Raw genomic sequence first — 56,509 nt, 5'->3', positions numbered from 1 at the left:
GGAGAGGGAAATCCGATCACCACACATGCTGATCTTGGGAGTGGGGCGACATGTGGAACGAGAAGATGGCGATCCGGGCGAAGTGCCGTGAGATCGACCCGGACGCCCTGTTCGTGCAGGGTGCCGCGCAGAACCGTGCCAAGCTGATCTGCCGCGGGTGCCCCGTACGGACGGAGTGCCTCGCCGAGGCGCTCGACAACCGCATCGAGTTCGGTGTCTGGGGAGGCATGACCGAACGCGAGCGCAGGGCGCTGCTGCGGCGCCGCAAGGACGTAACGAGCTGGTACGACCTGCTCACCAGTGCTGAGCGCCGCTACGAGCGCGAGCAGGAGCGCCGCGAGGCCGCGAGGCGTTCCGCCGACCCGGTCACCGCCCGCAAGTGACCGCGGGTGCCGGACCCCGCGTGGGCTTCAGGCCCAGGGAGGGGGCCCGGAGCGGAGGTCCGGCGCCCTCGGTGGACCCAGGGAAGAGGTCCGCCGTCCCCGGGCGGCTCCGGTCCTCCGGGGGCGGCCCGGGTGGTCAGGGAAGAGTCAGGGGTGGCCCGGATACCCGAACGACACCTGTGTGACGCACCATGGAAGGGACGGGCCCGACGGGTCATGTCCCGCTGTCGTGAGGGAGGGTGACGTGGCGGTGGACGAACATCGAGGCCACACGAACCGGCCCCGGCCGTATGGCGGTGGCGGCCCGGAGGTGCGACTCTCGCACGCCGACCGCGACGCCGTCGCGGAGGTGCTCCAGGAGGCCTACGGCAAGGGGCAGCTCGACGAGCACGAGTTCGAACAGCGCGTCGACGCGGCCATGAGCGCCAAGTACCCCTCGGAGCTCGAACACCTCACCATGGACCTCGGCCCGGTCCGGCCGCCGGAGGGCCACGGCCCGGCCGTGGCCGGGGNGGGGGCCCCCCCCAGCCACTACTACCTTCCGTTCGTGGTACCGCTGCTGCTCGTCGCCGTCAGCGACAACATGTCGTGGTACGTGCGGCGCCAGGCGATGGAGGCCCTCAACTTCCAGCTCTTCTGTGTCATCGCCGGGGCCGCCAGCACGGTACTGATCACACCGATCGCGCTCTTCTGGGCTCTGGGGCCCGTCGCCATGGCGGGTGCACCGGCGGCCCTGCTGGGTGTGCTCCTGGCGGTGCCGGTGGCGGTGCTCGTCTACTGCCTCACCGGGTGGCTGATCATGCCGGCGGTGGCGGGGATCGCGAGCCTGATGGGGAAGAACTGGCATTACCCGATGTTCTTCCGCCTCCTCAAGGACAAGTGAGGGGCCGGGGCCCACGGCCCCGCCACCGGCCCGCATCCGTTGGAGGAGCGGGGTTGGCCGGCGGGCGCCTCGGCCCACCGGACGCGACCTAGGGGGACTTGGTGGAACCGCCCTTGTTCGAGCTGGTCGCGGCTCGGGCCGGCTCCTTGGCCTTGTTCTTGGTGGCATTGCCGGCTGTCTTGTCAGCGGCCTCGGAGGCGTTGGACCCCAAGTTCTCGCGAGTCTCGCGGACCTGGTCGCGCGCCTGGTCCAGGTGCTCCTGCCACTCGGCGTCCTGGGATGCCTGGCGCATACGCACCATCGAGTAGACCAGGGCGCCGCCGACGACGGCCGCACCGCCGATCAGCAGGGTGCGGGTGACCTTGCGGTTCTGCCGCAGGGCGCGCAGGCCCCGGCGGGGAGGCTTGGGGTCGACCCGGTGCGCGGCGGTGTTGAGGAGTTCTGCCACACGCGGGGCGACGGTGTCCTCGACCCGGTGCGCGGCGGTCTCCAACCTGGGGGCCGTCCAGCCTCGGGCCTGGAGGAGCTTCTGAGAAGCCTGGTCACGCGCCTGATCGGCGTAGGGGCCGAGCCGTTCGGCCTGCTCGCGGGCGAGGTCCTGGAGGCGGACAATGGCCACCTCGGCTTCCTTCTGTGCCTTGCGACGCTTCGTGGTGATGGGCACGTCGTCAGCTCCTTCTCTAGAGATCATCAGCGGCCTCCACCCGTGGACCGCGGACAGTTCCGCACGGGTGGCTTGCCGTCGTCCTTCCCTGTGACCCGGGTGTTATCTCAACTTACGTCCTCTCCGTCTGTGATCTGTGCTTCGACACCGCGGGTCACACTTCGAGGTCGTGCGGGCACGTCCCTCGTCGGTGCCGGCCGAGTCGGTGTTGTCCACAGGCCATCGGGTTTCGGCGAAGAGCGGGTGCCGGACGGGTAACGTGAGCACGTAAGCGAACTCGACCGAAAGGCACGCAGGTGTCGGACTCCAAGGGTCAGCCCACCGCGCGGCTGAACACCTCCAAGGGAACCATCGTCGTCAAGCTCTTCGAGGAGGAGGCACCCGAGACGGTTGCCAACTTCATCGGCCTGGCCGACGGCTCCAAGCAGTGGATGGACCCCACGACGGGCAAGCCCTCCAACAGCAGCCTCTACGAGGGCACCATCTTCCACCGCGTCATCGACGGTTTCATGGTTCAGGGCGGCGACCCGCTCGGTTCCGGCCGCGGTGGCCCCGGGTACACGTTCAAGGACGAGATCCACCCGAACCTGCGCTTCGACCGTCCCTTCCTCCTGGCCATGGCCAACGCCGGGCCGGGCACCAACGGTTCGCAGTTCTTCATCACCGTGGACAAGCCCTACTGGCTCGACGGCCGCCACACCATCTTCGGTGAGGTCGTCGAGGGCGACGACATCGTCAGCACCATCTCGCAGGTCGCCACCGACTCCCAGGACCGTCCCCGCGAGGACGTGGTGATCAACAGCGTCGAGATCACCCGATAGAACCACGGGAGTGAGAGACCGGCCATCATGAGTGAGCCCCCACCGCCGACCGGTGCGTCACACACGGGAGAGACACCGACGCCCCGCACCTGTTACCGGCACGCCGACCGGGAGACCGGTGTCAGCTGCACCCGGTGCGGGCGTCCCATCTGTCCCGATTGCATGGTCGAGGCGTCCGTGGGGTTCCACTGCCCGGACTGCGTCGCGGAGGGGAACCGCACCGTACGGCAGGCCCGGACCGTCTTCGGCGGCAAGGTCATCGACAAGCCGTACGTGACGTGGACGCTCTTGGGGCTCGTCGCGGTCGGTTTCGTCCTGCAGCAGGTGATGCCGCAGATCGCCGCCGCTTTCGGGATGCACGGCTTCGCCGTCCACCTGGGCGGCGAGTGGTACCGGCTCATCACATCGGCGTTCCTGCACGGGGGCATCTTCCACCTGTTGTTCAACGGGTACGCACTCTTCCTGCTCGGCAATGCGCTGGAACGGTGGCTCGGCCACGGGCGCTTCCTCACCCTCTGGGTGCTGGGCGCGCTGTCCGGTTCGGCGCTGAGCCTGTTGGCCGCACCCGGCCAGCTGTCCATCGGGGCCTCGGGAGCGATCTTCGCGCTGTTCGGTGCGGTGTTCGTGACCGGGCGCCGCCTGGGCCTGGACATGCGGATGATCCTGGTCCTGCTGGTGGTCAACCTGGGGATCACGTTCCTGGTCCCCAACATCTCCTGGACCGCGCACATCGGCGGACTGGTCGCCGGTTTCGCGGTCGGCGCGATCTTCGCGCTGCTGCCCAGGGGGAAGGCCGACCACCGCAGGCGGAGCCTCGTGCACACGCTGATGGCCGCGGCCTACACCGTTCTGCTCGCCGTCCTGCTCATCGGGGGGCCCGCGCTCGTGTGGCCGGCCCTGGGACTCGTCTGAGCCCGGGGGCGCACCGAAGGCCCGGGAGGGGACATGGTCCTCTCCCGGGCCTTCGTTCTGTCCGAGGGTGCTCCGGCGGTCTGCCCGCGGGGACGGGCGCGCTCAGGAGCGTCGCGGTCTCAGTGCCAGCGCGTCGACAGGATGACCGCCAGGATGATGCCGCTGAACCCGATGAGCAGGTTCCAGTTGTGCCAGTCCTGCATGTACGGGATCTGCGAACCCGCGATGTAGTACACACCGATCCACAGGATGCCCAGGATGAAGGCGCCCAGCATGACGGGCACCAGCCAGCGCGGACTGACCTTGGGCTTCTCCTTGGAAGGAGGCGGCGTGTATACAGCCTTCTTCTTGCGATCGTTGCGGGACTTGGGCACGGTCGCTGCTCCAAAGAGGTGGGGCGGTTCGGAAATTATCTGCACAGTCTACGCCCAGAGGGGCGCCGACGTCACCGGTGGTGCGGCCGTGCACGGCCGGTAACGACGGTGCCCCCACGGCGAGGCCGCGGGGGCACCGGGGCGGGTGTCAGTCCTGCAGGGGACGGGACAGCCCGTCCTGACCGGGCGGCTCATCGCCGGGTGGTCCATCGCCGGGCGGCTCGTCGCCGGGCAGCCCCGGGATCCCCGGGCCGTCGTCGGTGGGCTCGTCGGTGGGCTCGTCGGTCGGGTCCTCGGTGGGCTCGTCAGCGGGCGGGAGCGCGATCACGAGGGTGACCGTGGAACCCGCGGGCACCGCCTGCCCGGCGTTGGGAGCGTGGGAGACGACCGTGCCCTCAGGAGTGTCGGCGTTCTCCCGCTCCTCGATCTGGGTTTGCAGACCCAGTCCCTCCAGGGTCGAGACCGCATCCTCCTGGGTCCGGCCCTCGAGGTCGGGGACATCCACCTGCTGTGGCCCCGAGGAGATCTGCAGGGTGATCTCGCTGTCGGGGGAGACCGTCCGGCCGGCGGCCGGGTCGGTGCCGACCGCGTTGCCCTGCGGGACGTCGCCGCTCGCGGTCTCCTCGGTCGCCACGTTCTCGAAGCCCGCGTCGTTGAGGGCGCCCATCGCGTCGGCCTCGCTCTGGCCCTCAACCGACGGGATCTCGGTCTCGCCCGGCCCGCTGGAGATCACGAGGGTGACCTGGTCGGTCACGGGGATCTCCTGGTCCGCCTCCGGGTCGGTCTCCAGGACCGTGCCGGGTTCGGCGTCCTCGTCGGCCTGTTCCTCGGAGCCGACGTCCTCGAAGCCCTCCTCGCTCAGTGTCGAGCGGGCCTCCTCCTCGGAGTCGCCGACCACGTCGGGAAGGGCCACCTCGTCGGGCCCGGAGCCTTCCCGGGTGACCAGCCAGAACAGCAGGAAGATCGCGCCGATCACGCCGAGGGCCAGCAGGGCCCAGAGGGCCTTCTTGCCGCCCCCGCCGCTGCGTCGGTCGTCGTGGTCCCGGTCGTCGTAGTCGTCGCTGTAGTCGGCGGGGGGAAGCGTCGTGGTCGCTCCCGCGCCGGCGGAGTCCATCATCATCGTGCCGGCCTGGGTGGGCATGCCCTGCAGGCCGCGCTGGATGTCGGCGCGCATCTCCGCGGCGTTCTGGTAGCGGTCCTCGCGGTCCTTGGTCATCGCCCGCAGGGTGATGTCATCCAGCCACTGCGGGACCTGCGCGTCCAGCTCGCTCGGCGGGACCGGGTCCTCACGCACGTGCTGGTAGGCGATGGAGACCGGGGAGTCTCCGGTGAACGGCGGGCCACTGGTGAGCAGCTCGTAGAGCACGCATCCGGTCGAGTAGATGTCGCTGCGAGGGTCGACGCGCTCACCGCGCGCCTGCTCCGGCGACAGGTACTGGGCGGTCCCGATGACTTGGGAGGCCTGGGTCATCGTGGCCTGGTCGTCGCCCATGGAACGTGCGATGCCGAAGTCCATGACCTTGACGTCGGCGTTGCGCGTGAGCATGACGTTGGCGGGCTTGATGTCCCGGTGCACGATCCCGTGGTCGTGGCTGTACTCCAGCGCGTTCAGGATCCCGTCGACCAGCTCCGCGGAACGTTCGGGCAGCAGCCGCCGGTCGTCGTCCAGGAGCTCCTTGAGCGTGCGCCCGTCCACGTACTCCATGACGATGTACGGGATCGAGACCCCGTCGATCATGTCTTCGCCGGTGTCGTAGACCGCGATGATCGCCGGGTGGTTCAGGGAAGCCGCGGACTGTGCCTCACGGCGGAACCGGGCCTGGAAGATGTGGTCCTTGGCCAGGTCGTGTCGTAGGGTCTTGATCGCGACGAGCCGGTCGAGGCGCAGGTCGCGTGCGAGGTTGACCTCGGCCATGCCGCCACGGCCGACGGTCTCGTCGAGCTCGTAGCGGCCTCCGAGAAGCCGGGGCTGGGACATGTCGTGCACTTATCCTCGTGTCTTCCGGCGGTCGGCCGCGGACCGCCTCCTACCCTGAGCGTCTCTCGCCCATTGCCACGTCACTCTGCTGTCGGTCATCGGCACTATGGATTACCCACCCTCCTCGGGCGGCGGTTCTTCCTGCCCGTCGTCCTCCTCGGGCGGCGGCTCCTCCTGCCCGTCGTCCTCCTCGGGCGGCGGTTCTTCCTGCCCGTCGTCCTCCTCGGGCGGAGCGGTCGGCTGCTCCGTGCCTTCGTCGGGTCCAGGGGTCGCCGGAGGCACGGTGGGTTCCATCGTGGGTTCCCAGTCGTTCTGCGGCGGCGGTTCGGGCTCGATGGCGCCGGGGTCGGCGGGCTCCTCTTCCTCCGTCTCCGTCGACGGGGAGGAAGGAGGCGATTCGACCTGGTCCTGGGTGTCGACGGGGTCGCGTGAGGCGCCGGTCTCTTGCCCGCCGTCCCCGAACAGGAAACCGGCCACCACGGCGGACACGATGAGAAGGGTTGCTGCGACGGACGCGAGCACCACGGGCAGCCTGATCCGGCGGCCCCGGCCTTCGCCCACCGTATCCGAGGCACCGTCCTGGCCTGGAGGAACACCCTGCGGGGTGCCGTTGTCGGCGACCGTGGTGGCGTCCGCCTCGGGAACGGCGGCCACGACGGCGGTCTGGGCCATGCCTTGGAAACCGGTGGACGGTGTCGGCGGGCCCGTACCGGAGTTGGAGCGGATCACCGCGGCCGCATGAGCCACCTCACTCGCGGAGGAGGGGCGGTCGTCGGGGGCCTTCTGCAGCAGGGAGGAGACCAGGCCGTCGACCTCCGCGGGCACGTGCGAGGGCAGCTCCGGCGGTTCCTCCCGGGTGTGTGCCAGCGCCAGGGCCACGGGGCTGTCGCCGGTGAAGGGCGGTTGCCCGGCCAGGCACTCGTAGGCCACCACCCCGAGCGCGTACAGGTCGGAGGTGGAGGTCGCCGGCCGCCCCGACGCCTGCTCCGGTGAGATGTACTGGGCGGTCCCCATGACCATGCCGGTCTGGGTCAGGGTGACCGACATGTCGCCACGCGCGATACCGAAGTCGGTGAGTTTGAGCTGGTCGTCCTCGGTCACCAGCAGGTTGCCCGGCTTGATGTCGCGGTGCACGACACCGCGTGCGTGCGCGGCTGCGAGGGCCTTGGCCGCCTGGCACACGAAGTCCAGGGTCCGGTCCGGGGTCAGGTGGTCGTGTTCGCGCAGGAGCTGGGACAGCGGATCGCCCACGACCAGCTCCATGATGAGGAAGGCGCGCCCTTCCTCCTCGCCGTAGTCGTAGACCTGGGCGATGCCCGGGTGCGACAGGCCGGCGGTGATGCGTCCCTCGGTGCGGAAGCGTTCCCGGGCGGTGGGTTCCGCCATCTGGGCCGGGTGCAGAAGCTTCACGGCCACCGGTCTGTTGAGCAGGGTGTCGGTGGCTTTCCACACCGTTCCCATACCGCCGGAACCGACCTGCTCCTCGAGTCGGTAGCGGTCGCTCAACACGGTCCCGGCGGGGTCCGGGGGACCGTTGTGTGAAGACGGCTCGTTGGCGCTCACTCCTGGACCACTGCCTCCATCATCTGACGAGCGATCGGAGCGGCGTTCTCGTTACCACTGCCGCCGCCGTGCTCGATCACGACCGCGACCGCGACCTCGGGGTCGTCTGCGGGTGCAAAACCGATGAACCAGTTGTGCGTGCCCAGATCGCCCCCGGTCTCGGCGGTACCGGTCTTGCCGGCGACCTCCATGCCGGAGATGGCTGCGTTGGTTCCGGATCCGCCTTCCCCAGTGACGCGCACCATCATGTCCGTCAGGGTCTGTGCGGTGCTGGCACTGGTGGCCGTGGTATAGGACTGCGGTTCTGTGGAGGAGAGCGTGGATTCGCCGTTCGGTTCCTGGATCCGGTCCACGGCGTAGGGCTGCATGACCTCGCCGGAGTTGGCGATACCCGCGGAGACCATCGCCATCTGCAACGGTGTGGCCTCGACGTTGCCCTGGCCGATGCCGGCCCGGCCGAGAATGTTGCGGTCCTCCTCGGGCGGCGCCAGGCTCGGGGTGACCTCCAGCGGGGTCTCCAACACCTCGTCCGGGTTGAACCCGAACGCGGTCGCCTGCTCACTGAGCTGGTCGCCGCCCATCTCGATCGCCCAGTTGGCCATCGAGGTGTTGCAGGAGATCTGGATCGAGTGCCCCAGGGTATCGGGGTCGCCGTTGTTGCATGTACCGCCCGGTGTGGCGTTGGGCAGCGGGCGCCCGAGGTCCAAGGTGTCGGGGGCGTCCATGGTGCTGTCGGCGGTGGCGTCCAGGTTCTCGATCGCGGAGGCCGCCGTGACGACCTTGAAGGTCGAGCCCGGGGGATACCGCTCGTTGAGAGCCCGGTTGAGGAGGGGCTGGTCCTCGTTCTGCTCGAGTTCGACGTAGTTGTCGACGGCACTCTGTGGTTCGTCGATGCTCACCACGTCGTTGGCGTCGTAGGAGGGGTAGGAGACCGCACCCAGGATCGAACCGGTGCTCGGGTCGAGGGCCACGGCCGCACCGTTCTTGCCCTGGTTGGCGAACCCGTCGTAACCGGCCTGCTGCACCTCCGGGTCGAGTGTGAGCTCCACACGCGCACCGCCCGGGTCGTGCCCGGTGAGGATGTCGCGCAGCTTGCGGGCGGCGAGCCGGTCGTCGGACCCGTCCAGGAGGGAGTTCTCCGCCTCCTCGACACCGGAGGCGCCGTAGCTGCGGAAGGACCCCACGATGGGTGTGTACAGGTCCCCGCCGTTGTACATGCGCTGGTAGCGGGCCTGGTCGTCCTCCTCGGAGAGGTCCTCGGAGTAGGCCACCGGTTCACCCGCGACCTGGATCGGCCCGCGCTGCTCGGTGAGGCGCTCGCTGTACTGGCGGTTGTTCAGCGGGTCCTCGCGGATCGCGTCCGCCTGGAACCCCTGGATCCAGGTGGCCTGGAGCATCAGGGCGCCGAACAGGATCATGGAGAAGACGGCGAGGCGTCGGATGGGTGTGTTCATCGTCGGATCACCTGTGTGGCCCCCTCGTCCTGGATCGCCTTGGGCGCGGGACGGCGCGCGTTGTCGCTCATGCGCAGCAACAGGCCGATCACCAGCCAGCTCGCCATGAGCGCAGAACCACCCGCGGCCAGGAACGGTGTTGTCATACCGGTCAGGGGGATGATGCGCAGCAGGCCGCCGAGCACGACGAAGACCTGGAAACATATGACGAAGGCCAGGCCGCTGGCCAGCATCTTGATGAACAGCTCACGTGAGGCCAGGGCGATGCGCATGCCCCGCTGCACGAGCAGGAAGACGACGACGAGGAGCGCCATGAGGCCCGTCAGCCCCAGTTCCTCGGCCAGCGAGGCCATGATGAAGTCGCTGTCGGCGGCGAAGTTGTTGTGGGCGTCGCCGCCGCCCATGCCGGTGCCGAACAGGCCGCCGTAGGCCATGCCGATCTGGCCCTTCACGAGCTGGGCGCTGCCGCCGAGCGCGTCGTAGACCTCCTGGTCGAAGGCGTTGAACCAGATGTTGACGCGCTGCTCGAAGTGCCAGAAGAGCTGGAAGGCCAGCGCTGCGGCCAGCACGAACACGGAGAGGCCGATGATGACCCAGGACGAACGCTGGGTGGCCACGTACAGCATCGCCAGGAACGTGCCGAACAGCAGCAGCGACGAACCGAGGTCCTTGGTGAGTACCAGCAGGCCGATCGCCAGGACCCAGCCCACGACCATCGGCATGAAGTCGCGTGCGCGGGGCAGGTCCATGATCTTGAACCGGCCGATCTTGATCTCCTTGGCCGCCAGCGACAGGACCTGGCGTTTGGTGACCAGGTACGACGACAGGAAGACCACCAGGGCGATCTTGGCGAACTCCGAAGGCTGGACCGTGAAACCGGCGAGCCCGATCCATCGGCGGGCGCCGTACTCGGAGATGCCGATGACCGGGAGCATCGGCAGGGCGATGAGGATGATCGCGGCCAACGCGCTGATGTAGGTGTAGCGCTGCAGGACCCGCGGTTCCTTGAGGAAGAACAGCAGAGCGATGCACAGGACCATGCCCACGGCCGTCCAGACGAGCTGCATGCCGATGCCGGCGTGCTCGATGTCTCCGGAGTCGGCGGCGTCCAGGCGCCAGATCATGGCCACGCCGATCCCGTTGAGGAACAGTGCGCACGGCAGGATCAGCGGATCGGCGTACGGCGCGATCCAGCGCAGCGCCGCGTGGGTGGCCAGGGCCATGGCGCCGAAGAGGAGGCCGTAACCCCACATGGCGCCGGGGAGCTGTCCGTCGAGGTTGAGCCCGGCGACGGCCATCGCCGACATCGTGATCACGATGGTCACGCAGATGAGGGCGAGTTCGGCGTTGCGCCGCTTGACCGGAGGCAGCTCGGTGGGCGCCTCGGAGGAGGCCGGTGCCTCGGGTGCCGCTGTGCTCATGGGGTCACCCCGATCCCTCGGCGGCACCCTCGTCGGTTCCGCCGCTGTCGGTTCCGTCGGTGTCGGTGTCGGTTCCGCCGGTGTCGGTGTCAGCCCCGGGGGAGGCGGTGGAGGTGTCCTCGTTCTCGGTCTCGGCGATGCTCCTGCGGAGTGTGTCGAGGTGGTCGACCGCCTCCTGCTCGCTCTCGAAGGGCACGGTGCCGTTGACCGCTTCGCGGTCCGAAGCGCTCAGGGCGTCGACACGGATGTCGCTGGGTTCGATCTCCTCGGAGAGATCGAACCCGGCGATGTTGGTGTCGATGCCCTGGTAGACGCTGACGGTGTTCCCGTCCGCGGAGAGCCCGACGAAGTACTGGTCCTGGACGTACCGGTTGCCGAAGTAGTAGCCGACGCCGGCGACCAGGGCGACGACGACCAGGAAGACGAGCACCATCGGCCACCAGCGGCGCCGACGGTAATCGCTCTCCTCACCGCGGCCGCGCTGGTTGTCGTAGGGTTCCCCGTAGTCGGGGTCCTCCTCCTCGACGGGGTCCATCTCGGCGGTGTCACCACTGTTGTTGCGCAGCTCGCGCGCGCGTCTCGCAGGGGTGTCGCTGCCCTCGCCGACGCCTTCGCGGCGCTGGTCGGCGGCGCCCACCACCTGGCTGGCGTGGTCGACCCCGGTGAGGTCGGCGTCGGTCTCGACGACGTCGGCGACGACCGCGGTGATGTTGTCCGGGCCGCCCCCGCGGATCGCGAGGTCGATGAGCTTGCGCGCGGCGGCGTGGGGGTCGTCCTCGGCCTCGAGGGTCTCGCGGATGGTCTTCTGGCTGACCACCCCGGACAAGCCGTCGGAGCAGAGGAGGTAGCGGTCGCCGACCTCGGCCTCGTTGATCGACACGTCGGGGTCGACGGGGCTCTTGCCGTCGAGGGCGCGCAGGATCAGCGAGCGCTGGGGATGGGTGGCGACCTCCTCCTCGGTGATCTTGCCCTCGTCGACGAGGGTCTGCACCAGGGTGTGGTCGTGGGTGATCTGCTTGAACACCTGGCCGCGTAGGAGATAGGCGCGGGAGTCACCGATGTGGAGGAGAGCGACACGGCCCTCGGCCCACAGCATGGCCGTGAGCGTGGTACCCATGTTCTCGAGCTGGGGCTCCTCCATGATCCGCTGGGAGAGCGAGGCGTTGGCCTGCACGACGGCGTTCTGGAGGACTTCGACCATCTCGTCGGAGCGAGGATCGTCGGTGTCGAGGCGGCGGATCGTCGAGATGGCGATGGAGCTCGCCACCTCACCGCCGGCGTAACCGCCCATGCCGTCGGCGACCGCGAGGAGGTGCTGGCCGGCGTAACCGGAGTCTTCGTTGCCTTCGCGGAGGCATCCTACGTCGGAGTACGCCGCGTATCGGAGAGCGATGGTCATTTGCGCAGTTCCAGAACGGTTTTGCCGATACGGATGGGTTGACCCACCGTGATGGGCTGGGGGCGATTCAGCTTCTGCTGGCCGAGGTAGGTGCCGTTCGTCGAGTTGAGGTCTTCAACGAACCAGCGGCCGTTGTCGGAGTAGACGCGTGCGTGGCGCCCCGACGCGTAGTCATCGGTGATGACGAGCGTCGAGTCGGGCGCGCGCCCGATGAGGATGGGGTGGGAACCCAGGTCGACCGTGGTCCCGGTGAGGGATCCCTGGGTCACGGCCAGCACCGTGGGTTCGTTGCGCCGTGCACGCGAAGGCCGCGGCGAGTCGGAGGACGCACCCCGGCGGGGGGCGGAGCGAGCTGCGGGGCGGGGCTTCTTCTTGCCCTTCTTCTTTGCCTTCTGGCCGAACAGGTCGGTGTTGATGACGCCGACCGCCATGAGGACGAACAGCCAAAGCACCACGAGGTACGCGACCTTGATCAATATGAGTGTCAAGTTGGACATCGAACTGCTCTTCAGCCCCTGTCGTGGTCCGGCTGTGGTGGCGGGCCTTCGCGCCGCCACCGCTTCTTCCCCACCTTCGGTTCGGTGAGTGGTTCGAGATACCTGTCCCACCTGTCTGGTGACGGACAGTGTGCCCGATGGGTCGGGTCTTGGCGGAGACTACCCGCCCGGAGGGATATCCGACAGCAGACTCGAAGCCCCACCCGACCCGGGGCCCGACCTGTCAGACGCCGAGAGAACGCAGTTGGTTGCGAATCCGCGGATCTGACGGTCGTCGCCGAGCCCGGTACAGGTCAGTCCCTGCGGAACGTCATCGTCGTGCGGCCCAGGCTGACCCTGCTGCCGTCCACCAGGCGGACCTGTCCCACCTGCTGTCCGTTGACGAAGGTGCCGTTGGTCGAGCCCTTGTCGACCAGGATCGCCTCATCGCCGTCGAGACGGATCTCGACGTGGTGCCGGGACACCCCGTTGTCCACCAGTCGCAGGTCGCAGTCGGTACCGCGGCCCAGAAGGGTGACGGGGGTGGTCAATTCGAAGGATTGCTGCATGCCGTGACTGGCGATGCTTCCCTCGGCGGTGGCCCCGCCGGGGGAGATGAGCAGGCGCGGCCGGCCGGTCTGCTGTTGTCCGCTGTCCGGACCGGGGTCGCCGACCGGCTGGCGAACTTCGCCGTCCTTGTCGATCATGCTGCCCCGGACGACGCCGGACCGGATCCGGAAACGTCCGGTCTTGAGCCCCTCGTCGGACCTGAAATGGACACGGACCGGACCGACGAAGGAGTAACCCTGTTCGGTCGCGTAGTCGCGTGCCAGCTTCGACAGCTCCTGGCCGAGGCTGTCCGCGTAGACCTCCAGGCGCTCCTTGTCGCTGCCCGCGAGCTCCACGATGAAGTCGTTCGGGACAAGGGTTCGGCCTTGGGCGACGATCGCCGCGCGTTCGTCCATCTCGCGCTGGACGGCGCTCGCCACCTCGACCGGTTGGAGCTCCGACTTGAAGGCCATCGCGAAGGTGCCTTCGATCATGCCCTCAAGCCTGCGCTCGAAGCGTTGGAGCACTCCCACGAGGTACCTCCCTTTGTACTCCACTCCGTATGTGTAAACGATCGTAACCGCGCTCGGGTCCCCCTGCTTTCAGCCGCACCCCCTGGAGCGCTGCCCTCCGGTCACGAGTGGCAGGTGGAAGGTGGTCGTGAACGGGTGTGCGAGCCACCTCCAGACCGTGCTAGCCTTGATCACGTCGCAAGGGGGAACGGGCCGCAGAGGCCCGAACGCCGGCGGATACAACATGGTTGTTGTCACCCGGGCGGGTGGCGGAACGGTAGACGCGCACGGTTCAGGTCCGTGTGTCCGAGAGGACGTGAGGGTTCAAATCCCTCCTCGCCCACCAAGATCCCGCAGGGTCGGTCTCAGACCGTACACCCTGCGGGATTTTTCTGTACAAAGCCCTTCTGAGCTGCGTCGTTGCGCGGTGGTGCCGCGGGTACGGGATCCGGAACAGCCATCTTGCATCCCGGGCCGGGCCGAAACCCGGTCATCGGGGAGCCCGGCACACGGAGAAGGGGACCGAGCCCTGGAGCCCGGTCCCCGCGGGGCAGGGGCCTCAGGGGTTGAGTACGGTGTCGAGCTCTTCGAAACGCTCGATCTCACAGCCGTTGCGCTGGTTGAATTCGGTGTCGATCTCGGTTCCGTGCACCTGGCCGGTCACATGGGCCTGTTCGGGCCCGCCGACCTGCATCGTGCATGCCATGTCGCTGGTGTCGAGGGTGAACGGTTCTTCGCCGACCTCCTCGATCTGTTCACAGGCGGTCTCGGGGTCGGGGTGGTCCCCGCCCGTGGGCGCGCACGTGAGGGTGTAGGTGCCTTCCTCGAAACCCTCCGCGGGTTCCAAGGATTCGTCGTCGCTCAGGGAGCGTTCGATGGTCAGCTCGACCCCGGCGTCACCGGAGGCCTCTCCGTCGGCTCCGTCACCGTTCTCGTCAGGGGCGGTGGTGGACTCGCCGTCCTCGTCGGGGGCGGGCGTACTCACCTCGGATGACTCGTTGCCGCAGGCCGTGAGAAGCAGGCCGAGGGCTGCGAGAGCGGCGAGGCGGGTCGGCAGCGCGGTCGCGATGGTGTGCATACGCATGTGTCTTGGACGTGCACGCTCGGCGATACGGTTCCTCCCGGGCGCAGTTTTTTCTGACGACACAGAACACAGGGGGACAAGACATGTTCGGCAGCGAGATTCCCGAGGTTCCGGCCTCCGAGGTCCCGGAGAACGCTTATCTGCTCGACGTCCGGGAGAACGACGAGTGGGACGCCGGCCACGCGCCCGGCGCCGTCCACATCCCGCTCGGCACACTCGGCGACCGGGCCGCTGAGGTGCCCCAGGACCAGAAGGTCTACGTGGTCTGCCGCTCCGGCGGACGGTCCGCTCAGGCCGCCACGGCTCTCAACCAGGCCGGATGGGACGCCGTCAACGTGGCCGGGGGCATGCAGGACTGGGCCGGTTCCCAGCGCTCCATGGAGTCCGGCAGCGGTGACGAACCGCGGGTGATCTGACCGTTTTCGGTGGCCGATTCCCACCGATTAGGTAAAGGCCTGCCACTCGGGCGCCCCCGAGTGGCACTATGACCGCGTGAGTTCCGAGCGCGACCCCCTCAGCGCCGACGACGTCGTGGCCTCTTCGGGCGACGCCGTGATCGTGATCGACGACACGTCCCGGGTGACCCATTGGAACCCGGCGGCCGAACGCATGCTCGGATGGTCCCGTGAGGAGGTCCTGGGCCGGGAACTGCCGATCGTGCCCGGCGAACTCAGGACCGAACACGGAGCCGTCCTCGAACAGGCCCGTGCCGGGACCCCGCTGTCGATCGTCACGCGCCGCCTGCACAAGGAACGCGGGATGGTGGACGTGCGGATCAGTACCGCGCCCGCGCACGACCGGAGCACCGGCCAGTGGCACGGATGGGTGCTCACGCTCTATCCGCGAGAGAGCGAGACCGACGTGCACTCCGCTGCGATGGAACGCGCACGCCTGGTGCGTCGCCTCACCGACATGGTCGTGGACATCAACGCCGACCTCAGCCTCCAGTCGGTGCTGGACCGCTTGTCCGGCAGCATCACCGAGCTGACCGGGGCCGACGCAGGCGGGTTCGTACTGCTCAACGAGGACCGCGTCGAGCTGGTCAGCCTCAGCGAACTACCCGAGAAGCTGCACGGGTTCAGCGCGCCCCTGGAGAGCAGCCTGTTCGGCGAGCTCCTGCGCAGCGGAAAATCCGTGCTCCTGGCCAACGAGGACACCCGGGGACTGCAGGACCTCGTCTGGGCCGACCTGCCCGGCCTGCACACCATCGCGTTGTGTGTGTCCAACGTGCACGGCCGCCCTTACGGTGCGCTCTACGCGCTCTACAGTCGGCGCAAGGTCGGGCACGTGGAGCTGGAGCTGCTCGAACTCCTGGCCGCACACGCCGGTGTGGCCATCGGTAACGCCCTGGCCTACGAGGAGACCGACCGCCAGCGCCTGCACGAGCAGGTCGTGGCCGACTCCAGCGCCGACGGCATCGCGGTCCTCGACTTCGACGGGCGTGTGCGCAAGTGGAACCGTTCGGCGGTCGAACTCACCGGGTACAGCACCGAGACGATGACCGGCCGCCACCCTCCTTTCCCCATGCCCGCGTGCCACGGTGAGCCCATCAAGCACAAGCTCGACGACGGCCGGTGGCTGGAGATCCTCATGGCGCGGATCCCGCGCACCCACGAGTGGGTCGTGGACTTCCGCGACATCACCGCACAGAAACACATGGAGGACGACCAGGAGCTGTTCCTGGCCACGACCGGGCACGAGCTGCGGACCCCCATCACCGTGATCCACGGCCTGGCTTCCACCCTCCGTACCCGGTGGGGCCATCTCGGTCCCGAGGCCCAGCGTGAGGCGGTCGAGACCATCGTGGAGCGGTCGCGTTCCCTGGTGGCGCTCGTGGAACGGTTGAGTCTGGGGTCGGAGGTCTCCCGCGGTGAGCTCGACGTCAAGCGTGTCCCCTTCGACCTGCGTGAGCTGATCCATCAGGCGGTCACGGCCTTCCGCCCGCTCTCCGAGCGCCACGACGTGCTCATGCGGGCCGGTACGGTCCTGCCGCCCACGGTGGGCGATCCTCTGGCCACCGGCATGATCATGGACCAGCTCCTGGACAACGCACTCAAGTTCTCTCCCGGCGGCGGGACCGTGCACGTCAGTGTGAACGCCGAGGAAGAAGATGCCGTGGTGACCATCGAGGACGAGGGGATGGGGCTGCAGCCGGGTGACGAGGAGAGGGTCTTCGACCGCTTCGTCCAATCGGGGGTGCGAGGCGATCGCCGCAAGTTCGGCGGGATCGGTATCGGGCTCTACATCGTGCGCCAACTCGCCCGTGAACAGGGCGGGGACGTCACGGCCGAGGGGCTGGCCCACGGGACCCGCGTCCGGCTCACGGTCCCTCTGTTCGTGGACGATAAGACACACGAGTCACAGTTGTACCGAGCAGCACATGAAACAACAAAAATCTCAAAAGGCACTGAGGCCTTGCTGGGTAAGCGTTTCGAGGCCTCGGACGCCGGTGAGAGCCCCTGAACTGCTCCGGTTCCACGTTTTCGACCTGCGAGATCGGGGCATTTCCACCCCTGGTGGAACCGGCGAGACACATCGGTGGCTTCCACTCTGCTCGCTACAGTACGAACACTCAGGGGCAAAAGCCGTGGCAGGAGACAGAACCTCACCCGACGTCGGGGAGTGCCCGCACAAGGCCGAGCGGAACGTCACCCTTCCCTACGTCTCCTCCAGTGTCACCGGGGCACGAAAACTGCTCCAGGACGACCTCGCCGACCTCGGTCTCGGTGAGGGGCGCCTCGACGACGCCGCCCTCGTCCTCAGCGAGCTCGTCAGCAATGCATTGCGCCATGCCACCCCTTTGCCCACCCCCGGCGAGGACAGTGTCGGCCTCTCCTGGCGGGCCGAACTCGGTCAAGGCCCCGGCTCCTCCAGCTGGGTGGAGATCTCGGTGCGTGACGGAGGCTCCAGCACGATGCCCCGCGTCGCCCGGCCCTCGATCTCCGGGCTCGGGGGCCGCGGCCTGGGTATCGTCCAGGCCCTCGCCGGTCGCTGGGGCACCGAGATGGACGCCGACACCACCACGGTGTGGGCGGTCATGGAGGTCACCGACGGCGATCTCGCCCCCGGCCGCGCCGGCGCCGCCGCCGAGACCGCCGACAAGGCGTCCGGCGATCTGTGCGCCGACGCTTCCGCCGTCGAGGTATCGGTGGGCGCACACGGGGACGCTCCCGTCCGGAGCGCCGCGCTCTGAGGGCCGTCCCGACGGCGCTCCCGCTGTCGGGCTCCGCGGTTCGTGATCGCAGATCAGCGGCGAAGTCGGGAAACGCCGCCAACGAAGTGGCCGGTGCTCGACGGGGAGGCTACAGTCACGACTGTGGAGTTGAAGATATCGAGCCGATCTCAGGACGACGTCGCAGTAGTAACTGTGGGCGGTGAGATCGACCTGTACACGGCACCCCAGTTGCGCGACGAACTCGTCGGGGCCCTGGAGGACGGGGCACGGCGCTTGGTCATCGACATGTCGAGAGTCGAGTTCTGCGACTCGACCGGCATCAGTGTGCTGCTGTCGGCGATGAAACGCTCTCGCGACAAGAACGGCGACCTGGAACTCGGCGCACCCAGGCCCGCGGTCACCAAGGTGCTGGAGGTCACCGGGTTGGACGAGGTCTTCACCATCCATCAGGACCTCGGAACGCTCTCGGCCTCCGTCGGTCCCGGCGCCTGACCGCCTCGGCGTGGGACTCGGGGCGAACGGCGGTCCGGGCTGCTCCGGGACCGCTGTGATCATCGCAGCCAAGGACGAGGAACTCAGGGTCGGCTCGACCGTCGAGGCCGCCCGATCCCTGCCCGGTGTGGATCTGGTCCTCGTCGTCGACGACGGGTCGACCGACCGCACCGGGGCCTTTGCGCGGGAGGCCGGCGCCCACGTCGTGCGCCACCACCGCAACCGGGGCAAGGGCGCCGCCATGGAGACCGGCGCCGAGGCCCTCTCCCGGATCGAGGCGCGCGAGGACCGTGTCGGGATCCCGCCCCGCCATCTCCTCTTCCTCGACGCCGACCTCGGTGGGAGCGCAGCGGACGCCGCTCCGCTGGTCGAACCGGTCGTCGGCAAGCGTGCCGACATGGCCATTGCCCTCTTCCCCGCCACCCGTGCCCGCCTCGGCGGACACGGGTTCGTCGTGCGGCTGGCCCGCGGAGGGGTGCGCCGGGCCACCGGGTGGGAACCCGAGCAGCCGTTCAACGGCCAACGCTGTCTGACCCGCGCGGCTTTCGAGGCCGCCCGGCCCCTGGCCCGGGGGTTCGGTGTGGAGACCGGCCTGACCATCGACGTCCTGCGCGCGGACCTGAGTGTGGTCGAGGTCGAGGTACCCCTGGAACACCGTGCCACCGGTACCGACCTGCGGGCCCAGATGCACCGTGCCCGCCAGTTCACCGACGTGGCCCGAGCTTTGGCCGTGCGCGAGGCCGGACCCGTGGCACGGCGGGCCCTGGCACGTACCGGGCTGAGCCGGTCCGACCGCCCGCGCTGAGCCCCTCCGGCCGGCTCAAGAACCGGGGGCGATGGCTCGGAGTCGCCACACGAGTGCTTTCCGTCACGCTACGCTCGCGCTGTGGTTGTATTCCTGGTTTCCCTCAGCCTGGTCACGGCGCTGACCGCGTCGGTGTTCGTGGCGCTCGTGTCCGTCAGGGTCCGCGCCCTGGAGGGCGAGAACCGTGCCCTGCTCAGCCGTGACTTCGAGGTCCGCTCCTGCGGTGTGGATCCCCGCGCGGTCCGGGACATGGGAGTGGTGCACTACGACGCCCTCGAGGAGAGGTCGGGCTCGCGCTCCTTCTCCCTGGCCCTGCTCGACAGCCAGGGTGACGGGATCGTGCTGACGTGCATCAACGGGAGCAACCAAGCGCGTACCTACGCCAAGGCCGTGCTCGCCGGCCGGCCCCAGGCCAGGCTCAGCCCCGAGGAGGACCGGGCGGTCCGCTCGGCCCGGCTCGGGTACGGGCCCGCCGGGGGCACCAACGGCTCCGCCCGCGCCGAACGTCCGGCCCCGGCCGCAGAAGAACGGGGCGCGGGTCCCGTCACCGTCCTCTCCCACGCCGGTCGGAGCGTCGGTGAGGAGCAGCGCACGGGGGAGGGCGAGTAGCCTGAAGGACATGGCCAAGCGATACGCCTACCTCGGCCCCGAGGGCACGTTCACCGAGGCCGCCCTGCGCGCCTTGCACCCCGACGCCGCGGAGGAAGCGCGTGTGCCGTGCGAGGCCGTCGCGGCCGTTTTCGACGCCGTGCGCTCGGGTGACGTCGACGGCGGTGTCGTGCCGCTGGAGAACTCCGTCGAGGGCAGCGTCACCGCCACCATCGCCGAGCTCGTCAACGGGGACCCGCTCGTCATCACCGGTGAGACCGCCGTGCCCGTCGAGTTCGCGCTCTTCGCCCGCCCCGGCGCCGAGCCGGCCGACGTCAAACGTGTGGCCACCCACCCGCACGCCCTGGCCCAGTGCCGCCGGTGGTTGGCCGGGAACCTGTCCGACGCCGAGACCCACACGGTCTCGTCCACGGCCGCCGCGGCCCGCGCCGTCGCCGAACCCGGCGCTCCCTACGACGCCGCGATCTGCGCAGTCATCGCCGGTGAACGCTACGGCCTGCAGGCCCTGGCCACGGGGATCGGCGACCGTTCCGACGCCGCGACCCGTTTCATCTATCTCACCCGACCTGGGGCGCTGCCCGCACCCACCGGTTCCGACCTGACCTCGCTCGTGGCCTTCATCGCGCAGGACCGTCCCGGTGCGCTCGGCGACGTGCTCGACCAGTTCACCGTGCGCGGGGTCAACCTCACCCGCCTGGAATCGCGCCCCACCGGGGACGCGCTCGGCGACTACTGCTTCTGCATCGATGCCGAAGGCCACGTCGCCGATTCCAAGGTCGGTGAGGCGCTCATGGGGCTGCGCCGTATCTGCCGCGACGTACGTTTCCTCGGCAGTTATCCGCGTAGCGCACGCCCCACCGAACTCGAGCCGCGCTTGCGGCCCCGGCCCGCGACCGAGGCCGACTTCGCCGAGGCCGAGCGTTGGCTGGCGCGGGTGCGGGCCGGGCAGATCGACTGAGGCACGCCCACCCGGGCCCGCGGTCAGGGCACCGAGCTCTCGGGCTCCTCGAAGATCCATTCCTCCTCCGCCGCCCGGAACATCTCCCGGTGCAGAGCCAGCCGGAGCGCCTCGTCCTGCGGACACCGGTCGGCCAGCTGGTCCAACGTGCCGGCCAGCTCGTCGGCGGTCATCGTGTTCAGCGGCTTCATGACGGCCCTCCCTCGTCTCCGGTCGCGCTGCAGGGGGATCCCGGCGCGCTCCGTCATCCGGGGGACGGGGGAACGCGGCGGTCATGACGTGACTCCGGAAAAGATGTCGGTCCGGCGGGGAGCGGACGGTAACCTGCAAGACGTGATCGACCTTCGTGCACTCCGAGACGACCCCGAACGACTTCGAGCCTCGCAGCGTGCCCGTGGGGAGGACCCCTCCGTCGCGGACCGGCTGCTGGAACTCGACTCCGACCGCCGTTCCGCCCTCACGCGGTTCGAGACCCAGCGGGCCGAGCAGAAGAGCGTCGGGAAGTCGGTGTCCAAGGCCTCCCCGGAGGAGCGCGAGGAGCTCCTGGCCAAGGCCAAGACCCTGGCCGCGCAGGTCAAGGAGGCCGAGACCGAGGCCGGCCGGATCGGGGACGAGCTCGACGCGCTCCTGGCGAAGGTCCCCAACCTCGTGGAGGACGCTCCCGAGGGCGGTGTCGACGACTTCCGGATCATGGAGACCGTCGGTGAGCCCCGCGAGTTCGACTTCACGCCCCGCGACCACCTGGAGCTCGGCGAGATGCTCGGTGCCATCGACACCGAGCGCGGCGCCAAGGTCTCCGGTGCGCGGTTCTACTTCCTCACCGGCGTGGGCGCCCAGCTCGAGCTCGGGCTGCTCAACATGGCGATGAACCAGGCCGTCACCGAGGGCTTCACGCCGATGATCCCGCCGGTGCTGGTCAAGCCGGAGACCATGGAGGGCACCGGGTTCCTCGGCGAGCACTCCGAGGAGATCTACCACCTGGAGGACGACGACCTGTACCTGGTCGGCACCTCCGAGGTCCCGCTCGCCGGTTACCACTCCGGGGAGATCNTCCCCGCCCCGCCGATTCCCTGCCCAACCGCTACATCGGCTGGTCGTCCTGCTTCCGCCGGGAGGCCGGATCGTACGGCAAGGACACCCGCGGCATCATCCGTGTGCACCAGTTCAACAAGGTGGAGATGTTCGTCTACTCCCACCCGGACCGTGCGCAGGAGGAGCACCAGCGGCTGCTGTCCTGGGAACGCGACATGCTCGACAAGCTCGAGCTGCCCTACCGCGTCGTCGACATCGCCGGCGGCGACCTGGGCACCAGCGCGGCCCGCAAGTACGACTGCGAGGCCTGGGTCCCCACGCAGGGCACCTACCGCGAGCTGACGTCGACCTCCAACTGCACCCAGTTCCAGGCCCGGCGGCTCAACGTCCGTTACCGCGACGAGGACGGCAAGCCGCGCTTCGCCGCGACCCTCAACGGGACCCTCGCCACGACCCGGTGGATCGTCGCGATCCTGGAGAACCACCAGCGCGAGGACGGTTCGGTCGTGGTCCCCGAGGCGCTGCGCCCCTACGTGGGCCGCGATGTCCTGGAGCCCGTCCGCCCCGCCAAGGGCAAGTAGGCGCCGGGGCGAGCAGTCTCCGAGAAACCACCGAGCCCGCCGTGGAACGTTCTGCGGCGGGCTCGTCGCGTGTGCGGGGTGTGCTCAGAGGTAGGGGCCGCCCAGCCGCCCATCACTGCCCTGATCGCCCGGATCACCAGGGCCCCCGGCCTGCTGCATGCCCGCGGCCATCCCCTGCGGCAGGGCCTTGCGCATGTTCTCCAGCTGGGCCCGGGCCGCCATCTGCTGGGCGAACAGCGTCGTCTGGATCCCGTGGAACAACCCTTCGAGCCAGCCCACCAGTTGGGCCTGGGCGATACGCAGCTCGGCGTCGCTGGGAGAGGAACCCTCCGCGAAGGGCAGGGTGAGCCGTTCCAGCTCCTCGATGAGTTCGGGGGCCAGGCCGTCCTCCAGTTCCTTGATGGAGGACTCGTGGATCTCCTTCAGGCGCGCACGGCTGGCGTCGTCCAGCGGTGCGGCCTTCACCTCCTCCAGGAGCTGCCGGATCATGCTGCCGATCCGCATGACCTTCGCCGGCTGTTCCACCATGTCGGACAGGGTGCGCGGCTCCTCGGAGGAACCCTCGTCCCCGTCCTCACCCTGCTGCTGGTCGCCCATCACCAGAAGCTGGGGGCGTTCCTGCTCGTGGTCCTCGTTGCTCATGGGTTCCCTTCTGGTCCGAACACCGTCACCGTGTGAGGAGGATCTTGCCAGTGTGCTCACTCGCCTCCATGGCGCGGTGCGCCTCGGGCGCCTCGCGCATCGGCAGCGAACGGTCGACGACGGGCCGGATCTTCCTGTCTTCGATCAACGGCCAGACCTGCTCCAGTACTCCCGCGACGATCGCCGCCTTCTCTTCGACGGGGCGGGAGCGCAGCGAGGTCGCGTGCACGGAGAGCCTCTTGGCGAGCATACGACCGAGGTCCAGTTCCGCGCTGCGCCCTCCCATGAGTGCGATGACCGTGACACGGCCGCCGGTGCGCAGGGCACGCAGGTTCTTGTCGAGATAGGCGCCGCCCATGATGTCGAGGATCAGGTCGGCACCGCCCTCCTCGCGCAAACGCTCGGTGAAGTCCTCGGAGCGGTAGTTCACGGTGATCTCCGCTCCGAGCTCACGGCAGGCCGCCAGTTTCTCGTCGCTGCCGGCGGTGACCGCGACCCGCGCCCCCAGGGCCCGGGCGAACTGGATCGCGAACGTGCCGATCCCGCTGCCGCCGCCGTGGACCAGGACGGTCTCGCCCGCGCGCAGTCGCCCGACCATGATCAGGTTCGACCAGACCGTGCAGGCCACCTCCGGCAGGCTCGCCGCCTCCTCCAACCCGATGCCCGGGGGCACCGGCAGCAGCTGGCCGACCGGTACCGCGACCTTCTCCGCGTACCCGCCGCCGGCCAACAGCGCGCACACGCGGTCGCCGACCGACCAGCCGGAGCCCTCGGTCCCCGGCCCCAGAGCGGCCACGGTGCCCGAGCATTCCAGCCCCGGGTACTCCGAGGCGCCTGCGGGTGGCGGGTAACGGCCCTCCCGCTGGGCGACGTCGGCGCGGTTGACGGCGGTGGCGGCCACGTCCACCAGGACCTCTCCCTCGGAGAGGACGGGGTCGGGGACTTCGGACCAGAGGAGGGCCTCGGGGCCGCCGGGTTCGGTGACGGAGATCGCATACATGGTTCCGACAGTACCGAGACGTGGGGCCGACTTCGAGGGTCGGGCGGGGCGGGACCGAAGGAACGGCGAGGTCGGCAGGACGTGATGCTTGTGCCGCCGGTGGCGGGTATGAGTGAAGCCGAGTGAACCCTATGGCCGGGCCCGAGCGTCTCTTGGGTCCGACCACTCATGACCCCTCAACGCAGGAGACCTCCGGTGGCACAGCACGAACAGCACGAGCCGGGTGCGGACGCCGAGTCCCCCGGGCGGGACGCGGCCGAAGGGTCCTTCGCCGAGGACGTCCCCGGTGCGCAGCCGTCGGCCCCCTCCCCCAGGGAGCAGTGGTTCGGCGGTTTCGAGGGGGCACCGCCGCCCCCGCCGCCCTACGCCCGTCAGCCCGAGGAACCCCGGCCCCCGCTGCCCGGATCGGGGCCCGTTCCGCCCTTTTCGGAGGAGGAGACCGAACCCGTCGAGGAGGAGGACGACCCGGAGGAGACGGAGGAGGAGGTACGAGGCAGCACCGTGCGACTCGTGCCGGGTTCACGTCCTCGGCCGCGCCGCCCCGAGGCCTCGGAGGAGCCCGGGGCCGATCCGCTCGCCCCACGGCGCTCGAACCCCGAGCCCGAGGTTCCCGAACCCGAGCAGCTGCCACCGCTCGACACCGTCGCCGAACCCCCGACGGACTCGCCGTGGGTATCGCCCAGGCCGCCTTCCGCCGGGCTCCGGCCCCCCGAGCCGGCAGCGCGGCCCGAGCCCCGGTCCGGGCCGGGCGGTCCGCCCGAACCCGGGTCCGGACCGAATGCTCCGACCGGCCCTCGGAACGGGCGGGAGGATCCGGCCGGCCGCGGGGGACCGCCGAAGGCGACCGACCGTGGTGACGGGGAGACCGCCGACTCCCTCCAGGCCGCGACCCTCGTGCGCAACCGCAGGCAAGGCCCCAGCGGCGGATGGCGCCGCGCCGTACACAACGCGACCTTCGGGCTCGTCAACCCCGGCGAGTCCGGCAAGGTCCTACGCCAACGGGAACTCGTGGCCCGCGCCTGCACACCCGTGGCGTCCGGACACCACCGGGTGGCCGTGCTCAGCCTCAAGGGCGGGGTCGGCAAGACCACCACCACCGTCGCGCTGGGCGCCACGCTGGCCTCGCTCCGGGGCGACCGGGCCCTGGCCGTGGACGCCAACCCCGACCGCGGAACACTCTCCGACAAGGTGCGTCTGGAGACCGCGGCGACCATCCGCGACCTGCTCAACGAACGCCATCTCATCTCCCGCTACGCCGACATCCGAGGGTTCACCTCGCAGTCGCCCAGTCGCCTGGAGATCCTCGCCTCCGACCGGGACCCCGCGGTATCGGAGGCCTTCAGCGAGGAGGACTACCGCGAGGTCTCCCGGATCGTCGAGCACTTCTACTCGATCTGCCTCACCGATTGCGGTACCGGGCTGCTGCACTCGGCGATGGGGGGCGTGCTCGGCCTCGCCGACCAGGTCGTGCTCGTCAGTTCCGCCTCGGTGGACGGCGCCCGCAGCGCCAGCGCCACCCTCGACTGGCTCGAGGCCCACGGCCACGTCGGGCTGGTGCGCGGGGCCGTCGTGGTGCTGTCGATGGTGCGTTCCAACAGCAAGAGCAGCGTCGATCTCGGCCGCCTCGAACAGCACTTCGCCGGTCGCTGCCGAGGTGTGGTGCGGGTCCCCTGGGACGGGCACCTGGAGGAGGGAGCCGAGGTCGACCTCGAGCAGCTCGCACCTGCCACCAAGGACGCCTATCTGCAGCTGGCCGCATCGGTCGGAGAGTCCTTCGCGAGTCAGGGATGAACCGGACGCATGCGCAGGCGTGCACCGGGGAGGCACCAGCGCAGCGCCGGCGCCTCCCCGGTTTCCCGGACCGCTTACCGGACAATGAGAGTGAGGGGGGTTCGAGGATGAACGCACAAGAGCGACCGCCCGCGGTGATCGTCGGGGTGGACGGATCACCGCACGCGCAGGCCGCACTGCGCTGGGCCGCCGCCGACGCAGCCCGGCGCGGGGTCCAGCTACGCATCGTGCACGGTATGGGCCTGCCGTTGGGCATGGCGGCCTACTCGCCGCCTGAGCGCTACACCGCCTCCGAGGAGGTGCGCGAGGCCGGACACCGGGTGCTCGTCGAGAGCGCCGCGTCCGTCGCCGAGACCCACCCCGACCTCCCCGTGGCGGTGGTGCTCGCCTCCGAGGACGCACCGGCCGTCCTGCTCAACGAGGCACGGAACCGAGACGTCATCGCCGTCGGAACGCGCGGTCTCGGGTCGGTGCGTGCTCTCGTTCACGGGTCGGTGAGCGTGCGGACCTCCTCGGAGGCGCCCTGCCCGGTCGTGGTCGTACCGGAGGGTGAGAGTCCCCTGGAACACCGGGGCCGGATCGTGGTGGGGGTGGACGGCTCCGACTCCTCCCGCCGCGCCCTGCGTTTCGCCCTCGCAGAAGCCCGCTCCACCAACTCCTCCGTCGTCGTGGTCAACAGCTGGGAGGTGCCTCTGCCGGAGGACGCCGCCTCCCTGGCCGCGGATTCGCGGACGCTGCACGAAGAGGTGTTCGACCGCCAGTCGGAGGAGATCGTGGCCGGTGTGCTCGCGGAGGTGGCCGATGAACACACCGAAGAACTCGACATCAGTGCCGTACGGGTGCAGGCCGCTCCCGTCACCGCCCTCCTCGAGGAGGGGGAGGAGGCGGACCTCCTCGTCGTCGGATCCCGCGGACGGGGCGGGACGGCGGGACTCGTCATGGGGTCGGTCAGCCAAGGCGTGCTGCGCCGCGCCCGGATGCCGGTCGCGGTCCTTCCGCCGCATGCCGAGGAGACCGATTGATCCCGGGAGCGGGACCTTCGGTCTGTGTCGTTCCCGCGTCAATGTGTGCCACCCGAAGATGACGGGTGGCAGTCGCCAAGGGGGAGAACATGGCAAAGAACCATGAGCACACGCCCAGGGTCGTCGTCGGCGTCGACGGCTCCGACCATTCCCGGGCAGCTCTGGAGTGGGCTGCCGCGGAGGCCGTACGCCGTGGGGCCGTGCTCCGTATCGTGCACTCCTTGGGCATGCCGTTGGTCGTCTCGGCCTACGGCGGGCCGACCCGATTCCAGCCGACCGACGAGATCAGCGGTCAGGCCACGAGCGTGCTCACCGAGGCACGCAAGCACGCGGTCGAACAGCAGCCCGATGCCGAGACCGAGACGGTCACCGCCATGGAGGAAGCGTCCCTGGCGCTCATCCGGCAGAGCCGCCCGCACGACCTCATCGTCCTCGGGACCCGCGGCCTCGGCTCGATCGCGGCCCTGTTCGTGGGATCGGTGAGCGTGCGCGTCGCGGCCCAGGCTCCGTGCCCGGTCGTGGTGGTGCCGCACGAGGGCAACGGGCATCCGGCCACGACCTCCCTCGACCGCGTCGTCGTCGGCGTCGACAGTTCCTACAACGCGCGCCGTGCGCTGGGCCTCGCGGTGGACATGACCGCCGAGAACGAGGGTGACCTCGTCGTGGTCAACAGCTGGGAGGTCCCCTACCCCTACGATCCGGTCGCGATGACCGCTGCCGGCTTCCAGCCGCAGGAGAACGTGTTCGAGAAGCAGTCCGAGGAGCTGGTCTCCGAACTGCTCTCCGACGTCCTCGAGGACCGCGACGACGTCAACATCGAGGTCAGGGCGGTGCGCACCCAGTCCAATCCGGTCGACGCGGTCCTGCGCGCCGCCGAGGACGCCGACGCGATCGTCGTCGGTTCCCGGGGGCGCGGCACGGTGCGCGGCCTGCTCCTCGGTTCGGTGAGCCAGGGCATCCTGCACCGCTCGCGCGTCCCTGTCATCGTGCTGCCCAAGCACGGTGACGAGGACGAGGACTGAGGTCTCACCCGAGTCGGTCCCCGCCCGCGGCGGGGGCCGACGTGTGTCCGGTGCCCGGGAGGCAGGAGTTCAGTGCTCCGCGCCACGCCCGGGTGTCCTCCCACAACGCGTCCGGCGGCTCCTCGGGAGCGAAGAGCCACATGCGCTGCTCGGGACCGGAGGCCCGGCCGTCGATGACGGTGCGTGCGGGGGAAGGCAGCTCCTCCCCGAGCGGGTGCCACGTGTAGTCGAGCGGACGCAGCAGCTCCATGAGAGGCTCCTCGACCCCGTGGCCCGGAAGGACCTCGCAGAACACCCAGGGGCGGAACTCGCGCAGGACGTCGAGGGCCCCGGCGATGACGTCGGGTTCGGTGGTCTCGGTGTCGATCTTGACGACGGCCGGGGACGTGCCGGTGCGCTCGCACCAGCCGGACAGTGTGTCCACCCGCACCTCGATCCGGCCGGCCTCGGGGCGGAACCCCGCGGCCAGCGAGTTCGACGCGTCCGACGTGGAGGAGAGCGTGAACACGGCGTTCCCGGCCCGATCGCCCATCGCGAGTTCCGACACCGCGACCGGGAGCCGGTTGGCCGCCGCCAGCTCCCGCGCGGTCCTCGCGATGTGCGGGGTCGGCTCGAAGGCCCGGACGGGGCGGTGGCAGCGAGCGGCGGCGAGCAGTGCGTACACCCCCACGTTCGCGCCCACGTCCAGGACCGCACCCGGGCGGGCGTGGTCCAGGCAGGCGAGGAAGCAGGCGAGGGTCTCGGGTTCGAAACCGGCGAGACCGTCCTGTTCGAGTTTCCGGGGTACCCAGAGCTCACTCGGTGCGGTGAAGGAGAGCGAGGACGGCTCGCCGCGCGCACCCTCGCGCCGGGGGAGGGACAACTCGAAACGGCGCTGCGACGGCAGCCGGGCGGGATCGATCCCACCGAGGCGCCGCGGGAGCCGGCCGCGGGTCCTTCGCGCTGCTTGCCGTACAGCCGGGTGTCGTCGTAGGAAATTGCGGATCCGGTTCACCAACACAGGCACTCCCGAGGTCTGGGGTTTGCGCTGCGGGGGATGTGCGGACTCGCATGAGCACCGTGGGCACCACTATGCCCCGGCGCGGTCCGGTGGCGCAGCCGTGGAACGCAGGCTTCCGGTGACGCTCACCGGCGTGTCATCCCCCGGCCACCCGCCCCGTCCGTGAGCCGCACCCGAGGTCCGTGCGGCGCGGCCCGGGCCGAAGGTTCCTCACCGCGGTCGGGTTCCGCGTGGAAGCGGCGATCCTCGCCCCGCGGCGCACCTGAGGTCCTCCGGACACAGCGAGGGCCGGTGGCCCCGTGCACAGGGGGCCACCGGCCCTCGTGGTCCGGACCCTCGATCTGTGAGGTCCCGGGTTCTGCGGAGGGTGTGGGATTTGAACCCACGAAGCCCCGTCAAGGACTTGGTGCTTTTCAAGAGCACTGCACTCGGCCGCTATGCGAACCCTCCGAGGGGAGAACCGCGTCTCCGTCAGCCATGGTAGCCCACAGGTGTGTGTGGATGCCGTACGGGAACACACACGGACGGCAGGGTGGCACTTCTATGTTACTAGCAAGTAACATGAGTGGCATGACACAGATGAACGCTGAGACGGCGGAGGCGGTCAAGTCCGGCTTCCTCGCTGCGGTGCCCTTCGCGCGCACGTTGGGCGTGACCTTCTCCGACCTCGACCACGGGCACGCGGTGATGCGGCTGCCCGACAACGCCGATCACCACAACCACATCGGCGGCCCCCACGCGGGCGCGATGTTCACCCTGGCGGAATCCGCTTCCGGCGCGATCATCATCAGCACCTTCAGCGACCAGTTCGAGCGCGCCGTCCCACTGGCCGTCAGTGCGGAGATCCACTACCTGCACGTCGCCATGGGCGACGTGACAGCCGACGCGGAACTGGGCCGGGGCCGCGACGAGATCGTCGCCGAACTCGACGAGGGCAAGCGCCCCGAGTTCCCCGTGGAGATCGAGCTCCGTACCGACGACGGCACGGTCACCGGTCGGATGAGCATCATCTGGACCCTGCGCCCCGGCCGCAGGTGAGGCCTGGCCCGGCCGGAACCGGCCGGGTGCATCTCCCCGATTCTGTCGGGGCCTGCGGTTACCGTGTCGCCACACGGAACCGCTGACGAGGAGGCCCCGTAGTGAGACTGCGACTGGACCGCGACGCGTTCGCCGAAGCGGTCGCCTGGACCGCACGGGCGCTGCCCGCACGCCCCGCCGTGCCCGTGCTCGCCGGGATGCGCATGGAGGTCGCCGAGGACGGCGCGTCCCTGCGCCTGTCCGGTTTCGACTACGAGGTCTCCACCCGTGCCTCCGTCCGGGCGGACGCGGCCGAGGGTGGCAGCGCCCTGGTTCCGGGGCGCCTCGTGGCCGAGATCGTGCGCAACCTGCCCGAGGGCACGGTCGACATCGAGAGCCAGGGCTCACGCATCCGTGTCACCGGGGGCGCCGCCCGCTTCACGCTCATCACCATGCCGCTGGAGGACTACCCGAGCCTGCCCGGTATGCCCCCGCGTATCGGTGCGGTCCCCGCCCAGGCCCTGACCCAGGCGGTACGCCAGGTCACGCCTGCGGCGAGCCGCGACGACACCTTGCCCATGCTCACCGGTGCCTGTCTCGACTTCACCGGCGACAACCTGAGCGTGGTCGCCACCGACCGTTACCGCATCGCCGTGCGCGAGTTGTGGTGGCTGCCGTCCGACCCAGGACTCGACGTGTCCGCGCTCGTGCCCGCCCGTACGCTCTCCGACACCGTGCGCGGGCTCGTCACCGGTGAGAACGTCGACATCGCCCTGTCCACGGTCACCGTCGGAGAGGGGATGAGCACGTCCCCGGAGGAGGGCATGATCGGTTTCGAGAGCGGGGAGCGGCGCACCACCACCCGCCTCATCGACAGCGACTTCCTCAAGTACCGCTCGTGGTTCCCTGCGGACTTCTCCGGGCGGGCCCACGTGACCGTCGCTCCGCTGCTGGAGGCGGTCAAGCGTGTGGCTCTGGTCGCAGACCGCGCGACGCCGCTGCGACTGGCCTTCAGCGAGGACGAGGTCGTGCTCGAGGCGGGTTCGGGTGAGGACGCCCAGGCGGTCGAGGCGATCGAGGTCGATTACGAGGGAGACCCCCTGCGGCTGGCCTTCCGGCCCGATTACCTCATGGACGGGCTGTCCGGGGTGGAGACGGAACGGGCCCGGCTCAACTTCACCGAGCCGACCAAACCCGCGGTGTTCACCGATCTTCCCGAGGGGGAAGGCCAGGAACCCGCCTTCCGGTACCTGGTGCAACCGTTGCGGGTGTCCTGAACTGCCCTTTTCCGGTCTTGCGGTCGGCGGTTCCCACTTGTCCACAAAGTTATCCACAGGCTGCCTTCCAGGCCTGTGGACAACTCGGGGTCATCATCCCTGGAAAGGGCCGAATCAGGCGGTATCTGTCCTAGAAAATCCAGCATGACGTGCGGAAATGCTCACTGGTGCGCTTCATGCACAGCCTGTGGAAAACTTCTGGGAAGCCCTCCTGTGCGCGGGCCCCACATCAGCCTGTGGAACTCTGCCCGGCCGTTTCGGCGCTCTCGGGAAGGGACGAGGTGTTGTCCTCGCCGCTCTCCACGGGGGTCTCCAGGCCCAGCTCCGCCTGTTGCCCCCGCCGATAGCCGGCGCGGTACCCGGCGGCGCTGTGCGTGCGCTCGGGGCGGTGCTTGCGCAACTGCGGGAACTGTTTCTGGAACTCCTCCTGGACCCGGTGCACATCCTCGCGCAGAACGAGGTCCGTGCCCCGGGAGGACTGCTCCTGCGAACTCGAACCCTCCGGCCCCGAATCGGCGTCCGGGGTCCCGGCGCTCTCCTGCATACGGGCCCGGAACTCGCGGATACGTTCGGCGACGGCCTGACCGTAAGCGCGCACGAACGAGCGGTAGTAACGCTTGCGTTCGGTCTCCAGCACCGAGCGCGTGTAATTGCGCAGTTCCCTGATGTTGGCCACGTGTATGGAACTCATGAACTTCGCCGAGGCCTCCATCTGGTTGGAGATCGACGGGAAGAGCAGTTGCAGGGCTTCCAGGGAGTCCACCGTGCCCACCAGGATGATGGTGCGCTCGGTGGTGTCGGAGGTGTTGCCGCGCACCGCCGACTGGCAGCCGTAGGCGGCGGCGATATCAGCCAGTGCCCGTACCCGGGCCTTCCCATGACCGCCCGCACCGCTGACCACGTGGTCCATGCGGCTGATCGCGTCCGGCTCCTCGCCCCGCTCGGCGCGGGCCTCGGCCTCCTGGATCGCGTGGCGGGTCATGAGCTCGGCGGCCTTGGCGGTGAAGGCCTGGCTCTCGGCATCGGTGACCGAGGGGTCCTCCGCCATGCGAAGGAGCCCTCGGACCCGCTCGACCATCTTCTGACGGGCAGCTTCAGTCATCGGCGCCGGTCGTCTCCCATGGGCTTGCGTGCGGACGGCCTCGTTCCCGAACGTCGTGTGTATGAACATTCGGTAGACCTGTCGAGCTTAGGGGCTGCTCGGCGGGCACTCGACCTGCTGTGCGACGGAAGACGCCCATCGAACAGAACTCAGGCGTTCCACCCGACCGGGTCACACGGACCTCGGTTCCTCGCATGTACGTTCATCTCGGGGTGGTCCCGGACATGGCGCGATGCCCCACCGCAGCGGGGCGTTCGCCCTGGGCTGACACGGCCGGTTCCGCCCGTGGCCTCCCGAGACACGGCTCCGGGGCGGACGGGTGCGTGCCGGAGCCGTTACTTCTTCTCGCCGACCAGGGTCGCAATGAGGCCCACGGTGATCCAGATGGCAGCGGCGACGAACAGGCCGCCGAACAGGCCGCCCAGGACGGACGCGCTCAGCATCTGTACGAGGCCGTATCCCGCGCCGCCGACGACGCCCGGCACGGCCGCGTACCGGAACGGGTAGGAGGCGGCCCAGCGGCGACCACGGCGATCGCTCTTCTTGCTGACCACGCCGCCGACACCCCCGAACAGCGCGAAAAAGATCACAGCCGCACCGAGGCCGGAGGCCAGGGCCCCGGCGCCGAGGTTGAACAGGAAGAACAGGGCGCCACCCGCGGCGCCGCCCATGAGGGACAGGGCCCACGGCCAGACCATCGTTGCCGAGGCCACCGGGGTGAATGCGCTACCGCGCTCCAGCGTCATGACTACCGCTCCAGTCGAATCGCGTGACGCCCGCTCTTGACCGGGTCGTCCCTTTCAGCATGCAACGTCCTGGCTCCGGGCGCATCAGGGCCCGCCCCTGACTTTCCCCCGATCGGGAGCTCTGATGCCGGTTCCTGAGTCACGGGGCCGCACGGTGACAACGAGCGAACGGTTCAGGAAGTGCCCGCACCCGGCACGGCGTCGCTCACCGGAGCGGCCCCGAGCCCGGCGCGCAGGTCCTGCCAAGCGGATCGGAACGCCGGCATCAGGGGCAGGGACTCGGCTTCGTCCACCGGGACCCAGCGGATCTCGTTGCTCTCGGAGTTGCCGACCCGGAACGGCACCATCGAGGCCAGCCCGAGGAGGAACGTGTCGTAGCGCCATTGCGTCAGGTCGTGCTCGTAGGTGCCCAGGACCGTGTAGTCGGACAGGTCGCCGGCCACCTCCTCGCGGAACTCGCGTACGGCCGCTTCCAGGGGCGTCTCGTCGCGGTTGCGCGCCCCGCCCGGAATACCCCAGGTTCCACCCATATGGGTCCATCCAGCACGGTGCTGCAGCAGCACGTGCCCGGCCCCCTCGGGATCGGTGGCGTGGAGCAGCAGGCCGGCCGCGCCGTAAAGGCCCCATCGGTAGGAGCCGTCGGGCAGGCGCACCCAGCCGTTACCGTCACCGTCCTGCATACGGGCAGTCCTCCTTCGCGTCCGGTGTCTCGTGCCCCGTTCTCTGCACAACGACATCCCTGGCACGATCATGCCCTGTGGTGGGGGCCGATCGGAGCGGTTCGCGGGTTCGGATCTGCGAACGGGTATCGGATATGCCATTTTGAGAGTAGTTGTATGGCCGTAAAGAGCGGACGCCCCGAGAGGGGATCCCTCGGGAAGTCCGGGCCGTCCGGGCAGAGTTTCATCGAATCGGGAGCGGGCATGGGGTGCTCATCACGCGACCGTCCGTGACACATTCGGTTCACCGCCCCTTGAAAGTGGACTGAAAGCTTCCTGTAAGAAGATCTCTCTAGTGTCGAAGGTGTTCGACGCGGACGGTGCCCGCGAGAGGACGGCTCGCGGGGTCACACCATGCGGAGTTCACCGGGCACATGCCACCCGCGGTGTTCGTGAAGGCGGAGGCACCGCGGGTGGCCACGCCATCCCGGAGACGGGGCCGATGTGATGATCGATCGACGGCGTAGAGCCACTTTGCGCATCTACGCGAGCGCTATCAGGAGAGGGGTCCGAGTGCCGAAGATGCTCACTGTCGACGAGGAGTTCGAGCGCCTTGTGGCCGACGTCCGGCCGGCCGCGAAGATGCGCCCTCTGGAGGAGCCCGAGCCCGGCAAGAGCACGCCGGAGGAGGAATCCCCGCAGGAGGAGGCCCCCTCGGAGGAGCAGTAGACCGCGAGGCCGACCACGGCTACGGGTCGCGGTCCCGAGTATCGTTTCGGAGGGGGATACTCGGGACCGCTTTTCTTGTGCGCATTTCTCCTTTGCGCCAATTCGCCTTGCTAGGCTGACCCGTTGTGGAATTCAGTGTGCTCGGCCCCATAACCGTCTGGGACGGCGGCCGCCCGGTCACAGTGGGCGGGCCGCGCCAGCGTTGTGTGCTCGGCGCGCTCCTGGTGCACCTCGGACGGGAGGTCACCTTCGACCAACTCATCGGCTACCTCTGGAGCGACGATCCGCCCCGCACCGCCCGGTCGGTCATCCAGGTGCAGATCTCCCACCTCAGGCGGCTGCTGCCGGACACCATCACCACCACGTCCGGCGGTTACGTCCTCGACGTCGACCCGGAGAGCGTCGACCTGCACCGGTTCCGCCGCCTGCGCGACCGCGCCGCCGGTGCCCCCGCGCACGAGGCCGCCCGACTGCTCGAACAATCCCTGCGGTGCTGGCGCGGCGCCCCGTTCTCCGGGGTGGGCTCGGAACACCTCGCCTACTCCGTGGTCTCCCCGCTGCTGGAGGAACGCTGGGCCGCCGTCACCGCGTGGGCCGAACACGCGCTCGCCCTCGGCCGGGCCGGCGACGTCGTCGCGCGCCTGACCCCGCTCACCCGCGGCGAACCCTTCCGCGAGCGGCTCCACCACCTGCTCATCACCGCCTTGTGGCACGACAACGACCGGGCCAAGGCGCTCACCGCCTACGAGGAGTTCCGTTCCGGTCTGGTCGAAGAACTGGGCGTGGACCCCGGCGCCGACGTCATGGACCTGCACGCGCGCATCCTGCGTGAGGAGGCGCCGACAGTCGGACGTGCGGCCCCGGACGAGCCCGCGACGGTCTCCGACACCTACGTCGTCCGCAACGACCTGCCCCGCGACCTGCCCGACTTCACCGGCCGCGAGCAGGACCTGATCCGCATGCGCGATCTCGTGGACGGCGGTGGGGACCGCGCCCAGGTCTGTGTGATCACCGGAAGCGGCGGCGAGGGCAAGACCACCACGGCCGTCCACTTCGGGCACGAGGCCGCCGAGCACTACCCCGACGGCCAGCTCTTCATCGACCTGTACGGCTACAACACCGACCGTGGACCGCTGAGCGCCTCGTCCGCGCTCGGGGCCCTGTTGAGGGCGGTGGGGGTCGCACCCGAGGCCGTGCCCGAGTCCCTGGACGAACGTTCGGCTCTGTGGCGCGCCACGATGGCGGACCGCCGGGTGATGCTGATCCTCGACAACACCTTCAACGTCGCCCAGGCGAGTCCGCTCGTGCTGTCTTCCCCCGGATCGCTGACGGTCATCACCGCGCGCAAGGACATCAGCGGGCTCAGCGGGGCCCAGTTCGTCTCCCTCGGGATGTTCGACGAGGAGTCCTCGTTGGAGCTGTTGTCCAAGGTGCTGGGGGCGTCCCGTGTGGAGGACGAACCCGACAGTGCCCGAGCCATCGCCCGCCTGTGCGGTGGCCTCCCCCTGGCCCTGCGGGTCGTGGCCGGGCGGATGCTGAGCCGCCCGCGGTGGTCGTTCGCGCACGTGGCACGCCGGCTCAGCGAACGCGACCGCCGACTGCGCGAACTCCAGGTGGAGGGACAGAGCGTCGAGTCGGCGATCGACCTCTCCTACCAGAGCCTCAACGGTGAGCAGCGGCACGCCTTCCTGATCCTGGGGATGATGATCGGCGACACCGTGGACCTCACCGGCGCCGCGGCGCTGCTCGGCACCAGCGTGGACGAGGCCGACGACATGCTCCAGGAGCTCGTCGGTATGTACCTGCTCTCCGAACCCCAGAGCGACGTCTACCGTCTGCACGACCTCATCAAGGACTTCTGCCGGATCCGGGCCGAACCGGTGCTCGGCGAGGAGACCGTCGAGAGTGCACGCCTGTCCCTGGCGCACTACTACCTCGACACCGCCCGCAGGGGTGCCGACCTGCTCGGGCCACGGGTGGCCGAGGAGTACGAAAGTTCCGCGCACCGCACCCACCGCAGCGATCTGTCCACCCGTGAGGACGCCGAGCGCTGGTTCTCCCTCCACCACGAGAACCTCGCCGACGCCATCGAGTTCTTCGCCTCCGGGGACTTCGGTGACCACGCCTGGCGCATGGCCGACCTGGTGTGGCGGTTCTACGCCTTGCGGGGGCACATGGCGCTCCTGGTGAGTTCGCACCAGCGTGCGCTGCAGGTGAGCGAGCAGCAGGGCAGCGGCCGGGGACGTGCGGTCACCCTCATCGGCCTCGGTATCGCCCACTACATCTCCGGCCGGTTCGGGGAGGCCATGGACCTGCTGTCGCAGGCGCGCGGAATCCTCGTCGGGCTCGACGACAGCATGGGGATCCTGCGTGTCAACGCGAACCTGGGCATGGTCTACGAGCGGGTCGGGCGCTTCGCGGAATCGGCCGAGGCGATCGAGGAGGCGTTGGAGCACGCGGCGGCCATCGGCAACACCGACATCGAGTCCCTGCAGTGGGGGAACCTGGCCGTGCTGCGGCAGAGCCTGGGCCAGTACGAGGAGGCCCTCCACTGCGCCGGGCAGGCCATGGAGCGCGCTTCGGGCCCGGACCTGGAGGAGACGGCCGCGCACACCCGCCGGGTGATGGGTGAGGCTCGGGCCGCGCTGGGTGACACCGAGGGGGCCTTCGCCGATCTGGGAGAGGCCCTGGAGCTGTCCACGAAGCTGTCCCTGGCCGGCAACCGGATCTACGTGCACAACTCCCTGGGCAAGGCCCACCGGCTCTCCGGGAACTGGGAGAGGTCGGTGGAGGAACACGCCGCTGCCCTGGAGCTGGCCGACGCCGTGGGCGACCACAGTGGGGACGCGGAGATCCTCACCGACCTCGGGATCACCTACGGCGCGGCCGGCCGCAACGACGAGGCGGCCCGTGCCCTGGACAAGGCACTCGCGCTGGCCGAGGAGCGGGAGGAGCAGTACATCTCGGCCAAGGCCGCGCTCGCCCTCGGCGGTCTGCCCGCGCCCGTGGTCGGCGACGAGCGGGCGTGTGCGCTGCTCACCTCGGCCGTGCGGATCCTGACCGACCTGGATCTGGCCGACGCCGAGCGTGCCCGGAGGGAGCTCGCGCGCCGTTCCCCGGGTGCCGGGGCCGCTCGCTCGTGGAGTGAGGAAACTCTGTCTTTCGAGTGAGGACCGCGGACCAGGCGGCCCTGGTTCCGGCAGACCGGATCCCCATCTGTTAATAATATTTCCAGTTCGTGGCGCCCTTTCGGCCTTCGGGTGCGCACGTACCGGTGCGGGGCGGGGCGTGCCCCTCTGAACTGCCGGGGGTGGCACTGCCTGCCCCTGCGTGTACGGAGAACGGGCAGAGCCTTGACTCTTCTATAAGGGGTCTTTACTGTTTTCCGCATCGGGTGGAAGGCGCTTTCTGGGAACGCCCGAAAAGCGCCGGGGCGACGCCGTCCGCACCGACGCGGGTGCTTGTCCGACCCCGCTTCGGCGCTCCGCCCGCCCTGGGCCGACGGGCCCGGGTCACCCCCGCTACGGCCCGAGACCCCCTCAGAGGCCGTGACCCGACGAGAAGGGCTTCGCACATGACGAACCGAGTTCTCCGCTCCTCCGCCGCGGTCGCCGGATCCACCGCGCTCATCTTCGCCCTCATGCCGGCCGGTACCGCCAGCGCGCACGGCTACGTCTCCGATCCCCCCAGCCGCCAGGCCCAGTGCGCCGCCGGTGTCGTCGACTGCGGACCGATCCAGTGGGAGCCGCAGAGCGTCGAGGGCCCCAAGGGTCTGATGAGCTGCTCCGGCGGCAACGAGATCTTCTCCGAGCTCGACGACGACAGCTACGGGTGGGACGTCACCCCGGTGGGCACCACCGCGAGCCTGGAGTGGACCATCACCGCCAACCACTCCAGCGCCGAGTGGGAGTACTTCATCGACGGCGAACTCGTCGACAGCTTCGACGACGAGGGCGCCCAGCCGCCGGACAACTTCACGCACGACGTCGACCTGTCGGGCTACAGCGGTGAGCAGACCATCCTGGCCCGCTGGAACGTCGCCGACACCGCCAACGCCTTCTACGCCTGCATCGACGTGAACGTCGGCGCCCTGTAACCCCGCCACGACGGAGGGCCGGTCCCGCGGGACCGGCCCTCCGTGCTCCTCCGAGGCCTCTCCACCCGGCCTCGACCGGTCATCGTCCTTGTCACCCCCGTGGGCGGACGTGAACATGGAACCGGGCTTCTGCGGCCCGGAGGGGAGGGGCGGCGATGGCGGACGCGGGCCATGCGAGGAAGGCCGGTCAGGACGGACCCTTCGGAAGATTCTCCGAGTTCGTCGACCGCCACCGGGTCGCCGTCTTCTACACCTTGCTCCTGGCCCTGAGCTGGTCCTACCTGTTCCTCACCATGGACGGCGGCGAGGCCCTGTCCCGAATGGCGCCGCTGGTCCTCGTCGGTCCCAGCGTGTGCGCATTCCTCGTGGTGCTCACCGCACACGGAACAGCAGGCGCGCGGGCCCTCGCATCCGGGATCCTGCGCGTGGGAGCTCCGGCCCGGGTCCACCTGATCGCCCTCGTCGGCGTACCGTCGTGTTTCCTGGTGGCCGCCTACGCCGTGGCCTTCCTCGCCTTCCCGGGCCAGGCCGCAGCGCCCTCGACGGCATCGCTGGTGAACGCGGCCGTCAACTTCGCCGCCGTCTTCGTCCTCGCGGGGCTGGGGGAGGAGTTCGGTTGGCGCGGTCTGGCCCTGCCACGGTTGCAGGAGCGGCACGGGCCGCTCGCCGCGAGCTCACTCGTAGGCCTCATGTGGTCCGCCTGGCATCTGCCCCTGGGGTTCGGGGAGCAGGGGTGGGCGTCCGGGAACATGGTCTTCTTCGTCAGCGTGACGGCGGCGGCGTTCTTCTACACGTGGTTGTTCAACCGCACCGGCGGCAGCCTCCTGGCCGTCGCGCTGCTGCACACGACGGAGAACGCGTCCGGATGGATCTACCAGGACGCGTTCTCCTTCGAGCCGCCCGGATTCCTGTTCTTCGACGCGCTCAAAGCCGGCGTGTGGGTGCTCCTGGCCGGCCTCGCCGTCGTGTTCACCCGCGGAACACTCGCCCACCGCCGAAGCCCACAGCCGTGACCGGAGCGGTGCTCGCCGGGTGCCGCGTCATCAACACGACGAGGAACGGGCTCTCCGAGCACCAGGTGGGCGAGTGGACGGCAACGGCTTGCCGTGGCTCGGGGAGCCTCTGCGCGGGCCGAGGGATGATCGTCTCCGTGCCGTCCGCGAACGGACGGGCCATTCGAACCCCCGAAGGCCCTGAAACGCAAAAATGCCCGGCAAGGAAGACCTTGCCGGGCATCTGCCTCTGTCGGGGTGGCGGGATTCGAACCCACGACCTCTTCGTCCCGAACGAAGCGCGCTACCAAGCTGCGCTACACCCCGAAGCAACACCCACGATTCTAACTGACACGGGGAGTGCTTCGCACATCGGTGCGTCCGGCCTGGTCGGGGCCCGGACACACCGGGCGGCTCAGGCCGAAGGAACGAGGTCCAGGAGCGAGGCCTCCGGGCGGCAGCAGAACCGCACGGGAGCGTACGGCGAGGTCCCCAGGCCGCCGGACACGTGCACCCAGGAGTCCTCGTACGGGTGCAGCCCCCAGGCGCGCACCCGGTCGATACCGCAGTTGGTCACGAGCGTCCCGTAGAAGGGCAGGCACAGTTGCCCGCCGTGGGTGTGCCCGGCCATCAGCAGCTGGTATCCGTCGGCGCTGAACCGGGACAGGTTCGCCGGTTCGGGTGAGTGCAGCACACCCAGGCGCACGTCCGCCTCCGGGTCGGCCGGCCCGGCCACGTCGTCGTACCGGTCGAGCTTGATGTGGGAGTCGTGTACCCCTGCGAGCGCCACCGAGACCCCGTTGGCCTCGAGCCGGCCCTTGTGGTTGTTGAGATCCAGCCAGCCCGCGGAGGTCATCGCCGAACCCAGGTCACGCCAGGGCAGGTCGGGCACGTGCCGCTTGTTGTAGTCGTGCTTGCTGGTCCGCCACAGGTACCGCGCGGGGTTCTTGAACTGCGGGGAGAACAGGTCGTTGGAGCCGTACACGAACGCACCCGGCCGGTCGAGCAACGGCCCGAGGGCGTCGACGAAGGGGCCGACGGCATCGGGGTGGGCCAGGGAATCGCCTGTGTTGATCACCACATCGGGTTCATGCGCCTCCAGGCCCCGGATCCAGTCGATGAGCATCCGCCGTCCGGGGGTCAGGTGTGCGTCCGACAGGTGCAGCACACGCAGGCGCGGGCTCCCCGGGGGCAACAGGGGCAGCTCGTAGTGGCGCAGCCGGAACCAGTTGCGCTCGATGACCGAGGCATAGACCAGCCCGGCCGCCCCGACGGCACCGGTCACGGCTGCCGCCCGCCCGATCCGGCGTGTCAGTCGTCGGCCGTCGCCCATCCGGGGTCTCCTTCGTCGTTGGTCCTGCGGCCTCCGCCGGCCGTGTGGCACCGGGCGGCAAACAGATGGTGGCCTCGTCCCGGCCACCGTAGGATCTGTGCCATGTCCGAACTCAAAGACCGCCTCAAGAACGACCTGACCACCGCCATCAAGGCGCGCGACAAGGTGCGTACGGGCACCCTGCGCATGGTCCTGGCCGCCATCTCCACGGAAGAGGCGGCGGGGTCCTCCCAACGCGACCTCGATGATGCCGAGGTCATCAAGCTGCTGACCCGTGAGGCCAAGAAGCGTCGGGAAGCGGCCGAGGCGTTCGAGAAGGGCGGACGAGCCGACCAGGCCGAGGCCGAGCGGGCCGAGAGCGAGGTCATTTCGGACTACCTGCCCAAGCAGCTTACCGATGAGGAACTGGCCGAGTTGGTCTCCTCGGCCATCGGTGAGACCGGGGCGCAGGGCCCCAAGGAGATGGGCCAGGTCATGAAGGTGGTCAATCCGCGTGTGGCCGGCCGGGCCGAGGGTTCCCGTGTGGCCGCCGAGGTCAAGCGGCAGCTCACCTCCTGACCGCACGGACGACGAACGCCCGGCACCGGAACTGGTCCGGTGCCGGGCGTTTCGTGTGTGCCCCTAGAAGTACCCCTCGCGCGGGGCCGAGGGCAGGGCGGGCTGGACCGGGTGCAGGCCGCCCGGGCCCGCCGCGGAACCGCCGCCGCTCTCGCTCAGGAACACGTTGACGGTCGCGCCCTCGGGCAGGGTCGTGCCGGGATCCGGGTTGACCGCGGCGACGGTGCCCTCGGAGTGCTCGGAGGCGACGCGGGTGCCGGAGACGTTGACCTGGTATCCGGAGTCCTCCAGGTTGGCCACGGCCGCGGACTCGTCCTGGCCGACGACGTTGGGCACACTCTGGTCGTCACTGGTCGGGCTGGCGTCCCCGTCCGGGCCGTCGCCGGAGCCGCCGCCCCCACCGGAGGTCGAGCCGAACTGCGACGGCGGCGAGGCCAGGCTCTCCTCCTCGAGGCCCTCGTGGGCGCCCTCGAAGGTCTCCTGCCAGATCGGTCCGGGGACGGTGCCGCCGTAGACCTGGCCGTAGGAGCGCCCGCCGAAGCTGACGTTGCGCAGCGGGTACTGCTGCGGGCCGCGCGGGTCGCCGACGAAGACGGAACCGGCCATCTGGGGAGTGAAACCGGCGAACCAGGCGGCCGCGGTGCCGTCGGTGGAACCGGTCTTGCCGCCGGCGGGACGGCCGATGCCGAGGCCGCTGGCGGTGCCCCCGCTCTTGAAGGTCTGCGTCAGCAGGAAGCTCACCCCATCTGCGACCTCCTCGTCGATGACCTGCTCGCACTCGGGCTCGATCTCGATCGTGGTGTCGGCCTGACGGTCCTCGATGCGGTCGATGGCCTGCGGCTCGCACAGCTGACCGCCGGAGGCGAACGTGGCATAGGCACTGGCGAGATCGATCGGGGCGACCTCCTCACTGCCGAGGGTGAAGCTGTTGTTGGCGAGGGTGTTCTCGTTCTCCGTGAACTTCGTGCCGTCGGCCCGATGGAGGCCGAGGGTCTCGGCCATCTCGATGGTCTCGCACAACCCCACGCTCGCCTGGAGCTGGGCGAAGTAGGTGTTGGAGGACTGCTGGGTCCCCGAGATCATGTTGTGGTTTCCGCCGTCGCTCTCGCCCGCGTTGCTCAGTGACCAGGGCGGCAAGGTCCCGCCGTTGCAGGAGCGTTGTCCGCTGACGGTCGTGGAACCGGGCGAGTTGTAATTCGTGCTGAAAGGTTTGCCCTGGTCGAGAGCGGCGGCGAGGGTGATCGGCTTGAACGTCGATCCGGCCTGGAAACCGGTGCTGCCGCCGCGGTCGGAACCGGTGGTGAAGTTGATGGAGGTCTCGCCGATATTGCCCTCGTCGGGCCCGAAGTTGCGGCTCTGCATCATGCCGAGCACGCGGCCGGTCCCGGGTTCGATGACGACCTGGGCAGCGACCTTGCGGGACTCGTTCTCGCGCGGGACCCACTTGTCCACGGCCTCCTGGCCGGCTTCCTGCGTCTGCGGGTCGAGGGTCGTGTGGATGTCGAGTCCGGCGGTGCGCAGCCAGCGCGCCCGCTCGGTCTCGTCGGGCCCGTAGCGTTCGTCCTTCTCGATCTCCTGCACCACGAAGTCGCAGAAGAAGGGCTGGTCGCTGGGGACACAGCCGTTGGGAGGGGTCTCCAGGTCGAGTTCGAGCTCCTCCTGCTTGGCTTCCTCGGCCTCGGCCTCGGTGATGTAACCGACCGTGGACATGCGGTCGATGACGACGTCGCGGCGATCGACACTCTGCTCGGGGAAGAAACGCGGGTTGTACAGGTAGGGGTAACGGACCAGCCCCGCGATGGTGGCGGCCTCGTGGACCTCGAGGTCGCTCGCGGGCTTCTGGAAGTAGTGCTGTGCGGCCGACTCCACGCCGTAGGCGCCGTCGCTGAAGTAGGCGATGTTGAGGTAGCCCTCGAGGATCTCGTCCTTGCTCATCCGCTGCTCCAGGGCGACCGCGTAGCGCAGTTCCCGGATCTTGCGGGCGATGGTCGTCTCGCGGGCCTCCTCGAGCTCCTCCTGAGAGGTGGCGGCTTCGATCTGCACGTTCTTGACGTACTGCTGGGTGAGGGAGGAGGCACCCTCGGTGTCGCCGCCCATGGTGCGGATGGCAGCGCGGAGCGTGCCGGAGATGTCGAGACCTCCGTGCTCGTAGAAGCTGGAGTCCTCGATGGCGAGGATCGCGTGGACCATCTCGTCCGAGATGTCGTCGAGCTCGACGAGTTCACGGTTCTGGTCGAAGACCTCGGCGACGACGTTGTCGTCGGCGTCGTAGATGGTGGAGCGCTGCGGGGGAGGCGGCGTCTCCAGGTTGCTGGGCATGTCCAGGAAGCCGACCGCGACATTGCGTGCGGTGATTCCCAGTCCGCCGACGGCCGGGAGCGCCAGTGCGGCGACCAGAAACCCGGCTATGGCACTGACGACTACCAGTTGGCTGATTCTCTGAAGCAATGTCCCCTGACCCACCCCATCAAGACTAAGTGCCCGTGCGTGCTCGAAGTGGTGTGTTCCACCCAGGAAAGGTCTGAACCACACCAAATACCCACACCGTCGCGCGCCTCGTTCCCCGAGTCCATCTTGTCACGGTCTCGGACCGGACCCCTGCTCACCGGGCTCGTCGACCGCGGTGGCCGCACTCCTGTTCACCGGTGACGGCTTGCCACGCAATGGCCCGGACGGGCCATATTCGGTTGGACGCAAAGGGGGTCGAGTGGGTTCTGTTGGCACGGGTCACGAATCCGTACGTTCGAGGCCATGGGGGTGGGTGGGCGATGCCACACCGGATATCGAACACCCCACACGACGACGGGGGCCTCGCCCTCCACTCAACCAGAGTGCGGACACCTCTTGGACCCCGCGAGCACGACGATTGGGGAGTGCGGGCAAATGCGGACCGACCAATGGATCACCCGGGCCCTGTGCCGTGACCTCGACCCGGACACGCTGTTCGTCAGCGGAGCCGCGCAGAACACGGCCAAGCTCGTCTGCCGGGGTTGTCCGGTACGGATCGAGTGCCTCACCGACGCCCTCGAACACCGGGTCGAGTTCGGTGTCTGGGGCGGGATGACCGAGCGGGAGCGCCGAGCCCTCCTGCGCAAGCACCCCGAGGTGGACGACTGGGGCGACCTCCTGGAACAGGCCGACCGGCAGGGCGAGGACCCAGCACGTTACGCCGCGGCCCAGTACTGATCCGCGTCCTGGCCCCCGGCCCCCGCTGCGGACCCGAGCGCCGCGGTGCCTCCCCGGCGTGGTCCCGAACCTCACTGCGAGCCGTCGGCCGCGGTCACCCCGTCCCGTCGGCCGGACCCTCGCCGGAGGGTCCCGCACCCGCCAGACGGTCCCCGACCCGGCGCAGTCCCGTGAGGCCGTGCACGTCACCGGCCAGAGCAGCCACTTCCGAGACCCGCACGCACGGATGCGCGGTGAGCAGCCGCTCGCGCAGCAGCAGTTCCCGCCCGCGCGTGCGAGCACGCGCGGCGTGCAACCGCAACGCCGCCTCGGCCACCGGATGCTCCCCGGTCCCGGCCAGGGTCTGCGCGGCCCGCTCCGCCTCCTCGGGGCCCAGCCGTGCGGCCGGGCCGTCCGGAAGGGGATGGGTCCGGTTGAGTACCAGACCCGCAAGCGGCATACCGTCCGAGGCCAGGCGACGCACGAAGAACGCGGCCTCACGCATCGCGTCGGGTTCGGGCGCGGCCACCACCACGAAGGCCGTCCCCGGGTCCTGCAGCAGCCGGTAGGTACGTTCGGCGCGTTCCTGGAACCCGCCGAACACCGCCTCGAACGCCGAGGTGAACGAGCGCAGATCGTTCAGGAACTGCGCTCCCACGAGCTTGCCGACCATCGACGTCACCATGCCCACACCGGCCCCCAGGAACCGCAGCGGCCCCGAACCCGCCGGCGCGGTCAGGAACCGCATGAGCTTTCCGTCCAGGAACCGTCCCAACCGCTCGGGGGCGTCCAGGAAGTCCAGAGCCGACCGGCTGGGCGGGGTGTCGACCACGATGAGGTCCCACTCACCGGACTCACGCAGCTGCCCGAGCCGCTCCATGGCCATGTACTCCTGGGTTCCCGAGAAACTCGTCGACAGGGTCTCGTAGAACGGGTTGTCCATGATCTGACGCGCCCGATCCGGATCGGCGTGCTCCTCCACGACCTGGTCGAACGTGCGCTTCATGTCGAGCATCATGGCGTGCAGCCCGCCCGGGGTGCCCTCGGGCAGCGGCACCCGGCACGGTGTGTTGCCGAGGGACCCCAACCCCATGGACTGCGCCAGCCGACGGGCCGGGTCGACGGTGATGACCACGGCCCGTCGTCCGCGTTCGGCCGCGCGCAACCCCAACGCCGCCGCGGTGGTGGTCTTGCCGACCCCGCCCGCCCCGCAACAGACCACGACGCGGCGTGCGGGGTCGTCCAGGAGCGCGTCCACGTCCATGGGACCGGTCCCGTCCGCGGGGTTCAACGGCCCACCCCCTGTTCGGTCAGCGCGCGGGCCAGGCGCTGGACGGCCTCCTCGCCGGTGGCGTGTTCCAGGCGGGGCAGTTCCAGAACCGGGGGCCCCAGGGAGGCCAACCCGTCCCGGACCCCGGCCTCGAGACCGGTACGGACGGCGTGGGTGTGCAGTTCGCCCTCGAGCCCGGCGGCCAGGCCCTCGGGGTCGGGCAGGTCCGCGGCGGTCAGCCCGGCGGCCAGAGCCCCGCGGTCCAGGGTGTTCGTGCGGGCCGCCTCGAGCCCGGCCGTGTCGAGGAGCTCCGGCCGCACCATGTTGACCAGTACCGCGCCCGCGTTCAGGCCGAGGGAGGAGATTCCGTCGAGGCCGTCACGGGTCTCCTGCGCGGGCATCTCCTCCAGGAGGGTCACGAAGTGCACCCGGGTGCACTCCGACCGGATGATCCCGGCGGCCTGCTCCGCGTGGTCGTGGACCGGCCCGACCTTGGCCAACCCGGCGACCTCCGCATTGACATCGAGGAAGCGAGCGATCCGGCCCGTGGGAGGGGCGTCCATCACCACGGCGTCGTAGGCGAACGGGGCCCCGGACGGCGCGGAGGAGGGGTGGCCGCGGTGACCCTTGCGGCGCCGTACCGCCTCGGTGGCCTTCCCGGTGAGCAGCACGTCGCGCAGCCCGGGAGCGACCGTGGTGGCGAAGTCCACCGCGCCCAGGCGGCTCAGCGCCCGACCGGCCCGGCGCATGCCGTGGAAGAGCTCCAGGTACTCCTTGAGCGCGGCCTCGGGGTCGGCCGCCAGCACCGACACGGTGCCGCCTCCCGGGGCCGACAGCATCGGGCGTTCCTCGTAGGGCAGGGGGGACCGCTCGAGCAGCGATGCCACACCCTGGCGCCCCTCGACCTCCACGAGCAGGACCCGGCCGCCGCCGGAGGCCAGCGCGGCCGCGAGCGCGGCGGCCGCCGTGGTCTTCCCCGTGCCGCCCTTGCCGGTGACGACGTGCAGGCGTGCGCCGGCGCACGTGTGCCAGGATCCGGATGCTCGGTGCTCAGGCTCGCTCACCCCATGAAGTCTATGCGGGGGCCGCCGGGGCAGGGCGGATCGGGCCCGTGCGACGGCGCGCGACCGGCCTCGGGAAAGTAGGGTGAGCGGCGTCGAGAAGCGGTCCGAGGGACCGCCCGGAGAACCGATGGGGGAAGCCGTATGACCAAGTGGGAGTACCAGACCGTGGCGCTGCTGTCGCACGCCACCAAGCAGATCCTGGACAACTGGGGCCAGGACGGCTGGGAGCTCGTCTCCGTCGTCCCTGCCCCCCTGCCGGAGGGCACCGATCCCCGCAACCAGCAGTACGTCGCCTACATGAAGCGGGAAGTCTGATGGCCACGCCCGAGGAGCGCCTCGCCGAGCTCGGGATGGTCCTGCCCGAGCTCACCGCTCCCGTCGCGGCCTATGTGCCCACGGTGCGCACCGGGGACCACGTGTACGTGTCGGGCCAGCTCCCCTTCGTCGAGGGCGAGCTGCCCGCCACCGGCAAGGTCGGTGCCGAGGTCGACCCGGAGACCGCGCAGGAACTGGCCGCCCGGTGCGCACTCAACGGCATCGCCGCGGTGCGTGCCGAGCTGGGCGACCTCGCCCGTGTGACCCGGGTCGTCAAACTCGTCGGTTTCGTGGCGAGCAGCCCGGACTTCACCGGTCAGCCCGGTGTGATCAACGGTGCGAGCGAACTGGTCGGCAAGGTCTTCGGCGACGCGGGTGTGCACGCGCGCAGCGCCGTCGGTGTGGCCGCCCTGCCGCTGGACGCCCCGGTCGAGGTTGAGATGATCGTCGAGGCCCGCTGAGCGGTTTCTCCACGTATGAGTGCCTCGGGCCCGGCGCGACTTTTCGATCAGAAGGAGGAAGCGTCGATGCCCGAGGACCATGGCGTCGCCCCGGCCCGTCCCGCCGCTACCGTCATGCTGCTGCGCCCGTCGGCGGCGGGCGCGGCGGCCGGCGGCATGGAGGTCCTGCTCATGCGCAGGGTCGAGTCCATGGGCTTCGCCCCGGGGGCCTTCGTGTTCCCCGGGGGCGGGGTGGACGGGCGCGACGCGGACGGGAACCTGCCCTGGACCGGTCCCGGCCCCGCCGAGTGGGCCGAACGACTCGGAACCGACGTGCCCATGGCCCGGGCCCTGGTATGCGCCGCTGTGCGCGAGACCTTCGAGGAGACCGGTGTCCTGTTGGCCAGTGAACCCGAGCGTGCCGGCGGGGACGCCATCACCGTCGACACCACGACAGCGGACTGGGAACGCGACCGCCTCGGGCTGATCGACCGGTCCCGGTCCTTCACCGAGGTCCTGGCCCGGCGCGGCCTGGTGCTGCGTTCCGAGTGGTTGCGCGCCTGGGCCCGGTGGATCACCCCCGAGGCCGAGAAGCGCCGCTACGACACCTTCTTCTTCGTCGCCGAGCTCCCACCCGGTCAGGAACCCCGCGACGTGGGCGGGGAAGCCGACCTGACCCAGTGGTGCGACCCCGCCGCGGTCCAGGACGAGTGGGCGGCCGGGCGCATGCCGATGTTGCCGCCGACCATCGCCAGCTGCGCCGAGGTCGCCGAGCGGGGAACCCTCGACGGGGTGTGGGAAGCCCGACGGGATATCGTCCCCATCGAGCCGGAAATCCGGGAGAAGGACGGAAAAGTCTGGGCCGTCCTGCCCAGCGGCGTCGAGTTCGCCCTCGGGTAGACCCTCCGGCCGCGGCCGGGTCCCGCCGGCCCGGGTGAGCGAAGCGAGGTGTGATGAGGATCGACGGTTCCGGCACGCTACGGGCCGGTTGTGTGCTGTGCCCGAACCCGGGTCCGATGACACTCGACGGGACCAACACCTGGGTCCTGAGGGCACCCGGGTCCCTCGGAGCCGTCGTCGTCGACCCCGGGCCCGACGACGAGCGACACCTCGAACGTGTGGCCCGCACCGTCCAGGAGCAGGGTGCCCGGATCATGGCCGGGTTGCTCACCCATCGCCACCCCGATCACGCCGACGGTGCTCCCTACCTGTCGGAGTTGACCGGAGCGCCCGTCCACGCGGTCGATCCGGACGTGCGCGTGGCCGGGGAGGGCCTGCGGGACGGTCAGAGGCTCACTGTGGAAGGACTGGAGCTCGGGGTGGTGGCCACGCCCGGGCACACCGACGACTCCGTCTGCTTCCTCCTGGAGGCCGACGGGGCCCTCCTGACGGGCGACACCGTCCTGGGCCACGGCACGACCGTCATCGACGGCGACGACGGCCTCGCCCCGTACATGCGGTCGTTGTACCGGTTGCGCGACCTCGTGGAGGAGCACGGCGTGCGTGCGCTGCTGCCAGGCCACGGCCCGGTCCTCAACGCGCCTGCGCAAGCGCTGCAGCACTACATCGACCACCGTGAGTCGCGCTTGGAGCAGGTGCGGGAAGCGGTGGACGCGGGTGCGTCCACCGTCGAGGAAGTCGCCGCACGCGTCTACCCGGACGTGTCCGAGGAGATCAGGTTCGCGGCCCTGGCGTCGGTGCGGGCCCAGATCCGGTACCTGGCCACGCTCGGCGAGCTGCCCGGGGGCGCCGGGGACTGACCCGGGCTTGGCAAGCCCCGAACAGGGCCGAGGGCCCCGAACCCCCGGGACGCGCACCGCGTCCCGGCGGCTCGGGGCCCTCGGTTCCGTTCTGCGGCCCTTCGCGGCCGCTCTAGCGGGCGCGGCGGCGCATGCGCTCGACGTCCATCAGCACGACGGCCTTGGCCTCGATACGCAGCCAGCCACGGAGCGCGAACTCGGCCAGTGCCTTGTTGACCGTCTCGCGGGAGGCGCCGACCAGCTGGGCGAGCTCCTCCTGCGTCAGGTCGTGGTGCACGTGGAGGCCGTCCTCACCCTCCTTGCCGAACTTGTCGGCCAGCTCCAGAAGGGCCTTGGCCACACGGCCGGGGACGTCGGTGAAGACCAGGTCGGCCATGACGTCGTTGGTCCGGCGCAGACGGGCAGCCAGTGCCTTGAGCAGCTGGAGCGACACGTGCGGGCGGCTGGAGAGGAAGGGGCGCAGGTCGTCGTGGCCCAGACCGGCCAGTACCGCGTCGGTGACGGCGACGGCGCTCGCTGTGCGCGGTCGCGGGTCGAACAGGGAGAGCTCACCGAACATCTCACTGGGGCCGAGCACGCCGAGAAGATTCTCCCGGCCGTCCACGGCCGTGCGGGTCAGTTTCACCTTTCCGCTGAGGATCACGTACAGGCGGTCGCCCTCGTCGCCCTCGTTGAAGAGGGTCTGGCCGCGGCCCAGACGGACCTCGCTCACGGAGGAGCGGAGTGCTGCCGCGTCCTCTTCGTCCAGCGCCTCGAACAGAGGGGCCTTCCGCAGCACCTCGTTGACTTCGTCCACCACACGTCCTCCTAAAACCTGACCGTCAACAGTGTGACGTATATCGCACCCGGGTGTGAAACCAGGCCGTTACCTCGGCTTGTCCGCCGGGAGACAACGTGCCCACAACAGCCGACGTCAGCCCATGTGATCCTAGTCGTAAATCGGCCTGTTTCAGGGCTGTCCGCGCCGTGCCACCGGACATTGGCCACATGATCCCGGACGCCGAGCGGCTCGTTGTCCGGAACCACCTCGCGGGACCGTACGCGGGACCGCAGCGTGCACCGGGCGTCTACCCTGTGGCGATGCCTCGTGACACGACCTCGGAGACGGTCACCCCCACCGGTGAGAGCCGCCTGGCGTTGGTGCGCCGCGCACGCAAGATGTACCGCGAGCTCAGCGAGCTCCACCCGGACGCCCACGCCGAGCTGAACTTCACCACGCCATTGGAGCTGCTGGTCGCCACGATCCTGTCTGCTCAGTGCACCGACAAGCGCGTCAACCAGACCACCCCGGCCCTCTTCGCCCGTTACCCCGATGCCGAGGCCTATGCCTCGGCCCGGCGTGAGGAGCTGGAGGAGATGATCCGTCCGACCGGTTTCTTCCGGGCCAAGACCAACAACCTCATCGGGCTCGGCCAGGAGCTGTGCGAGCGGCACGGCGGCGAGGTTCCGGGAAACCTCGCAGACCTGGTCAAACTACCCGGTGTAGGACGTAAGACCGCAAATGTACTGCTCGGTAACGCCTTCGATGTGCCAGGGATCACGGTCGACACCCATTTCGGGCGTCTGGCCCGCCGTTTCGGTTGGACCAATGAGACGGATCCGGTCAGGGTCGAGCACGCCGTCGGCGCACTGTTCCCCAAGCGCGACTGGACGATGCTGTCACACCGTGTGGTCTGGCACGGGCGCCGGGTCTGCCACGCCCGCAAACCCGCCTGCGGCGCGTGTGTGCTGGCGCCGCTGTGCCCCTCCTTCGGGGAGGGCCCTACCGACGAGGCCACCGCCACCAAGCTCCTGAAGATGCGCTCCTTCGCCTGAAGGGCGGGGCAGGAGTTGTCCACAGGATTCCGGCCGGGCCGGGAAGCACACGGCCGTGGTTTGTACTCTGTTGACAGTCCACACAACGGCGCGACACCCCCCGGAACAGGTCCCAGCATGAACCCGACCCCGCTCTGGATGGCCGCGCTCGCGGACTCCGCCCAGACCATGACGGTTCCCAAGCAGATGCGTCCCCCCGCCACCGGCGGCCGTGACTCGGCCGTCCTCATCCTCTTCGGAGAGGGCCCCGCCGGGCCCGATCTGCTGTTCATCCAGCGCAACGCCGGTCTGCGCCGACACGCGGGCCAGCCCGCCTTCCCCGGCGGGCGTGTCGAGGTCACCGACGCCTCCCGGGAGGCGGCCGCACTGCGTGAGGCCCAGGAGGAGACCGGTCTGATTCCGACGGGGGTCGACGTCGTGGGACGCCTCCCCGAGCTCTACCTGAGGTTCAGCGATTTCCGTGTCGCCCCCTTCCTGGGCTGGTGGCGCGAGCCGTCCGAGGTGCGCCCCACCGACACCGGCGAGGTCGACGCCGTCTCCCGGGTGCCCGTAGCCGACCTGGCCGCCCCCGACAACCGCGTCGTGGTCCGCTACGGGGACGGGCCCCGGTGGGGTCCGGGCTTCCGCGTCGACGGCATGCTCGTGTGGGGTTTCACCGGAGCGATCGTCGACCGGCTCCTGGCCCTCGGCGGGTGGGAACTTCCTTGGCGCAGGGAGGGTCTCACCGATGTGTTCGAAGTGACCCCGCAAGGTCTCCGGCCGGTCGGCTGACGCTCACGTTTGGAGGGCACTGTGCTCGACCTGGTCCTGGTCGTCCTGCTCCTGCTGTTCGCCATCACCGGCTACAGGCAGGGGTTCATCGTCGGGGTGTTCAGTTTCGCCGGATTCATCGGCGGGGGGATCCTCGCCGCTCTGACCGCGCCCGACCTCATCCAGGGGTGGCTCGAGGCCCCCGGCCAACAGGCCCTGCTCGCCATAGCCGTGGTCTTCCTGGCCGCGGCGCTCGGCCAGTTCTTGTCCTCGTACCTGGGCACCCTCGTACGCAACCAGGTCACCTGGGACTCCGCCCGGGTCCTGGACGCCATCGGCGGTGCACTGGTCAGCGGACTGTCGGTGCTGCTGGTGGCCTGGTTCATCGGCAGTACCGTCGCGAACTCTGCACTGCCGATGGTCGCCCAACAGGTCAAGGACTCACGTGTCCTGCAGTCGGTGGACTCCCTCATGCCCGAGTCCGCCCACCAGGGCTTCTCCGAGTTCCGCAGCATCGTCGACCAGAGTGCCTTCCCACAGGTCTTCAGCGGCCTCGGCACCGGCGAACTCGCCGAGGTGGAGCCGCCCGACCCGGACGTGCTCACCACCCCCGAGCTCATCGACTCCAGCCGCAGCGTCGTCAAGGTCCTCGGCACCGCGCCCTCCTGCCAGCGCAGGGTCGAGGGCACCGGGTTCGCCTACGGCGACGACCGCATCATGACCAACGCCCACGTCGTTGCCGGTGTCACCGACGACATGCGCGTGGTCACCCGCGACGGACACCAGCTCGACGCCACCCTGGTGCTCTTCGACGCCGAGCAGGACCTCGCGGTGCTGCAGGTGCCCGGCCTCGACCTGGAGCCCCTGGAATTCGACCACGAAGTCGGACAGGGCGCCGACGCCGTCGTGGCCGGGTTCCCCCGCAACAGTGGCTTCACGGCCGTTCCAGCGCGTATCAGGGCTCAACAGACGGCTCAAGGGCCGGACTTCTACCACCAGACCCAGGTGAGCAGGGAGATCTACCAGGTGCGTGCGGTCGTGCGCCCGGGCAACTCGGGCGGGCCGCTCCTGGGGCCCGACGGCAGCGTCTACGGGGTGGTCTTCGCGGCCGCCACGAACGAGGACGAGACCGGCTATGTGCTCACCGCGGACGAGGTCGCGGACAACGCCCGCGAGGGCCTCGAGAACGACACCGAGGTGACGTCGGAACGCTGCGACTGACCCACCGGTCCCCGGCACCGACGGGCGTCGGCGGTTCGGCCCCGCGACGACGAAGGGGCGCCCCTCCCGATCGGGAGAGGCGCCCCTTCGTACGTCGTCGTTCGGCCCTAGTTCGCACCCGGTTCCGGAGAGGGGTCCGGGAGCACGGGCCAGCTCATGCGTACGACCGTGCCGTCGTCGTTGGGGTCGATCTTGACCTCGTCGGCCAAGCCCGTGATGACCGCGAGACCCAGACCGGGCGAGAATCCGGAGATCCCGCCGGGAGGGGTGTCGTCGCCGTCGAGGAACAACCCGTCGATGGCCGGCGGCTCGGCCGATTCCTCGTTCCCCTTCGCGGGGGCACAGTCGGTGACGACGACCTCGAAGCGCCGTGTGGTGATGCCGTTGGCACGCAGGAGTTTCTCAGCGGTGCCGTCACCGGTCTCCGAGGACGTGTCGGGTCCGCTGCTGTCGATCAGTTGGAGCAGGATCGGCTGTGTGGGGCAGTGGACCTTGTGTGCGGCCACCGCCCGGGAACACGCCTCTCCGACCGCCAGCCTGATCTCGTCGATCGCGGAGGCGGCGATACCGGCCCGGCGGGCGACCGTCGCGGCCATGAGCCGCGCCGTCCGTACGTGGGCCGGGAGCGCGCTGATCGTGAGCGTGATGGTTGCCATCGCTCGCTCGGGGCTACTTCGACGAACGCTTGTCGATGGCTTCCTGGACCGTGTTGTGGATACCGAAGACCTTGGTCAGGCCGGTGATCCGGAAAATCTTGAGGATGCGCTCCTGCGTGCACACCAGGTCCAGTGTCCCGTCGTGCGCACGGACACGCTTCAGCCCGCCCACGAGCACACCGAGGCCGGTCGAATCCAGGAACTCCACTTTCTCCATGTTCACCACGAGGTGGAAGTTGCCCTTGTTGACCAGGTCGATCAGCAGCTCGCGGAGCCGGGGCGCGGTATAGACATCGATCTCACCCTCAACGACGACGATCTCGGTGTCGCCCTCGGTGTAATGATCAAGCTTCAAGTCCACTAGTCCTCCAGCGCCGAACCGCGAATTCATCGCGAATGATCTCTGCCGGGCGTTACCCCACCAGCACGCATTCAACCACGGGTGCCAGGTGAGTCTTCCTGTGATGCACAGGAAAACCGTGACACCGCGCCATCTTCCCCCGGGTGTCACACTGAAACCGATGTCCACCAGTGCCCCACCCTCGTTCGGGGCCTCGTGGGCCGGGAACGAGATCCGGTGAGGAGGTTCTCGCGTGGAACGGTCGGAGCCCGTGCTCCCCGGGGTGTGGCGTGACGATACCCGGTACCCGCAGGTCACCCACATCGAGCGGGTGGCCCGGAGCGAGGGGGAGAGCGGGGACTGGCCGGATTGGGTGGCCCCGCCCCTGGTCGAACGCCTGGTGGCCCGGGGGATCACAGAACCGTGGTCCCATCAGGTCACCGCCGCAGACCTGGCCCGCTCCGGCCGTGATGTGATCATAGCCACGGGTACTGCTTCGGGAAAGTCACTCTCGTTCGTCATGCCCGCTGTGGAGGCGATCGACGCGGGCGGGACCGTACTTTATCTCTCGCCGACCAAAGCGCTCGCACATGACCAGTTGCGCTGGATATCGGACCTGGAGCTCCCGGAGGTCAGGGCAGCCGTATATGACGGTGACACCCCCGCCGAGGACCGCCGATGGGTCCGCGAGCACGCCACCTACGTACTCACCAACCCCGACATGCTCCACCACGGGATGCTGCCCCGGCACGGGGCCTGGTCGCGCTTCCTGCGGCGACTGAAGTACGTGGTCGTCGACGAGGCCCACCACTACCGGGGGGTGTTCGGCTCCCACGTCGCGCTGATCCTGCGCCGGCTCCGGCGGATCTGTGCGCGCTACCGGTCCGAACCCACGTTCGTGCTGGCCTCGGCGACCTCGGGCAGCCCGGCCGAGAGCGCCTCGCGGCTGACCGGGGCCGAGGTCACCGCCGTGACCGAGGACGGTTCCCCGCGACCGGCGATGTCGGTGGCGCTGGTGGAACCGGAACTGACCGACCTGGTCGGCGAGAACGGGGCGCCGATCCGGCGGACCGCGCCCTCCCAGGCGGCCGAGATGCTCGCCGACCTGGTACACGAGGGGATGCGCACGCTGGTGTTCGTGCGCTCGCGGCAGGGCGCCGAGGTGGTCGCCCTCGGAGCGCAACGCATCCTGCACGACCGCGGCGAACCCGGCCTGGCCGAGCGGGTGGCCGCCTACCGCGGCGGGTACCTGGCCACCGAGCGGCGTGAACTCGAGAATGCCCTGCGTACCGGATCGCTGCTCGGGCTGGCCAGCACCAACGCCCTCGAACTGGGGGTGGACATCAGCGGACTCGACGCGGTGCTCATCACCGGCTGGCCCGGGACCCGGGCGTCACTGTGGCAACAGGCGGGACGCGCCGGACGCGGCGGCGACGACGCTCTGGCTGCCTTCATCGCTCGCGACGACCCTCTGGACACGTACCTCGCCCACCACCCGACGGCGATTTTCGGCCAACCGGTGGAGGCTACGGTCCTGGATCCGGAAAACCCGCACATCCTCGGTCCCCACCTGTGCGCGGCCGCTCAGGAGATCCCGATCACCCGGTCGGACTTCCCTCTCTTCGGACCGAACACCGAGGAGCGGCTCGACGCACTCGTCCGCGAGAGAATGTTGCGGCGGCGGCCGCGCGGCTGGTTCTGGACGAGCCATGAACGCGCCAGTGACCTCGCTGATATCCGTGGTTCCGGTGGGAACCGGATCCAGATCGTCGACACCGCGAGCGGTCGGCTGCTCGGTGAGATCGACGAGGCGGCGTCCCACGGGACCGTGCACCCGGGCGCGGTCTACCTCCACCAGGGAGAGACCTACCTCGTCGACGACCTCGACCTCGACGAGGGGGTGGCGCTCGTGCACGCCGAGGATCCGCCCTACAGCACCTGGGCGCGGGACACCACCGACATCACCGTGCGCCGGACCCTGCGCAGCCGGACCTGGCCCAGTGGCGCCGTCGTGCACTTCGGCGAGGTCCATGTGGTGCAGCAGGTCGTCGGGTACTTGAAACGGGACGTGCGCACCGGGTCCGTTCTCGGGGAGCAACCGTTGGATCTGCCCGAACGCGTCCTCGACACCCGCGCCGTGTGGTGGACCCTGCCCGCGGACGCCGAACAACGGCTGCGGGGGCAGGACGTACCGCTCTTGGGTTCCGCGCACGCCGCCGAGCACGCGGCCATCGGTCTGCTGCCGCTTCTGGCGACCTGTGACCGTTGGGACATCGGTGGTGTGTCCACTTCCGTGCACGGGGACACCGGGAAGCCGACCGTGTTCGTCTACGACGGGTACGAGGGCGGCGCAGGTTTCGCCGAGCGCGGTTACACCGCTGCCCGGGAGTGGCTGGTCGCCACGCGCGGTGCCATCGCCGACTGCGAGTGCGAGCAGGGCTGTCCCTCGTGCATCCAGTCGCCCAAGTGCGGAAACGGGAACGAGCCCTTGGACAAGGCCGGAGCCCTGCGGTTGCTCGACGCGGTGATCGGGGAGGACGGCGGACGTTCACAGGCGGTGGACGATTCCTGAGGCGTTTCGGGCCTCCGGTATCTCCTGTGC

At 69.6% G+C, this 56,509-nt stretch carries 54 protein-coding genes, 3 tRNA genes and 1 pseudogene; 32 read left to right on the top strand and 26 right to left on the bottom strand.

The window, feature by feature from the left end; genetic code table 11:
- Positions 1-50 precede the first annotated feature (50 nt).
- Both D473_RS28465 and D473_RS28790 read left to right on the top strand, forming a co-directional pair.
- Positions 51-383 (top strand): WhiB family transcriptional regulator, encoded by a 333-nt coding sequence (locus tag D473_RS28465; RefSeq protein WP_017610989.1) that lies wholly within the window; start codon positions 51-53, stop codon positions 381-383.
- A complete protein-coding gene (locus D473_RS28790; RefSeq protein WP_449406457.1) occupies positions 301-1,266 on the top strand; it encodes a DUF1707 and DUF4870 domain-containing protein in 966 nt (321 codons plus the stop codon). Before D473_RS28465 ends, D473_RS28790 begins: the two co-directional genes overlap by 83 nt.
- 88 nt (positions 1,267-1,354) lie before the next feature.
- On the opposite strand, the gene D473_RS0120875 is transcribed toward D473_RS28790, so the two are convergent.
- Positions 1,355-1,930 carry a hypothetical protein gene (locus tag D473_RS0120875; protein WP_017610987.1) on the bottom strand — a complete coding sequence of 192 codons (576 nt, stop codon included), beginning with the start codon at positions 1,928-1,930 and terminating at the stop codon, positions 1,355-1,357.
- Between the two features lie 296 nt (positions 1,931-2,226).
- On the opposite strand from D473_RS0120875, the gene D473_RS0120870 reads away from it, so the two are divergent.
- Together D473_RS0120870 and D473_RS0120865 are read left to right on the top strand one after the other, a co-directional pair.
- Positions 2,227-2,751: a peptidylprolyl isomerase gene (locus D473_RS0120870; protein WP_017610986.1), complete on the top strand. Its 525-nt coding sequence runs from the start codon at positions 2,227-2,229 to the stop codon at positions 2,749-2,751.
- 162 nt (positions 2,752-2,913) lie between these two features.
- A complete protein-coding gene (locus D473_RS0120865) occupies positions 2,914-3,663 on the top strand; it encodes a rhomboid family intramembrane serine protease (protein WP_017610985.1) in 750 nt (249 codons plus the stop codon).
- Positions 3,664-3,782: 119 nt separating this feature from the next.
- On the opposite strand, the gene D473_RS0120860 is transcribed toward D473_RS0120865, so the two are convergent.
- The 8 genes from D473_RS0120860 to D473_RS0120825 all read right to left on the bottom strand — a co-directional run bounded on the left by D473_RS0120860 (position 3,783) and on the right by D473_RS0120825 (position 13,410).
- Positions 3,783-4,037 (bottom strand): cell division protein CrgA, encoded by a 255-nt coding sequence (locus D473_RS0120860; protein WP_017610984.1) that lies wholly within the window; start codon positions 4,035-4,037, stop codon positions 3,783-3,785.
- 148 nt (positions 4,038-4,185) lie between these two features.
- The gene (gene pknB, locus D473_RS0120855; protein WP_033353744.1) at positions 4,186-6,015 is read right to left on the bottom strand and encodes a Stk1 family PASTA domain-containing Ser/Thr kinase; all 1,830 of its coding nucleotides are present in this window, start codon (positions 6,013-6,015) and stop codon (positions 4,186-4,188) included.
- 111 nt (positions 6,016-6,126) lie between these two features.
- Positions 6,127-7,578 (bottom strand): serine/threonine-protein kinase, encoded by a 1,452-nt coding sequence (locus D473_RS0120850; protein ID WP_017610982.1) that lies wholly within the window; start codon positions 7,576-7,578, stop codon positions 6,127-6,129.
- Positions 7,575-9,032, bottom strand: coding sequence for a peptidoglycan D,D-transpeptidase FtsI family protein (locus D473_RS0120845; protein ID WP_017610981.1), 1,458 nt, complete (start codon positions 9,030-9,032; stop codon positions 7,575-7,577). Before D473_RS0120845 ends, D473_RS0120850 begins: the two co-directional genes overlap by 4 nt.
- Entirely contained in the window at positions 9,029-10,453 is a 1,425-nt protein-coding gene (locus D473_RS0120840) for an FtsW/RodA/SpoVE family cell cycle protein (RefSeq protein WP_017610980.1), read from the bottom strand. Before D473_RS0120840 ends, D473_RS0120845 begins: the two co-directional genes overlap by 4 nt.
- Positions 10,454-10,457: 4 nt before the next feature.
- On the bottom strand, positions 10,458-11,852 hold the full coding sequence (locus D473_RS0120835) for a Stp1/IreP family PP2C-type Ser/Thr phosphatase (RefSeq protein ID WP_017610979.1): 1,395 nt from the start codon (positions 11,850-11,852) through the stop codon (positions 10,458-10,460).
- The gene (locus D473_RS0120830) at positions 11,849-12,349 is read right to left on the bottom strand and encodes an FHA domain-containing protein FhaB/FipA (protein ID WP_017610978.1); all 501 of its coding nucleotides are present in this window, start codon (positions 12,347-12,349) and stop codon (positions 11,849-11,851) included. The genes D473_RS0120835 and D473_RS0120830 overlap by 4 nt, the downstream gene beginning before the upstream one ends.
- 293 nt (positions 12,350-12,642) lie before the next feature.
- Positions 12,643-13,410: an FhaA domain-containing protein gene (locus tag D473_RS0120825; RefSeq protein ID WP_449406456.1), complete on the bottom strand. Its 768-nt coding sequence runs from the start codon at positions 13,408-13,410 to the stop codon at positions 12,643-12,645.
- A gap of 239 nt (positions 13,411-13,649) precedes the next feature.
- On the opposite strand from D473_RS0120825, the gene D473_RS0120820 reads away from it, so the two are divergent.
- Positions 13,650-13,735, top strand: a tRNA-Leu gene (locus D473_RS0120820).
- A 213-nt stretch (positions 13,736-13,948) separates the two neighbouring features.
- Here the strand turns inward: D473_RS0120820 and D473_RS0120815 are convergent.
- Positions 13,949-14,473: an SSI family serine proteinase inhibitor gene (locus D473_RS0120815; RefSeq protein WP_017610976.1), complete on the bottom strand. Its 525-nt coding sequence runs from the start codon at positions 14,471-14,473 to the stop codon at positions 13,949-13,951.
- Positions 14,474-14,556: 83 nt separating this feature from the next.
- On the opposite strand from D473_RS0120815, the gene D473_RS0120810 reads away from it, so the two are divergent.
- The 7 genes from D473_RS0120810 to pheA all read left to right on the top strand — a co-directional run bounded on the left by D473_RS0120810 (position 14,557) and on the right by pheA (position 20,512).
- The gene (locus D473_RS0120810) at positions 14,557-14,889 is read left to right on the top strand and encodes a rhodanese-like domain-containing protein (RefSeq protein ID WP_017610975.1); all 333 of its coding nucleotides are present in this window, start codon (positions 14,557-14,559) and stop codon (positions 14,887-14,889) included.
- A gap of 76 nt (positions 14,890-14,965) precedes the next feature.
- Entirely contained in the window at positions 14,966-16,936 is a 1,971-nt protein-coding gene (locus D473_RS0120805; protein ID WP_017610974.1) for a PAS domain S-box protein, read from the top strand.
- Between the two features lie 124 nt (positions 16,937-17,060).
- Positions 17,061-17,666, top strand: coding sequence for an ATP-binding protein (locus D473_RS0120800; RefSeq protein WP_017610973.1), 606 nt, complete (start codon positions 17,061-17,063; stop codon positions 17,664-17,666).
- A gap of 123 nt (positions 17,667-17,789) precedes the next feature.
- On the top strand, positions 17,790-18,140 hold the full coding sequence (locus D473_RS0120795; RefSeq protein ID WP_193373306.1) for an STAS domain-containing protein: 351 nt from the start codon (positions 17,790-17,792) through the stop codon (positions 18,138-18,140).
- A 55-nt stretch (positions 18,141-18,195) separates the two neighbouring features.
- Positions 18,196-18,945 (top strand): glycosyltransferase family 2 protein, encoded by a 750-nt coding sequence (locus D473_RS0120790; protein WP_017610971.1) that lies wholly within the window; start codon positions 18,196-18,198, stop codon positions 18,943-18,945.
- An 81-nt stretch (positions 18,946-19,026) separates the two neighbouring features.
- Positions 19,027-19,554, top strand: a complete 528-nt coding sequence (locus D473_RS0120785; protein WP_017610970.1) for a DUF4446 family protein — start codon at positions 19,027-19,029, stop codon at positions 19,552-19,554.
- A 10-nt stretch (positions 19,555-19,564) separates the two neighbouring features.
- Positions 19,565-20,512 (top strand): prephenate dehydratase, encoded by a 948-nt coding sequence (gene pheA / locus D473_RS0120780; protein ID WP_017610969.1) that lies wholly within the window; start codon positions 19,565-19,567, stop codon positions 20,510-20,512.
- Positions 20,513-20,535: 23 nt separating this feature from the next.
- Here pheA and D473_RS27765 read toward each other — a convergent pair whose 3' ends face one another.
- Entirely contained in the window at positions 20,536-20,703 is a 168-nt protein-coding gene (locus tag D473_RS27765; RefSeq protein ID WP_017610968.1) for a hypothetical protein, read from the bottom strand.
- 142 nt (positions 20,704-20,845) lie between these two features.
- Between D473_RS27765 and serS the strand changes: the two are divergent.
- Positions 20,846-22,125: pseudogene (gene serS, locus D473_RS25880) on the top strand (serine--tRNA ligase).
- An 84-nt stretch (positions 22,126-22,209) separates the two neighbouring features.
- On the opposite strand, the gene D473_RS0120765 reads toward serS, so the two are convergent.
- The gene (locus D473_RS0120765) at positions 22,210-22,767 is read right to left on the bottom strand and encodes a bacterial proteasome activator family protein (protein WP_017610967.1); all 558 of its coding nucleotides are present in this window, start codon (positions 22,765-22,767) and stop codon (positions 22,210-22,212) included.
- A gap of 25 nt (positions 22,768-22,792) precedes the next feature.
- Positions 22,793-23,767, bottom strand: coding sequence for an NAD(P)H-quinone oxidoreductase (locus tag D473_RS0120760; protein ID WP_017610966.1), 975 nt, complete (start codon positions 23,765-23,767; stop codon positions 22,793-22,795).
- A 195-nt stretch (positions 23,768-23,962) separates the two neighbouring features.
- Between D473_RS0120760 and D473_RS26810 the strand changes: the two genes are divergently transcribed.
- The 3 genes from D473_RS26810 (at position 23,963) to D473_RS0120745 (ending at position 27,602) form a co-directional block, all read left to right on the top strand.
- Positions 23,963-25,558 carry a MinD/ParA family ATP-binding protein gene (locus tag D473_RS26810; RefSeq protein WP_017610965.1) on the top strand — a complete coding sequence of 532 codons (1,596 nt, stop codon included), beginning with the start codon at positions 23,963-23,965 and terminating at the stop codon, positions 25,556-25,558.
- A 107-nt stretch (positions 25,559-25,665) separates the two neighbouring features.
- Positions 25,666-26,580, top strand: coding sequence for a universal stress protein (locus D473_RS0120750; RefSeq protein ID WP_026127159.1), 915 nt, complete (start codon positions 25,666-25,668; stop codon positions 26,578-26,580).
- A gap of 89 nt (positions 26,581-26,669) precedes the next feature.
- Positions 26,670-27,602 (top strand): universal stress protein, encoded by a 933-nt coding sequence (locus tag D473_RS0120745; protein ID WP_026127158.1) that lies wholly within the window; start codon positions 26,670-26,672, stop codon positions 27,600-27,602.
- Between the two features lie 4 nt (positions 27,603-27,606).
- Here the strand turns inward: D473_RS0120745 and D473_RS0120740 are convergent, their stop codons facing one another.
- A complete protein-coding gene (locus D473_RS0120740) occupies positions 27,607-28,464 on the bottom strand; it encodes an FkbM family methyltransferase (protein ID WP_017610962.1) in 858 nt (285 codons plus the stop codon).
- 499 nt (positions 28,465-28,963) lie between these two features.
- A tRNA-Ser gene (locus D473_RS0120735) sits at positions 28,964-29,052 on the bottom strand.
- Positions 29,053-29,181: 129 nt separating this feature from the next.
- Between D473_RS0120735 and D473_RS0120730 the strand changes: the two genes are divergently transcribed.
- Positions 29,182-29,640, top strand: a complete 459-nt coding sequence (locus tag D473_RS0120730) for a DUF4442 domain-containing protein (RefSeq protein ID WP_026127156.1) — start codon at positions 29,182-29,184, stop codon at positions 29,638-29,640.
- A 101-nt stretch (positions 29,641-29,741) separates the two neighbouring features.
- Positions 29,742-30,896: a DNA polymerase III subunit beta gene (dnaN, locus tag D473_RS0120725; protein ID WP_017610960.1), complete on the top strand. Its 1,155-nt coding sequence runs from the start codon at positions 29,742-29,744 to the stop codon at positions 30,894-30,896.
- Positions 30,897-31,125: 229 nt separating this feature from the next.
- Here the strand turns inward: dnaN and D473_RS0120720 are convergent, their stop codons facing one another.
- From D473_RS0120720 to D473_RS0120710, 3 genes are all read right to left on the bottom strand, one after another.
- Complete coding sequence (locus D473_RS0120720; RefSeq protein WP_026127154.1) at positions 31,126-31,974, bottom strand: DUF2786 domain-containing protein; 849 nt, start codon at positions 31,972-31,974, stop codon at positions 31,126-31,128.
- A 359-nt stretch (positions 31,975-32,333) separates the two neighbouring features.
- Positions 32,334-32,744, bottom strand: a complete 411-nt coding sequence (locus D473_RS0120715; RefSeq protein ID WP_017610958.1) for a membrane protein — start codon at positions 32,742-32,744, stop codon at positions 32,334-32,336.
- A 173-nt stretch (positions 32,745-32,917) separates the two neighbouring features.
- Entirely contained in the window at positions 32,918-33,424 is a 507-nt protein-coding gene (locus D473_RS0120710) for an NUDIX hydrolase (RefSeq protein ID WP_017610957.1), read from the bottom strand.
- A gap of 561 nt (positions 33,425-33,985) precedes the next feature.
- Between D473_RS0120710 and D473_RS27760 the strand changes: the two genes are divergently transcribed.
- The 4 genes from D473_RS27760 to D473_RS26160 all read left to right on the top strand — a co-directional run bounded on the left by D473_RS27760 (position 33,986) and on the right by D473_RS26160 (position 39,241).
- Positions 33,986-34,132, top strand: a complete 147-nt coding sequence (locus D473_RS27760; protein ID WP_193373309.1) for a hypothetical protein — start codon at positions 33,986-33,988, stop codon at positions 34,130-34,132.
- A 137-nt stretch (positions 34,133-34,269) separates the two neighbouring features.
- A complete protein-coding gene (locus tag D473_RS0120700) occupies positions 34,270-37,302 on the top strand; it encodes a BTAD domain-containing putative transcriptional regulator (RefSeq protein WP_241474843.1) in 3,033 nt (1,010 codons plus the stop codon).
- Positions 37,303-37,706: 404 nt separating this feature from the next.
- Positions 37,707-38,228, top strand: coding sequence for a lytic polysaccharide monooxygenase auxiliary activity family 9 protein (locus D473_RS0120695; RefSeq protein ID WP_017610954.1), 522 nt, complete (start codon positions 37,707-37,709; stop codon positions 38,226-38,228).
- A gap of 155 nt (positions 38,229-38,383) precedes the next feature.
- The gene (locus D473_RS26160) at positions 38,384-39,241 is read left to right on the top strand and encodes a CPBP family intramembrane glutamic endopeptidase (protein ID WP_017610953.1); all 858 of its coding nucleotides are present in this window, start codon (positions 38,384-38,386) and stop codon (positions 39,239-39,241) included.
- Between the two features lie 232 nt (positions 39,242-39,473).
- Here D473_RS26160 and D473_RS0120685 read toward each other — a convergent pair.
- Positions 39,474-39,547 (bottom strand) — tRNA-Pro (locus D473_RS0120685).
- Between the two features lie 88 nt (positions 39,548-39,635).
- Complete coding sequence (locus D473_RS0120680; RefSeq protein WP_017610952.1) at positions 39,636-40,553, bottom strand: metallophosphoesterase; 918 nt, start codon at positions 40,551-40,553, stop codon at positions 39,636-39,638.
- Between the two features lie 102 nt (positions 40,554-40,655).
- Between D473_RS0120680 and D473_RS0120675 the strand changes: the two genes are divergently transcribed.
- Entirely contained in the window at positions 40,656-41,111 is a 456-nt protein-coding gene (locus D473_RS0120675; RefSeq protein ID WP_017610951.1) for a GatB/YqeY domain-containing protein, read from the top strand.
- A gap of 63 nt (positions 41,112-41,174) precedes the next feature.
- Here D473_RS0120675 and D473_RS0120670 read toward each other — a convergent pair whose 3' ends face one another.
- Positions 41,175-43,559, bottom strand: coding sequence for a transglycosylase domain-containing protein (locus D473_RS0120670; RefSeq protein ID WP_017610950.1), 2,385 nt, complete (start codon positions 43,557-43,559; stop codon positions 41,175-41,177).
- 435 nt (positions 43,560-43,994) lie between these two features.
- Between D473_RS0120670 and D473_RS0120665 the strand changes: the two genes are divergently transcribed.
- Positions 43,995-44,297, top strand: coding sequence for a WhiB family transcriptional regulator (locus D473_RS0120665; protein ID WP_017610949.1), 303 nt, complete (start codon positions 43,995-43,997; stop codon positions 44,295-44,297).
- Positions 44,298-44,391: 94 nt separating this feature from the next.
- Here D473_RS0120665 and D473_RS0120660 read toward each other — a convergent pair whose 3' ends face one another.
- A complete protein-coding gene (locus D473_RS0120660) occupies positions 44,392-45,540 on the bottom strand; it encodes an ArsA family ATPase (protein ID WP_193373308.1) in 1,149 nt (382 codons plus the stop codon).
- Between the two features lie 23 nt (positions 45,541-45,563).
- On the bottom strand, positions 45,564-46,610 hold the full coding sequence (locus D473_RS0120655; RefSeq protein WP_017610947.1) for an ArsA-related P-loop ATPase: 1,047 nt from the start codon (positions 46,608-46,610) through the stop codon (positions 45,564-45,566).
- A gap of 141 nt (positions 46,611-46,751) precedes the next feature.
- Here D473_RS0120655 and D473_RS26805 point away from each other — a divergent pair, with 141 nt between their 5' ends.
- From D473_RS26805 to D473_RS0120635, 4 genes are all read left to right on the top strand, one after another.
- Entirely contained in the window at positions 46,752-46,925 is a 174-nt protein-coding gene (locus D473_RS26805; RefSeq protein WP_017610946.1) for a DUF4177 domain-containing protein, read from the top strand.
- Complete coding sequence (locus D473_RS0120645) at positions 46,925-47,386, top strand: RidA family protein (protein WP_017610945.1); 462 nt, start codon at positions 46,925-46,927, stop codon at positions 47,384-47,386. Before D473_RS26805 ends, D473_RS0120645 begins: the two co-directional genes overlap by 1 nt.
- 66 nt (positions 47,387-47,452) lie before the next feature.
- Positions 47,453-48,265 carry an NUDIX hydrolase gene (locus tag D473_RS0120640; RefSeq protein ID WP_017610944.1) on the top strand — a complete coding sequence of 271 codons (813 nt, stop codon included), beginning with the start codon at positions 47,453-47,455 and terminating at the stop codon, positions 48,263-48,265.
- Between the two features lie 53 nt (positions 48,266-48,318).
- Positions 48,319-49,125 carry an MBL fold metallo-hydrolase gene (locus D473_RS0120635; protein WP_017610943.1) on the top strand — a complete coding sequence of 269 codons (807 nt, stop codon included), beginning with the start codon at positions 48,319-48,321 and terminating at the stop codon, positions 49,123-49,125.
- Positions 49,126-49,237: 112 nt separating this feature from the next.
- Here the strand turns inward: D473_RS0120635 and D473_RS0120630 are convergent, their stop codons facing one another.
- The gene (locus D473_RS0120630; RefSeq protein ID WP_017578423.1) at positions 49,238-49,924 is read right to left on the bottom strand and encodes a Crp/Fnr family transcriptional regulator; all 687 of its coding nucleotides are present in this window, start codon (positions 49,922-49,924) and stop codon (positions 49,238-49,240) included.
- A 281-nt stretch (positions 49,925-50,205) separates the two neighbouring features.
- Between D473_RS0120630 and nth the strand changes: the two genes are divergently transcribed.
- The 3 genes from nth (at position 50,206) to D473_RS0120615 (ending at position 52,911) form a co-directional block, all read left to right on the top strand.
- Entirely contained in the window at positions 50,206-50,940 is a 735-nt protein-coding gene (nth, locus tag D473_RS0120625) for an endonuclease III (RefSeq protein ID WP_026127153.1), read from the top strand.
- Between the two features lie 117 nt (positions 50,941-51,057).
- Positions 51,058-51,711, top strand: coding sequence for an NUDIX hydrolase (locus D473_RS0120620; protein ID WP_017610941.1), 654 nt, complete (start codon positions 51,058-51,060; stop codon positions 51,709-51,711).
- A 21-nt stretch (positions 51,712-51,732) separates the two neighbouring features.
- Positions 51,733-52,911 (top strand): MarP family serine protease, encoded by a 1,179-nt coding sequence (locus D473_RS0120615; protein ID WP_017610940.1) that lies wholly within the window; start codon positions 51,733-51,735, stop codon positions 52,909-52,911.
- Between the two features lie 107 nt (positions 52,912-53,018).
- On the opposite strand, the gene D473_RS0120610 is transcribed toward D473_RS0120615, so the two are convergent.
- Positions 53,019-53,567, bottom strand: coding sequence for an ATP-binding protein (locus D473_RS0120610; protein WP_017610939.1), 549 nt, complete (start codon positions 53,565-53,567; stop codon positions 53,019-53,021).
- A 13-nt stretch (positions 53,568-53,580) separates the two neighbouring features.
- Positions 53,581-53,928, bottom strand: a complete 348-nt coding sequence (locus tag D473_RS0120605; RefSeq protein WP_017610938.1) for an STAS domain-containing protein — start codon at positions 53,926-53,928, stop codon at positions 53,581-53,583.
- Between the two features lie 232 nt (positions 53,929-54,160).
- Between D473_RS0120605 and D473_RS0120600 the strand changes: the two genes are divergently transcribed.
- On the top strand, positions 54,161-56,479 hold the full coding sequence (locus D473_RS0120600; RefSeq protein ID WP_017610937.1) for a DEAD/DEAH box helicase: 2,319 nt from the start codon (positions 54,161-54,163) through the stop codon (positions 56,477-56,479).
- Positions 56,480-56,509 lie beyond the last annotated feature (30 nt).

Origin of the sequence: Nocardiopsis xinjiangensis YIM 90004, assembly GCF_000341145.1 — a bacterium.
GTDB lineage: Bacteria > Actinomycetota > Actinomycetes > Streptosporangiales > Streptosporangiaceae > Nocardiopsis > Nocardiopsis xinjiangensis.
This window is presented reverse-complemented; position numbering and strand designations above follow the sequence as displayed.

Coding starts and splice junctions, on each gene's coding strand:
- D473_RS26160 (WP_017610953.1), top strand. CDS start 38,384: ATGGCGGACGCGGGCCATGCGAGGAAGGCCGGTCAGGACGGACCCTTC.
- D473_RS0120675 (WP_017610951.1), top strand. CDS start 40,656: ATGTCCGAACTCAAAGACCGCCTCAAGAACGACCTGACCACCGCCATC.
- D473_RS0120620 (WP_017610941.1), top strand. CDS start 51,058: ATGAACCCGACCCCGCTCTGGATGGCCGCGCTCGCGGACTCCGCCCAG.
- D473_RS0120760 (WP_017610966.1), bottom strand. CDS start 23,767: ATGTATGCGATCTCCGTCACCGAACCCGGCGGCCCCGAGGCCCTCCTC.
- D473_RS0120695 (WP_017610954.1), top strand. CDS start 37,707: ATGACGAACCGAGTTCTCCGCTCCTCCGCCGCGGTCGCCGGATCCACC.
- D473_RS0120715 (WP_017610958.1), bottom strand. CDS start 32,744: ATGACGCTGGAGCGCGGTAGCGCATTCACCCCGGTGGCCTCGGCAACG.
- D473_RS0120645 (WP_017610945.1), top strand. CDS start 46,925: ATGGCCACGCCCGAGGAGCGCCTCGCCGAGCTCGGGATGGTCCTGCCC.
- D473_RS0120815 (WP_017610976.1), bottom strand. CDS start 14,473: ATGCGTATGCACACCATCGCGACCGCGCTGCCGACCCGCCTCGCCGCT.
- D473_RS27765 (WP_017610968.1), bottom strand. CDS start 20,703: ATGAAGCCGCTGAACACGATGACCGCCGACGAGCTGGCCGGCACGTTG.
- D473_RS0120840 (WP_017610980.1), bottom strand. CDS start 10,453: ATGAGCACAGCGGCACCCGAGGCACCGGCCTCCTCCGAGGCGCCCACC.
- D473_RS28465 (WP_017610989.1), top strand. CDS start 51: ATGTGGAACGAGAAGATGGCGATCCGGGCGAAGTGCCGTGAGATCGAC.
- D473_RS0120810 (WP_017610975.1), top strand. CDS start 14,557: ATGTTCGGCAGCGAGATTCCCGAGGTTCCGGCCTCCGAGGTCCCGGAG.
- nth (WP_026127153.1), top strand. CDS start 50,206: ATGCCTCGTGACACGACCTCGGAGACGGTCACCCCCACCGGTGAGAGC.
- D473_RS0120635 (WP_017610943.1), top strand. CDS start 48,319: ATGAGGATCGACGGTTCCGGCACGCTACGGGCCGGTTGTGTGCTGTGC.
- D473_RS0120680 (WP_017610952.1), bottom strand. CDS start 40,553: ATGGGCGACGGCCGACGACTGACACGCCGGATCGGGCGGGCGGCAGCC.
- D473_RS26805 (WP_017610946.1), top strand. CDS start 46,752: ATGACCAAGTGGGAGTACCAGACCGTGGCGCTGCTGTCGCACGCCACC.
- pheA (WP_017610969.1), top strand. CDS start 19,565: ATGGCCAAGCGATACGCCTACCTCGGCCCCGAGGGCACGTTCACCGAG.
- D473_RS0120665 (WP_017610949.1), top strand. CDS start 43,995: ATGCGGACCGACCAATGGATCACCCGGGCCCTGTGCCGTGACCTCGAC.
- D473_RS0120835 (WP_017610979.1), bottom strand. CDS start 11,852: ATGACCATCGCTCTCCGATACGCGGCGTACTCCGACGTAGGATGCCTC.
- D473_RS0120610 (WP_017610939.1), bottom strand. CDS start 53,567: ATGGCAACCATCACGCTCACGATCAGCGCGCTCCCGGCCCACGTACGG.
- D473_RS0120730 (WP_026127156.1), top strand. CDS start 29,182: ATGAACGCTGAGACGGCGGAGGCGGTCAAGTCCGGCTTCCTCGCTGCG.
- D473_RS27760 (WP_193373309.1), top strand. CDS start 33,986: ATGCTCACTGTCGACGAGGAGTTCGAGCGCCTTGTGGCCGACGTCCGG.
- D473_RS0120830 (WP_017610978.1), bottom strand. CDS start 12,349: ATGTCCAACTTGACACTCATATTGATCAAGGTCGCGTACCTCGTGGTG.
- D473_RS0120845 (WP_017610981.1), bottom strand. CDS start 9,032: ATGAACACACCCATCCGACGCCTCGCCGTCTTCTCCATGATCCTGTTC.
- D473_RS0120660 (WP_193373308.1), bottom strand. CDS start 45,540: ATGGACGTGGACGCGCTCCTGGACGACCCCGCACGCCGCGTCGTGGTC.
- D473_RS0120720 (WP_026127154.1), bottom strand. CDS start 31,974: ATGGTCGAGCGGGTCCGAGGGCTCCTTCGCATGGCGGAGGACCCCTCG.
- D473_RS0120865 (WP_017610985.1), top strand. CDS start 2,914: ATGGTCGAGGCGTCCGTGGGGTTCCACTGCCCGGACTGCGTCGCGGAG.
- D473_RS0120765 (WP_017610967.1), bottom strand. CDS start 22,767: ATGAGCAACGAGGACCACGAGCAGGAACGCCCCCAGCTTCTGGTGATG.
- D473_RS0120640 (WP_017610944.1), top strand. CDS start 47,453: ATGCCCGAGGACCATGGCGTCGCCCCGGCCCGTCCCGCCGCTACCGTC.
- D473_RS0120710 (WP_017610957.1), bottom strand. CDS start 33,424: ATGCAGGACGGTGACGGTAACGGCTGGGTGCGCCTGCCCGACGGCTCC.
- D473_RS0120750 (WP_026127159.1), top strand. CDS start 25,666: ATGAACGCACAAGAGCGACCGCCCGCGGTGATCGTCGGGGTGGACGGA.
- pknB (WP_033353744.1), bottom strand. CDS start 6,015: ATGTCCCAGCCCCGGCTTCTCGGAGGCCGCTACGAGCTCGACGAGACC.
- D473_RS0120745 (WP_026127158.1), top strand. CDS start 26,670: ATGGCAAAGAACCATGAGCACACGCCCAGGGTCGTCGTCGGCGTCGAC.